51 protein-coding genes (1 of these 51 cut by a window edge) are annotated in these 57,671 nt (G+C 39.0%); 12 read left to right on the forward strand and 39 right to left on the reverse strand.

Annotation, left to right across the window (positions count from 1 at the left end):
- From HMPREF1481_RS09840 to HMPREF1481_RS09860, 5 genes are all read left to right on the forward strand, one after another.
- Positions 1-1,555: DUF2971 domain-containing protein (locus tag HMPREF1481_RS09840; RefSeq protein ID WP_016466481.1), on the forward strand; the 1,555-nt coding region annotated here is incomplete at its 5' end.
- 159 nt (positions 1,556-1,714) lie between these two features.
- Positions 1,715-2,041: a PadR family transcriptional regulator gene (locus HMPREF1481_RS09845; RefSeq protein ID WP_016466482.1), complete on the forward strand. Its 327-nt coding sequence runs from the start codon at positions 1,715-1,717 to the stop codon at positions 2,039-2,041.
- Positions 2,028-2,621, forward strand: coding sequence for a DUF1700 domain-containing protein (locus tag HMPREF1481_RS09850; RefSeq protein ID WP_016466483.1), 594 nt, complete (start codon positions 2,028-2,030; stop codon positions 2,619-2,621). Before HMPREF1481_RS09845 ends, HMPREF1481_RS09850 begins: the two co-directional genes overlap by 14 nt.
- A complete protein-coding gene (locus HMPREF1481_RS09855; RefSeq protein ID WP_016466484.1) occupies positions 2,614-3,561 on the forward strand; it encodes a DUF4097 family beta strand repeat-containing protein in 948 nt (315 codons plus the stop codon). The genes HMPREF1481_RS09850 and HMPREF1481_RS09855 overlap by 8 nt, the downstream gene beginning before the upstream one ends.
- A gap of 30 nt (positions 3,562-3,591) precedes the next feature.
- Positions 3,592-4,551, forward strand: a complete 960-nt coding sequence (locus tag HMPREF1481_RS09860) for a DUF6574 domain-containing protein (protein WP_016466485.1) — start codon at positions 3,592-3,594, stop codon at positions 4,549-4,551.
- Between the two features lie 82 nt (positions 4,552-4,633).
- Here the strand turns inward: HMPREF1481_RS09860 and HMPREF1481_RS09865 are convergent, their stop codons facing one another.
- The 16 genes from HMPREF1481_RS09865 to HMPREF1481_RS09940 form a co-directional block, all read right to left on the reverse strand.
- Entirely contained in the window at positions 4,634-5,821 is a 1,188-nt protein-coding gene (locus HMPREF1481_RS09865) for an Mbeg1-like protein (protein WP_016466486.1), read from the reverse strand.
- Complete coding sequence (locus tag HMPREF1481_RS09870) at positions 5,818-7,005, reverse strand: hypothetical protein (RefSeq protein ID WP_025173313.1); 1,188 nt, start codon at positions 7,003-7,005, stop codon at positions 5,818-5,820. The genes HMPREF1481_RS09865 and HMPREF1481_RS09870 overlap by 4 nt, the downstream gene beginning before the upstream one ends.
- A 90-nt stretch (positions 7,006-7,095) precedes the next feature.
- Complete coding sequence (locus HMPREF1481_RS09875) at positions 7,096-7,479, reverse strand: TM2 domain-containing protein (protein ID WP_016466488.1); 384 nt, start codon at positions 7,477-7,479, stop codon at positions 7,096-7,098.
- Positions 7,480-7,685: 206 nt separating this feature from the next.
- Positions 7,686-8,144 (reverse strand): TM2 domain-containing protein, encoded by a 459-nt coding sequence (locus HMPREF1481_RS09880; protein ID WP_016466489.1) that lies wholly within the window; start codon positions 8,142-8,144, stop codon positions 7,686-7,688.
- A gap of 144 nt (positions 8,145-8,288) precedes the next feature.
- On the reverse strand, positions 8,289-9,149 hold the full coding sequence (locus tag HMPREF1481_RS09885) for a DUF4299 family protein (RefSeq protein ID WP_016466490.1): 861 nt from the start codon (positions 9,147-9,149) through the stop codon (positions 8,289-8,291).
- A 123-nt stretch (positions 9,150-9,272) separates the two neighbouring features.
- Positions 9,273-10,259: an oxygen-dependent tRNA uridine(34) hydroxylase TrhO gene (trhO, locus tag HMPREF1481_RS09890; protein WP_016466491.1), complete on the reverse strand. Its 987-nt coding sequence runs from the start codon at positions 10,257-10,259 to the stop codon at positions 9,273-9,275.
- A 128-nt stretch (positions 10,260-10,387) separates the two neighbouring features.
- Positions 10,388-11,077 carry a CPBP family intramembrane glutamic endopeptidase gene (locus HMPREF1481_RS09895; protein WP_016466492.1) on the reverse strand — a complete coding sequence of 230 codons (690 nt, stop codon included), beginning with the start codon at positions 11,075-11,077 and terminating at the stop codon, positions 10,388-10,390.
- A gap of 157 nt (positions 11,078-11,234) precedes the next feature.
- Positions 11,235-12,719, reverse strand: a complete 1,485-nt coding sequence (locus tag HMPREF1481_RS09900; protein ID WP_016466493.1) for an ABC transporter substrate-binding protein — start codon at positions 12,717-12,719, stop codon at positions 11,235-11,237.
- A gap of 106 nt (positions 12,720-12,825) precedes the next feature.
- On the reverse strand, positions 12,826-13,746 hold the full coding sequence (locus tag HMPREF1481_RS09905) for a carbohydrate ABC transporter permease (protein ID WP_016466494.1): 921 nt from the start codon (positions 13,744-13,746) through the stop codon (positions 12,826-12,828).
- A gap of 13 nt (positions 13,747-13,759) precedes the next feature.
- A complete protein-coding gene (locus HMPREF1481_RS09910; RefSeq protein ID WP_004251016.1) occupies positions 13,760-14,689 on the reverse strand; it encodes an ABC transporter permease in 930 nt (309 codons plus the stop codon).
- A gap of 212 nt (positions 14,690-14,901) precedes the next feature.
- Positions 14,902-16,011: a DUF4767 domain-containing protein gene (locus HMPREF1481_RS09915; protein ID WP_016466495.1), complete on the reverse strand. Its 1,110-nt coding sequence runs from the start codon at positions 16,009-16,011 to the stop codon at positions 14,902-14,904.
- Between the two features lie 112 nt (positions 16,012-16,123).
- Positions 16,124-18,004 carry a beta-N-acetylhexosaminidase gene (locus tag HMPREF1481_RS09920; protein ID WP_016466496.1) on the reverse strand — a complete coding sequence of 627 codons (1,881 nt, stop codon included), beginning with the start codon at positions 18,002-18,004 and terminating at the stop codon, positions 16,124-16,126.
- A complete protein-coding gene (locus tag HMPREF1481_RS09925) occupies positions 17,998-18,867 on the reverse strand; it encodes an ROK family protein (RefSeq protein ID WP_016466497.1) in 870 nt (289 codons plus the stop codon). The genes HMPREF1481_RS09920 and HMPREF1481_RS09925 overlap by 7 nt, the downstream gene beginning before the upstream one ends.
- Before the next feature lie 84 nt (positions 18,868-18,951).
- Positions 18,952-21,597, reverse strand: a complete 2,646-nt coding sequence (locus HMPREF1481_RS09930) for an alpha-mannosidase (RefSeq protein ID WP_016466498.1) — start codon at positions 21,595-21,597, stop codon at positions 18,952-18,954.
- A gap of 76 nt (positions 21,598-21,673) precedes the next feature.
- The gene (locus HMPREF1481_RS09935) at positions 21,674-22,954 is read right to left on the reverse strand and encodes a glycoside hydrolase family 125 protein (protein ID WP_016466499.1); all 1,281 of its coding nucleotides are present in this window, start codon (positions 22,952-22,954) and stop codon (positions 21,674-21,676) included.
- Between the two features lie 127 nt (positions 22,955-23,081).
- Positions 23,082-24,461, reverse strand: a complete 1,380-nt coding sequence (locus tag HMPREF1481_RS09940; RefSeq protein ID WP_016466500.1) for a hypothetical protein — start codon at positions 24,459-24,461, stop codon at positions 23,082-23,084.
- A 147-nt stretch (positions 24,462-24,608) separates the two neighbouring features.
- Between HMPREF1481_RS09940 and HMPREF1481_RS09945 the strand changes: the two genes are divergently transcribed.
- Positions 24,609-26,693, forward strand: coding sequence for a GH92 family glycosyl hydrolase (locus HMPREF1481_RS09945; RefSeq protein WP_016466501.1), 2,085 nt, complete (start codon positions 24,609-24,611; stop codon positions 26,691-26,693).
- A 429-nt stretch (positions 26,694-27,122) separates the two neighbouring features.
- Positions 27,123-28,571, forward strand: coding sequence for an APC family permease (locus HMPREF1481_RS09950; protein ID WP_016466502.1), 1,449 nt, complete (start codon positions 27,123-27,125; stop codon positions 28,569-28,571).
- Between the two features lie 115 nt (positions 28,572-28,686).
- Here the strand turns inward: HMPREF1481_RS09950 and polA are convergent, their stop codons facing one another.
- The 9 genes from polA to HMPREF1481_RS09995 all read right to left on the reverse strand — a co-directional run bounded on the left by polA (position 28,687) and on the right by HMPREF1481_RS09995 (position 39,424).
- Positions 28,687-31,320 (reverse strand): DNA polymerase I, encoded by a 2,634-nt coding sequence (gene polA, locus HMPREF1481_RS09955; protein WP_025173315.1) that lies wholly within the window; start codon positions 31,318-31,320, stop codon positions 28,687-28,689.
- Between the two features lie 64 nt (positions 31,321-31,384).
- The gene (locus HMPREF1481_RS09960; RefSeq protein WP_016466504.1) at positions 31,385-32,506 is read right to left on the reverse strand and encodes an SH3 domain-containing protein; all 1,122 of its coding nucleotides are present in this window, start codon (positions 32,504-32,506) and stop codon (positions 31,385-31,387) included.
- A 94-nt stretch (positions 32,507-32,600) separates the two neighbouring features.
- Complete coding sequence (locus tag HMPREF1481_RS09965) at positions 32,601-32,867, reverse strand: Veg family protein (protein WP_016466505.1); 267 nt, start codon at positions 32,865-32,867, stop codon at positions 32,601-32,603.
- Positions 32,864-34,222: a replicative DNA helicase gene (gene dnaB, locus HMPREF1481_RS09970; protein WP_016466506.1), complete on the reverse strand. Its 1,359-nt coding sequence runs from the start codon at positions 34,220-34,222 to the stop codon at positions 32,864-32,866. Before dnaB ends, HMPREF1481_RS09965 begins: the two co-directional genes overlap by 4 nt.
- A gap of 42 nt (positions 34,223-34,264) precedes the next feature.
- On the reverse strand, positions 34,265-34,717 hold the full coding sequence (gene rplI / locus HMPREF1481_RS09975; RefSeq protein WP_016466507.1) for a 50S ribosomal protein L9: 453 nt from the start codon (positions 34,715-34,717) through the stop codon (positions 34,265-34,267).
- Entirely contained in the window at positions 34,714-36,672 is a 1,959-nt protein-coding gene (locus HMPREF1481_RS09980; RefSeq protein ID WP_442852205.1) for a DHH family phosphoesterase, read from the reverse strand. Before HMPREF1481_RS09980 ends, rplI begins: the two co-directional genes overlap by 4 nt.
- 166 nt (positions 36,673-36,838) lie before the next feature.
- A complete protein-coding gene (gene hpf / locus HMPREF1481_RS09985) occupies positions 36,839-37,387 on the reverse strand; it encodes a ribosome hibernation-promoting factor, HPF/YfiA family (RefSeq protein WP_016466509.1) in 549 nt (182 codons plus the stop codon).
- Between the two features lie 79 nt (positions 37,388-37,466).
- Positions 37,467-38,129 (reverse strand): ComF family protein, encoded by a 663-nt coding sequence (locus HMPREF1481_RS09990; protein ID WP_016466510.1) that lies wholly within the window; start codon positions 38,127-38,129, stop codon positions 37,467-37,469.
- Positions 38,126-39,424 (reverse strand): DEAD/DEAH box helicase, encoded by a 1,299-nt coding sequence (locus HMPREF1481_RS09995; protein ID WP_016466511.1) that lies wholly within the window; start codon positions 39,422-39,424, stop codon positions 38,126-38,128. The genes HMPREF1481_RS09990 and HMPREF1481_RS09995 overlap by 4 nt, the downstream gene beginning before the upstream one ends.
- Positions 39,425-39,479: 55 nt before the next feature.
- On the opposite strand from HMPREF1481_RS09995, the gene HMPREF1481_RS10000 reads away from it, so the two are divergent.
- Together HMPREF1481_RS10000 and cysK are read left to right on the forward strand one after the other, a co-directional pair.
- Complete coding sequence (locus HMPREF1481_RS10000) at positions 39,480-40,115, forward strand: YigZ family protein (protein WP_016466512.1); 636 nt, start codon at positions 39,480-39,482, stop codon at positions 40,113-40,115.
- A gap of 144 nt (positions 40,116-40,259) precedes the next feature.
- A complete protein-coding gene (gene cysK, locus HMPREF1481_RS10005) occupies positions 40,260-41,186 on the forward strand; it encodes a cysteine synthase A (protein ID WP_016466513.1) in 927 nt (308 codons plus the stop codon).
- 92 nt (positions 41,187-41,278) lie between these two features.
- Here the strand turns inward: cysK and tsf are convergent, their stop codons facing one another.
- From tsf to yfmF, 12 genes are all read right to left on the reverse strand, one after another.
- Positions 41,279-42,319 carry a translation elongation factor Ts gene (gene tsf / locus HMPREF1481_RS10010; protein ID WP_016466514.1) on the reverse strand — a complete coding sequence of 347 codons (1,041 nt, stop codon included), beginning with the start codon at positions 42,317-42,319 and terminating at the stop codon, positions 41,279-41,281.
- A gap of 78 nt (positions 42,320-42,397) precedes the next feature.
- On the reverse strand, positions 42,398-43,177 hold the full coding sequence (gene rpsB / locus HMPREF1481_RS10015) for a 30S ribosomal protein S2 (protein WP_000268475.1): 780 nt from the start codon (positions 43,175-43,177) through the stop codon (positions 42,398-42,400).
- Between the two features lie 223 nt (positions 43,178-43,400).
- Entirely contained in the window at positions 43,401-44,615 is a 1,215-nt protein-coding gene (gene pcsB, locus HMPREF1481_RS10020) for a peptidoglycan hydrolase PcsB (protein ID WP_016466515.1), read from the reverse strand.
- Positions 44,616-44,708: 93 nt separating this feature from the next.
- The gene (mreD, locus tag HMPREF1481_RS10025; protein WP_016466516.1) at positions 44,709-45,203 is read right to left on the reverse strand and encodes a rod shape-determining protein MreD; all 495 of its coding nucleotides are present in this window, start codon (positions 45,201-45,203) and stop codon (positions 44,709-44,711) included.
- A complete protein-coding gene (gene mreC, locus HMPREF1481_RS10030; protein ID WP_016466517.1) occupies positions 45,200-46,021 on the reverse strand; it encodes a rod shape-determining protein MreC in 822 nt (273 codons plus the stop codon). Before mreC ends, mreD begins: the two co-directional genes overlap by 4 nt.
- Positions 46,022-46,052: 31 nt before the next feature.
- Complete coding sequence (locus tag HMPREF1481_RS10035; RefSeq protein ID WP_016466518.1) at positions 46,053-46,847, reverse strand: energy-coupling factor transporter transmembrane component T family protein; 795 nt, start codon at positions 46,845-46,847, stop codon at positions 46,053-46,055.
- Entirely contained in the window at positions 46,840-47,679 is an 840-nt protein-coding gene (locus HMPREF1481_RS10040; protein ID WP_016466519.1) for an energy-coupling factor transporter ATPase, read from the reverse strand. The genes HMPREF1481_RS10035 and HMPREF1481_RS10040 overlap by 8 nt, the downstream gene beginning before the upstream one ends.
- On the reverse strand, positions 47,664-48,491 hold the full coding sequence (locus tag HMPREF1481_RS10045) for an energy-coupling factor ABC transporter ATP-binding protein (protein WP_016466520.1): 828 nt from the start codon (positions 48,489-48,491) through the stop codon (positions 47,664-47,666). The genes HMPREF1481_RS10040 and HMPREF1481_RS10045 overlap by 16 nt, the downstream gene beginning before the upstream one ends.
- 2 nt (positions 48,492-48,493) lie before the next feature.
- Complete coding sequence (gene pgsA / locus HMPREF1481_RS10050; protein WP_016466521.1) at positions 48,494-49,033, reverse strand: CDP-diacylglycerol--glycerol-3-phosphate 3-phosphatidyltransferase; 540 nt, start codon at positions 49,031-49,033, stop codon at positions 48,494-48,496.
- 11 nt (positions 49,034-49,044) lie between these two features.
- On the reverse strand, positions 49,045-49,872 hold the full coding sequence (rodZ, locus tag HMPREF1481_RS10055; RefSeq protein ID WP_016466522.1) for a cytoskeleton protein RodZ: 828 nt from the start codon (positions 49,870-49,872) through the stop codon (positions 49,045-49,047).
- Positions 49,873-49,914: 42 nt separating this feature from the next.
- The gene (gene yfmH / locus HMPREF1481_RS10060; protein ID WP_016466523.1) at positions 49,915-51,195 is read right to left on the reverse strand and encodes an EF-P 5-aminopentanol modification-associated protein YfmH; all 1,281 of its coding nucleotides are present in this window, start codon (positions 51,193-51,195) and stop codon (positions 49,915-49,917) included.
- Positions 51,192-52,442 (reverse strand): EF-P 5-aminopentanol modification-associated protein YfmF, encoded by a 1,251-nt coding sequence (yfmF, locus tag HMPREF1481_RS10065; protein WP_016466524.1) that lies wholly within the window; start codon positions 52,440-52,442, stop codon positions 51,192-51,194. The genes yfmH and yfmF overlap by 4 nt, the downstream gene beginning before the upstream one ends.
- A gap of 159 nt (positions 52,443-52,601) precedes the next feature.
- On the opposite strand from yfmF, the gene yaaA reads away from it, so the two are divergent.
- Complete coding sequence (yaaA, locus tag HMPREF1481_RS10070; protein ID WP_016466525.1) at positions 52,602-52,970, forward strand: S4 domain-containing protein YaaA; 369 nt, start codon at positions 52,602-52,604, stop codon at positions 52,968-52,970.
- Between the two features lie 2 nt (positions 52,971-52,972).
- Positions 52,973-54,064 (forward strand): DNA replication/repair protein RecF, encoded by a 1,092-nt coding sequence (recF, locus tag HMPREF1481_RS10075; RefSeq protein ID WP_016466526.1) that lies wholly within the window; start codon positions 52,973-52,975, stop codon positions 54,062-54,064.
- Between the two features lie 50 nt (positions 54,065-54,114).
- Here recF and guaB read toward each other — a convergent pair whose 3' ends face one another.
- Both guaB and trpS read right to left on the reverse strand, forming a co-directional pair.
- The gene (guaB, locus tag HMPREF1481_RS10080) at positions 54,115-55,593 is read right to left on the reverse strand and encodes an IMP dehydrogenase (protein ID WP_016466527.1); all 1,479 of its coding nucleotides are present in this window, start codon (positions 55,591-55,593) and stop codon (positions 54,115-54,117) included.
- A gap of 162 nt (positions 55,594-55,755) precedes the next feature.
- Complete coding sequence (gene trpS / locus HMPREF1481_RS10085) at positions 55,756-56,781, reverse strand: tryptophan--tRNA ligase (RefSeq protein ID WP_016466528.1); 1,026 nt, start codon at positions 56,779-56,781, stop codon at positions 55,756-55,758.
- A 205-nt stretch (positions 56,782-56,986) separates the two neighbouring features.
- Here trpS and HMPREF1481_RS10090 point away from each other — a divergent pair, with 205 nt between their 5' ends.
- Positions 56,987-57,671: the 5' portion of an ATP-binding cassette domain-containing protein gene (locus HMPREF1481_RS10090; RefSeq protein WP_016466529.1), read on the forward strand. The gene runs 938 nt beyond the window's last position; only the first 685 of its 1,623 coding nucleotides appear in the window; the start codon lies at positions 56,987-56,989; its stop codon lies beyond the right edge, outside the window.

Below are 57,671 nucleotides of genomic sequence, written 5' to 3' on the forward strand. Positions count from 1 at the left end.
CAATTTATCAGTTAAACAAGATAATGTTGAGGATCGATTGAACACTGTCAATGAAGTTAAACAAATTTTTGATAACTTCAAGCACTCGGAAAGTATTGCCTTACAGTATGTTAAAGTTTTATACAATCTATCTAATCTACAAAATGATCTCAATCAAACGAAGCTGAGAGTCATTGAAATATTAGATATCCTAAAAAATTTCTCTAGCGTTGAAATACTTAATATTCTAGTAGATATATTACAAAACAACTCTGATATAAAATTAGATACAGATAAGATTCCAACTACTAGTCTTACAAAAATTTTAGATAAGCTGTGTTTAAACTCTAATATTGACACGGATAGAGATTTACTAATTCGTACTTTAAACCTTAAACTTACTTCAGGTCGTAAACTAGTTGTAAATACCAAATACGATATTTTAAATAGTTGGATTGAATACTATAAAGATGTTAAAGATAAAGATAAACTCACTCAACTAATAGATATCTATAAGATCGTTCAAGAAATCAAATTTAAACTTGGTTTGAAAGAAGATAATAAGGAGCTTCAATTTGGTCATTACACTAAAGGAGCTACTCTACAAGTTATGTTAAAACAAGAGGAAAAGAATGAGAAGAAACATATTTTTTCCGTATCTGGAAAAACTCGCTTGTACAACGCTAGTTATATGAACGATCCCGAAGAAGGGTTGATTATCGAAAAAGTGTTAAAATCTAACAAAGAAGGGAAAATTTCATCCTACTTTGATAATCGAAATATTTTAGATCCTAGCTCATGGTTTTTAATGAGTTTTACCATTAAAACTGATGACTTAGCTATGTGGTCCCAGTACGGCGATAATGCTCAAGGTGTTTGTCTAGTACTTAAGGAAGATGATTTTTCAAGATTCACTTCTTTCAATGATGTATCATGGCGTAAAGAAACTCTACTACTAGAATCTGAAAACAAGAGTGAAGTTGCAATATCTGAATCAAGTAGTGATTTCAAAAGTTCTTCGAATAAATTAGAGAATAATGATTCAAGCAATTCTATCAATAGTGATGAAACCCAACTAAAATCTGGGCAAAAAGACAATGTTTCTAAAGGAAGCATTGATTATCTCTATAGAATAGCCTATGTTAAAAATACAGGTGAAAACTTTGAACTAGAAAAAACAGAACTATTTGATGGCAATGAAATCACAAAATTAAAAGAATCTGTGAATAATTTAAAACAAAAATTGTATGAGAGAGTGAATGATGATGATGACTTTTATAAAAAAGCTATCTCCAACTGTATCGAAGAAATTCGTTACTTGTTCAAATCTGTAGATTACAAATATGAAAACGAACTTCGGATCTTACGCTATGCTAATCTAGACCCAAGTAATGATAAAATAAAAATAGATAAAGAATCTGGAATTGGTAAACTTTATGTAGAACGGGAAAATCCAATTCAAATTGATGAAGTCATTTTCGGTCCTAAGTTTCCAAATCCAGAATATGTAACGCCTTTACTGAAGCTATTGGATAATGATATCAAATATAAAAAATCTACGATAAAATTCAGATAAATTTCTCAGAAAATCCTCTAATCTTCTAGTTTTTACTAGAAGATTTTTTATATATAAAAATTTTATACATATTGCTTGACAGCGTTTCCATTTAGATGTATGATGTATGTGTAGAATAATTATATATAAAATTTTTATATACTAAAAAGGAGGTGCCCCATGTATTTTCCAACATCATCGGCTTTGATTGAATTTCTCATCTTGGCCATTCTAGAACAAGGGGATTCCTATGGTTATGAAATTAGCCAAACTATTAAACTCATCGCCAAAATTAAGGAATCTACTCTCTACCCCATCCTGAAAAAACTGGATACTAATCGCTATCTGACTACATACTCTCGCGAATACCAAGGTCGGATGCGCAAGTACTACTCCTTGACAGAGGTTGGAGAGGAGCAACTGTTTGTCCTTCGAGAAGAATGGACACTCTATACTGACACTATCAACGGCATCATAGAAGGGAGCATTCGCCATGACAAGAACTGAATATTTGAATCAGCTTGAAGCCTATCTGATGAAGCTTCCTCAAGCTGACCGCATCGAAGCAATGGACTACTTCAAAGAACTCTTCGATGATGCTGGTCCAGAAGGTGAGGAAGAACTCATAGCTAGTCTCGGTAGTCCAAAAGAGGCTGCCCATGATATTTTGACAACACTTCTCGATAAAAAAATCAACGAAGAAAATTCCAATAAGAACAACCGTCAAGTTTTACAAATCGCAATCCTCGCACTTCTGGCTGCTCCTATCGGCATTCCTGTAGCAATTGGTCTCCTTATGGTTATCATCGGGATTTTTATCGCAGCAATTAGTGTACTTTTAACCTTCTTTGCTGTATCAGCAGCTGGAATGGTGCTCGGAACTGTCCTCCTATTTGAAAGCTTCTACGTTCTGGCTGAATCTACATCTGCCTTTATGCTGATTTTTGGTGGAGGTTTACTGGCAATCGGAGCTTCGTCCCTAGTTTTGCTAGCAACTTCCTATGTGACCCGTTTCTTTGGAATACTAATCCTTCGACTCATTCAGTGGATTCTTAATAGAGGAAAGAGAGGTGAAAGTCATGCGTAAATTAACAAAAGGATTTCTTATCTTTGGTGTTGTTACTAGTATCATCGGTTTTACCATGATGATCATCGGCATCCAAACCGATGGTGTCAGAAGCCTCCTTGCAATGTCTCAAAATCCAGTCTTTGAGAGCCGAATGGAAGAGCTCACATTTGATCAAGATATCGAAAATCTTAACATCTCACTAACACAACATTCGCTAGTTATTACGGAGTCAAACGATGATAAGATTCACATCCAGTATCATCCAACCATCTCTGAAAAAGAGAATCTTCAACATTCTAGTAAAGAAAAAACTCTTGAGATTTCCGACACCAAGTCAACTACACGTCCTTCTGTTGGTTCTAGTATCCAGGGTATTCTCTTTATCGCAAGCGGAATCTCTAGCCGCAATGATGAAGTCGTACTCTCATTACCAAGAGGAAAGGACTTAAAAAATCTTACAGCTCAGGTTGACCATCGTATCCTTTCAATTTCCAATGCAAAAATCAGCAATGCCAAGATTCTGTCAAATGGATATCTCCTTCGTATCACTGATAGCGAGATTAAGAATAGCCAACTGACCACAGCTGGAATCGTCAATGTATTTGAAACAAGTCTAACAGATAGCCGTATCCAAGCAGAACATGAACATATCTCTGCTGACGACATCCAAGTCCATGGTCGTGTGGAATTAGAGGCAGAAAAAGACATGACCCTAAAGCTAACCCAAAAAGAATTTGACAGAATCAATGTAGAACTTTCTTCTGACCATGGTTCCATCTACCATCGCAGTCGGGAAGGATATAATCCGTATGAGGAAAACAAGGAAGATGAAGAGTTCTCTAATCCTTACAATTCAGAGAAAAAAGATACACAAGATTTACTTGTCGCAAAAGCTGGTCAAGACATCAATCTACCAAAAGAGGAGGTTCGCTCGCCTTCTTATAGAAATCATGAATAAAAAGTTACTAATCAAAAGGGAGGTCTCATCATGACTCAAGAATGGTTTGAAAGTGCTGATTTCGAGAAAACAGCCAACAATGATAAAAAAGAAAGTCCATCTGACCCAGTCATTCCCGAGGAAGAACTAAAAGAAAAAGAAGAATTGTCAGTAGTCGAGGAAAATTCCCAAGCCAATCCTGAAAATCAGGAAATTGACCTAGAAAAAGTAGAGGCTGAAGAACAAGAAGAAGCTGAAGATAAACTGGCAACAAAGACAGACCAGTCAGAAGAGCCTGTTAAAGAAGCGCCTCAGACAAGCAAATCTTTGGAAAGTCCATTTGTCCCAGATCCTGTACCTACAAAAACGGCAATCTTCAAGGAAGAACTAGCTGACTTTTGGGTTTGGTTACAAGGTGCCCTTAAAGAACCAACAGCAAGGTTTGATACAGATAAGAAACACAGTTACACTGCCTTTGCGCTCCTAACTATCTTTTCTGCCACGAGTTTCCTCTTTACAGTATATCACGCCAAGCAAGCCTACTACGGCCATATGGCAGCCATCGACTCTAAAGCTCTCCAGAATTTCCCTTCACTAAATCTCTTTTCTATCTTCTCCATCCTGGTAGCGACAAGTTTGTTCTTCTTCTCTATCCTCATGGGTGGATTTGTAGTCAAACGTTTTGTCGATCAGGACAGTGATTGGACATTGGAAAGAGCCTTTCAAGTACATAGTAGGATCTTGGCTATCCCAATTCTCTTGACAGGTATTGCTAGCTTCTTTGCCTTCTTTAACGGTCTACGCTTTGTAGCTCTTCTCTGCCTCATTAGTATGGGCATGGTACTACTTGGTAACCTTTATATCATTTCAAGACCCAGCAAGGGTAGTCAAACTGATTCCTTCTATCGCCTTCTCTTGGCTTTCTTGGTCAACGGAGGTGTCCTATTTATCTTTTTCCTAGCAGAAATGGCACTTGTTTTCGACTATCTTCGAATTCTTGTCTTCTTATAAAAAAATCCCAGCTATTTAAGAATAGCTGGGATTTTATATGTCTAACGAACCACTATTTCTCATCTTGTAGTTTCGAGAAAATCTATTTACCTTTTCGTTTAGACCTTTTGAAAACTCCTGTGATATTTGAAAATGCACTTTTGGCAAAATGTTCCACCTTACCTTCGACCTTTTGAATGGGCTTTGGAAGATAACTCTTAAAAACATCAAATTGAGCATTGAATAGTTTGAAGAAAACTTGTATCGTCATCTTTTTTTGTTCAGATGTTAGACGAGTCATGTTATTTACGATTTTGATAATTTTCTTAGGTGTATCAACGGTGATATCTGCAAACTTGTTGATACCTGACTCCAAAAAGACATCAAAGATAACATCTGAAAACTCTTGCTTTTCATTGTTACTCATGGTATCTAACCAGCTCGAAATAACCTTGTCGGCATGAATACTTAACTGAGATTGATTTTCAATCTGGACAAAGTCTATTTGCCCTACCTCCCAAGAGAAAGTATCGTGTTGAAGTAACAAAATAGCGTTACTCTTGACTACTTTGGCATTCACCGGTGGCTCCAATAAGACGCTCACCATTGAGTCTTGAGGAATGTAGGAGGCGATTCTATCTTTTATTCGGAGAAATCCTTCTGACTCCAAAAGGGACTCATGAAGTCCTGGAGCATCAAAGGCATAAATTTCTGTAACAGCCTTTTGTTTTTCCTCATCCAATTTTGAGCTGGCATAAATCGCAAGATTTCCTCCCTTAGAATGCCCCGATACAATATACTCTCCAGGAAACTCCGTCATCCGCTTCTCTAAGTATTGATGGGCTGACTGTTGGGCTGGAACCTCGTGCATAAAGGTCATATGGAAGTCTTCTTTCCAACCAATTAGATTTTCATCTGTCCCTCGGAAAACGACCAAATATTTCTCATGTCCAAGACGATAGGTTATGGCTGAAAATTGACGCTCAATATTTGAATCGATTTTATTAATAAAGTCAAAAGCTTCGATAGCCCCGTATCGCTCACTGCTTCCAAGAATTCCTAGGAGTTCAATCCTTGGAGTTGTGATAACCGATAAAATTTCTCCCTTGTCGCCATTGATTGCAGTGTAATGCTGCGATATTTTCTCTAATGATATCTCGTCGTCCGTAACAATTTGCTCAAAAGGTAAATAGGCTACTTCTGTCAATGCAAGGACATCTAAATCTTTAAAAAAGACTTTGTCAAATGAGTATGTTTTCAACCCCTGAGCATAATCAATGATGTTACTCATTCTACCCTCCCTATCTTTTTATTGATGTTCTCGTCCTTGTTAGAAATGGACTCAAATATGATACTTAACGCAAGTAGCAATGCCCAAAATGGAGCAAACCATAACATTGCCAAATTCAACAGAAACATCAGATACTTCCAGTTGGTTTTTACTAATAAAGTTGGAATTAAAAAACAGAAAAACAAGAATCCACTAACAAGTGAAAAGAATATTCCAAAGGATGTCTCCAGAGTATAAATTGGAGATAGAATGTCATAAGTGTTCAAAATCGGGAAAACAAGGGCTAAAACAAGGGCCAATATGATACTGATTGCCACTACACTAATGTTTATCAATTTTGAATAACTCGCCCTACTGTTTAACCAGTTGTTCCATGTCTGTATTTTAGACCGGTCTTGTCTCTGCCTTACTCTTCCAGTATCTGTGTAGGTATAATAATTAGGGATATGGGCCCAGTAGATTCTTTCAATCACGGTTGCAAAAAAGTTTGAGCGAGATTGAAAAGGTTGTAAGAGTACATTTTTTTGTTGCCCCAAATGTCTTTTAAACAAAGGCAAAAAACGGAACGGATCATGATTGGAATAGAAGTTTATGAGACTATCATCATTCTTTAAAAAGTTAGACTGTTTCAAAATCTCTTGGCTACGTCGATTAAAGGTCCACCAAGGGGAAGTCGCAGAAAATGTTATGCATCTCTCTATCCCATCCTCAAAAATATATAAACGTTGAGCCAGCAAACCTCCCAAAGATACACCGGAAACTACAAAGCGTTTGTGGGGATACTTCTTTCTCAAGGAATGATAAAACACTTGAAGACTATCATACTGATACAGGTGGACCAAGCCCATACTACCTAGAGTCGAGCTATAAATCCAGTCTTGAAAAATCGTTTTGAAACTATCTTCGTCATTTACCTTGGGGATAAAACGGGCATCGGCTCCTGTCTTGCGAAAGAGTTTTTTCCCAATCCCTACATCGGCACCTCTAACAACGATATAGATAGTATCTTCGCCTTCCGTTTCGTAGGCAACAGCTTGTAAGCCATTTACCCACGAAGCATTCTCATCAATCGAGGCAAGTTTTTTTACAACTTTATCTTCAAAAACTACACTTCCGTATCGCATTATTTCTGTATTGAATACAATACTTGTCAAGTATACTAATAATCTAGTTTCTTTAATCATTTGCTTTATTTACTGTCAAAAAAAGATAAGTAGTGAGCGGGATGCTTTCCCGTGTTTTATAACACTACTTATCTTTAAACGTTAATCTACTTATCCTTCGTTTGCTTCTGTGGTAGCTGAAGGCACTGTCATTGTAGCAAGGGCGTTATTGATAGCCACCAAGTTTGCTTTCTTAGTCGCATTGATGATAAGGAACCAATCGATGATTGTCCAGATACCAAAAGTCAACCAAGCCAAAAGAAGTTTTGCAACTCCTAATCCAATGTGACCAATATAGAAACGGTCAACTCCAAGAGTACCAAGAAAGATTGAAAGAATCAAAGCTGTTGTAGGGTTTTTGATGTTTGCAGCAGCGATCACTTGGTTTGCTTGTGAGTCATCTAGTTGGCTCAAACGTTGACGAAGTGATGGAAGTTGTTCTGATGGGAAGCTCCCAGTATTTGCTGACAAGAATGAATCTGTAAAGTTTGACATAATAATCTCCTCTTTATGTTTTCTTCTATTCTAGAGATTTTTTCCCTTTTTGTCAAATTTTCTCTAGGTTTACCGCCTGTTTCGGCCGGTTTTTGCTGTCTCTATCATACTTCCTTTCACTCGTGTCACATTTATTCTTTGGCTTCTGTAAACAAAAAATCCTGTCAATCTTTGACAGGATTCTGATATACAAAAGATAAATTTACTTATTCTTCAGTAGCTTCAACTTGTTCTGCAACAACTTCTACTTTTTCTTCAATGACTTCTACAGTTTCTGGAGTAGCTGTCATTGTAGCAAGAGCTGTGTTGATAGCTTCAAAGTTTGCTGCTTTTGTAGCGTTCATGATAAGGAACCAGTCAACAACAACCCAGATCCAAGTAAAGAATAGTGAGAATCCGAATGTGATAATAGGCAAAAGCAAAGTAGCCAAGAGTTTACCAATTCCTAGACCAGTATTACCAATGTAGAAACGGTCAACTCCAAATCCACCTAAGAAGATTGAAAGAATCAAAGCTGTTGTAGGGTTTTTAACGTCTGTAGCAGCAATTACTTGGTTTGCTTGTGAATCATCTAATTGACTCAAGCGTTCACGAAGTGATGGAAGTTGCTCTGATGGGAAGTTAGCAGTATTTGCTGACAAGAATGAATCTGTAAAGTTTGACATAATAATCTCCTCTTTATGTTTTCTTATATTTTAGACATTTTTTTCCTTTTTGTCAAACTTCCTCTGTGTTTCCTATATTTTTCAAAGTTCCAGTTCAATTTAACCAAAAGAAAAACATTCAATACATCTTCCCTTAGAATTCCTTTATTTTACATTTACCAGTGTTTCAAATGCCTCTCCTGAAACAGGCCCTACTTCTACTTGATTGGCATCTAGATTCTGATAGAGTTCTTCTGGTAAAGCCCCCAAGAAGGTTTGATAATCTAGTCTAGCCACTGCTTCATAGTCTTCTGGTTTTGAGCCGTCTCCTGATATTTTTACTAGATCAATTTCCCAGACAAGCTCTTTTCCTACCAACTGCTCAACATAAGGCGCTGGAATCACAGGTTCTTTTGGCAAAATAGTCTTTACTCCCTGAGCTAGGTGGTAGATACCATGAACCTTACCCTCGCTATCTGGATAGAATTTGGCGCTTGCAGGATATGCATCCGACCCTTGAACCTTTTTGACTAATGCTTCAAAACGCGCCAAACCACCTTTTTCTGAGAAGTTTTCCAAATCCTTCTTATCAAAATAAATAGGGGATAGAATTCCTTGGCAGAATCCCAAACGAGCACCCTTATCCGCCAAATAGTTTTTGATAGTATCGTGGAAATAATTTTCCAAATCAAAGTCTGCCAATCCTTCAACACCTTCACCAACCTTGGTAGACAAGGCTTGCAAGAGAGCTTCTAGAATCTCCCAATCAGCTCTTGTAATCAAGTCAGGAATGATTACTTGATAGCCTTTTTGAGAGTCTAGGTAGCGAACTTTAAAGAGGAACTGAGATTTGCCCACGATTCCACACTCGATGTACTCGAGGCGATTAAGGGGTTGGCGGAGATAGACAGCATCATAACTATGTGACTCTAGTCCTTCTACTAAGCCTAAAATTGATTTAGCTGTAAGAATCTCCTGTTGTCCTAAAATACTTTGTTTATTTGGAATAAAAAATGTTTTCACCATAAATGGTCTCCTTTGAAATCGTTTACATATAGTATACACCATTTTCCTGAAAGATGCAGAAACAAATTTAAGATTTTTTGGTCAAAAGCATAGAAAAAACAGCCACTAAGGACTGTCTTACTTTTATACAACTTCAGAATGATCCAAGTTCTCACCAATCGCTGCTAAACGCTCGATGACTTGATCTTGCGTCAATTCATGCTCTAAAACATAGCGATTACGTGGATGAACACGGCACTCGTGTGAGCAACCACGGAGGTACTTGTCTTCATTCTCTTCTGATGTCAAGATACGACGGTTACAGAATGGATTTCCACAGTTGACATAACGTTCACATGGTGTACCATCAAACCAATCTTTTCCGACGATTGTTGGATTAACATGATTGACATCGACTGCAATACGCTCATCAAAGACGTACATTTTCCCATCCCAAAGTTCGCCTTGAACTTCTGGATCTTTACCGTAAGTGGCGATTCCTCCATGCAATTGGCCAACATCTTTGTAGCCTTCACGAACCATCCAACCAGAGAATTTCTCACAACGGACTCCACCAGTACAGTAGACGACAACACGCTTGTCCATAAATTTTTCCTTGTTATCACGAACCCATTGTGGCAACTCGCGGAAATTGCGGATGTCTGGGCGGATAGCACCACGGAAATGACCTAGGTCATACTCGTAGTCGTTACGAGTATCAAGGACAACTGTATCTTCATCTAGGAGGGCTTCTTTGAATTCTTTTGGAGACAAGTAAGCACCTGTTGTTTCAAGGGGATCAATATCTTCGTCAAAGTTTTCATCTTCTAAACCAAGGTGGACGATTTCCTTTTTGTAGCGAACAAACATCTTCTTGAAAGCTTGCTCACTTTCTTCATCAATCTTGAACCAGAGGTTTTCCATCCCTGGAAGGCTGTGAACATAGTCCATGTATTTTTGCGTTGTTTCGTAATCACCAGAAACGGTTCCGTTAATCCCTTCGTCAGCGACTAGGATACGACCTTTGAGGCCGATTGATTTACAGAAAGCCAAGTGGTCAGCCGCAAATTGTTCTGCGTTTTCGATGGGAACATATTTATAGTAAAGTAAAACACGAATAGGTTTTGCCATAAGATTCTCTTTTCTAAGATTAAATTATCAGAATTTTTCATTCAACTATACTAGTATACTCCCTCAAGAAAGCGAATGCAATTTATTTGACCGAAAATTAAAAACAAGACTTGAAAACAGGTCTTGTTTTAACTGAATATTCGATGAAGAAAAGTTATCAAAAATGGCAAGGTTGCCACAATATTATTGATAACATGAACGATATAACCGGGATAGATACTCTTGGTATAGCGAGTTAGACCCGCATAAAAGATTCCAAATGTCGCAAAAACAAGAATATCTAGTACACTGGGAAAACTTGTAAAGTGAGGAAGAGCAAATAAAACCGAAGGAAGAATCAGGTCAAGCCCAAATTTCGAATCTTTAAAGAAGGCATGTTGGAGCAATCCTCTATAAATCAACTCTTCCATCAGAGGCCCTAGAAAAAATAAGGATAGGTAGAGTCCCAACTCGGCAAAATTTGTCTCACTATAACCAATCAACACAGCCCAACCTTCATAGGTAGACTGAACATGTCTAGCCGTTTGGAAATTAAACGTTATATGAAGCACAGCTACGAGAATTGTCAGCACTGTATACCACAGCCATTTTTTCTTAGGAATAACAAAAAGATATCCATGACCTGTCTTGACTAATATCCATACCATCAGTCCGATGAAGACTAGACTGACAAGATTTCGAATCCAGAAAAAATTGCCAATCTGAGAAGAAAATTGCCAATAGCTTTGGATCATAAGCGTCAACTGAGAAAGTCCATATACGAAAAATAGGTAGGATAAGATTGCACTTATTTTAAAGAATGGATGATATTTTTTCATATGTCTATAAGCTATGTTAAATGTAAGAGCAAAACTCTGAACAAAATGCAGATAATTATATGCAAATACTGAAAAAAGAATCACTACCTTATCTAGAAGGCTCTAGACAAGGCAGTGATTGCAATTTTTAGGAATGAATACACGAAATCAATTATTCTTATGATTTTTTGCTTTTCAAGAATTCGTCGTATTGTTTTTGCATTTCATCCAATACTTTTTGGTAAGCACCTTCAGATTTAAGTTTTTCCATCAATTCTGGAATAGCTTTTTCTGGGTCTACAGTACCAGTGTTGATAGCTGTATCGAATTGTTGCATAGTGTTAGTGATAGCTGAGATTTCAGATTTCACGTTGTCAGTGTTGAAGATGAATCCAAGCGCTGGAGATTCTTTTGCAGTTTCCAAATCTTTCTTAGATTGTGCAATTTGTTCATCTGTAACGTTTTCGTTGATGTAAAGGATCCAGTTGTTACCAGTGTTCCATCCTGACATGTGAGTGTTTCCTTTGTATCCGTCAAGGACTTTAACACGGTTTTCTTTACCTTCAACTTTTTCCCAGTTCTTGCCTTCTGGACCGTAAACAAGACCGTTCAAGAGTTCTGGGTTAGTGTTCAAGAGGTTCAACACTTCCATTGCTTTTTCTTTGTTCTTAGAGTTGTTTGAGATTACAAAGTTAGCAACTTGAGTTGTTTGGTTTTTCTTGATGAAGTTAGTAAATGGTTTGATTTTGATATCTCTGTTAGCAACACGAGAAAGCAAGCTACTACCGTAGTCAGCTGGTCCTACTGTTTCTTCACGAACAAGCCAAGTATCTTGAGTAAGGTCATATGAAGTATCACTAGTTGCTACGTCTTTTGGAATGTATCCTGCTTCATAGTATTTGTGCATAGTCTTCAAGTGTTCTACGAAACGAGGAACTTCGTAACGGTTTACGATCTTAGTAGTGTCGCCTTCAAGGTCGATGACGAATGGAAGACCATTTGCAACTGGGTAGTCAAAGTTTTCTGATGGAATAAAGTTTTTACCAACAGCGAATGGCATTACATCTGGAGCTTTTTCTTTGATTTGTTTCAATACTGGTTCAAGTGTTTCGTATGAAGTTACACCTGAGATATCGATTCCATATTTTTCAAGAAGTGGGCCGTTGAAGGCAAAGTTTTGTGAAGATGCAACGTTAGCTGCAACTGGAACAGCGTAAATTTTACCGTTTATAGTGTTACCTTTGATGTAAGCTGGGTCAAGCGCTTTGTAAAGATCAGCTCCTTCTTTCTTGTACAATTCTGTCAAGTCAGCATAAGCACCCTTTTGAGCGTTTACTACGTAGTTATCTGCAAATGCGATATCATAGTTTTCACCTGATGAAGTGATAACTGACATTTTCTTACCGTAGTCACCCCAACCAAGGTATTGGATATCCAATTTAGCACCAACTTTTTCTCCGATGATTTTGTTTGCATTTTCTAGCAATTCATCCAAGTTATCTGGTTTGTCACCGATTTGGTACATTTTGATAACAGTTTTATCACCTGAAGCTGAGTCAGCAGCTTTTTGGTTGTTTCCTTTAAGGTTTCCACAAGCTGCAAGGCTAGCAGCTAAAGCGACAAGGCTAGCAGATGCAAAAGCATATTTTTTCCAGTTTTTCATGATAAAAACTCCTTTTTTTATTTTTAAATTTAAAACAATTTTAGTGATCTACTTTTCAACAAAGAAAAGTTAGATAGGGTAGAGAAAACATGTTTCTCAGTGTTTCTTATTCTTTAACACCACCGATAGTCAAACCTTTTACAAAGTAGCGTTGGAAGAATGGATAGAGAATCGCAATTGGAACAGTCGCAACAACGACCATGGCCATACGACCTGTTTCTTTTGGTAGGGCAACCGCAAGTTGTCCTGACATACCAACAGACTTAGCAATGTAATCCATGTTGTTTTGAATTTGCATCAGCAAATATTGCAATGGATACAAGTTGTCACTCTTGATGTAAAGTAGGGCATTGAACCAGTCGTTCCAGAATCCAAGTGCTGTCAAAAGTGTGATAGTCGCAATCCCTGGAAGAGAAAGTGGTAAACAAATTTGGAAGAAAATCCGCGCTTCGCTAGCACCGTCGATACGAGCTGATTCGAGGATTGCTTCTGGTATGGTCTTCTTGAAGAAGGAACGCATCAACATAATGTTGAATGGTGATAGAAGCATCGGAACAATCAAGGCCCAAATAGTGTCACCCAAGTGAAGTAATTGAGTTACCACGATATAGCCTGGTACCAAACCAGCATTGAACAACATACTAAGAAGAGCGAAGACTGTAAAGAATTTGCGATACTTAAATGTTGAACGTGAGATGGCATAAGCGTAGGTTGTTGTGATGAATACGTTTGTCAACGTACCTACAACTGTCACAAAGCCTGAGATAAAGAGCGCTTGTAGAATCTTGTCCTTGAACTGAGCCAAGAACTGGAATCCATCTACACCAAACTTCGATGGGAAGAAGCTATATCCATATTGAACAATACTTTTTTCGTCTGTAATTGAGATAATGATTACGAAGATGAAAGGCAAGATACAAGAGAAGGCCAGCAAACCAGATATGATACTAAAGAAGATATCTGCTTTTTTGCTGAAGGAGTGTATGCCAACATTATCAATTTTTTCTTTTTGAATTTTTTTTGCCATATGCTCCTCCTTTCTAGAATAGTGCTGAGTTAGGATCAACACGTCTTGCAAGTAAGTTTGATAGGATAACGAGAATCAAACCGACGACTGACTGATAGAGACCGGCTGCTGATGCCATACCGATATCTGCTGTCTGGGTCAATCCGTTAAAGACATAAACGTCCAATACGTTTGTTACGCTATAGAGCTGACCAGCGTTGTGAGGGATTTGGTAGAAGAGACCGAAGTCCGCACGGAAGATGTTTCCGACTGCAAGGATGGTCAATACTGTCACAAGCGGAGTCAACTGAGGGATGGTTACGTTACGGATACGTTGCCATTTGCTAGCGCCATCCACTGTTGCTGCTTCGTAGTAAGTTGGGTCAATACCCATGATAGTTGCGTAGTACATCACACTACTATATCCAAAGCCTTTCCAGATACCTAGGAAGAGGAGGAGGTACGGCCAAATACTTACATCAGCGTAGAAGTTAATACCCTTCATTCCGAGAGCTTCTAGGGTGTGGTTGATAAGCCCTTTATCGATATTTAGGAAAGCATCTGTAAAGAAACTAATGATAACCCAAGATAGGAAGTAAGGGAATAACATAGACGTTTGGTAGATTTTAACCATTTGCTTAGAGCGAAGTTCACTAAGGATAATGGCGATACCAACTGACACAACCAAACCGATAAAGATAAATCCAAGGTTGTAAAGTACTGTGTTTCGAGTGATGACAAAGGCATCTTTCGAACTAAACAAGAATTTAAAGTTATCTAGTCCGACCCATCTACTGTTTATAATACTGTGAACGAATCCTTCACCAGTCATATGGTAGTCTTTGAAGGCAACCACATTCCCAAAAACTGGAATGTAGAAGAATAAAATCAACCAAATTGTTCCTGGTAGAACCATTAAGAGAAAAATCCAATTATCTCTTAAAGTTTTTGAAAACTTGTTCATAATTTCCCCCCCTTTTTATTTTCTAAAACTTCATAATCTCACATTTTTTAGACTTGATAACGTTTACAAAAATAGTATACTCTTATTTTTAGGACAGTTTAAACTACAAATTATAGAAAAAACTCCACAAATTATTTTATGTGGAGAACTTTTTTATAAGGAGGATGTTTCACGAGAAACACTCCGCCTGCATGAGGCGTTCCCCATCTCTACTAATTGAAAACTCCTTCCAATATCGGTTGGGGAAAACTGACAAAATGAACCTGGGCATTTATAATGGTACCTGCTTCATTTTTCTCAATCTCAGGTTGCCCTTCAGTATGTAAAATAGTAGGGCGACCATCCTTGTAGCCAAAGAGAATCACTTCTGTCCCTGCTTCATTCACATAACAGGCCAAGATTTCAAATCGTTTTTCTACAACACCAACAGTATAGTCATGCCATTTAAAAGTATAGTTCACTCCATCCACTTGCCCAAATTGCATAATCTGATCTGGGACTGCAAGCCCATAATAACGACTATATGTTGCTAGGTTAGTAGACTTAAATTTTTCACCTTTACTATCCGAGTAAGATTCCATGACTGTTTTTATCTTGTCTGTTAGAGTACTACTGTCTGCCTCATTCTCTGTAGCTACACTTGTTTTTAATAGAAATTCCTTAAAACCTTGCGCTAAATCTGTGTTTTCAGTCTCTTCAAAATTCGCAGCACGGATAGTTTCTAGTGTCTTATCGGCATACAAAACCTGTGCTTGCCCATCCTTGAGTGTAAAAAGGTAAAAATGTCTGGCTTGATCGTCATAGTAGGCATCCAAAACCAAGTAATCATAGGCATTGTCACTGGACACCCCGAAAATATTCCATCGGACTCTTTTCTGAGAGACAGTTGTTGTTTCTAATTTTTTAATGAGTTCATTTTTTTCGTCAAACTTTATATGCTCCAGTCTATGATAGGACTGCCCCATAGAGGAAGCCCAGCTTGCAAACTCTTCCTGCCACTTTTCGGTGTTGTATTGGATTAGCTTCTGAAAATCCGAGTAATTCTTCATAATCAAGGCTTGATCAGTAGGATGAGATAACTGGAGTTCCTCCATGGCTACAAGAGTAGCAACCATAGGTGATTGCACAGTTGCGCCCTTGACTTCTTTTTCGTGCGAAAGAGCCTTCTCATAGGAATCCGCTAGGTAGTGAAAATAGTTGGTTACTTCCTTGGTTTGTTGCTCCCTTGATGTTGACTGACTAGTTACGCTATCTTCTGTCGTATTTTGACAAGCAGATAAAACTAGCAGAGTAGCACCTAGGACTAGTAGTAGCTTTTTCATGGTCAGACCTCCAAACTATCCTTATACTTTCATTATACTCCTTCCCTATCTCCAAATCAAAAAACATCTCCATTTATTTAAAAGGAGATGTTTGGTTATCTGTGATAAATTTCTAGGTCGTATAAATAGTCGAAGCTGTCGCAATGGTGTGCCACTGGTTGGCTGTCGTTGCTGCGAAATCCTTATCTCCGTAGAAATCATTAAATGGCAAGATGTCTACTTCTAGTTCGTCGATACGAGAGATTTCGCCTGCTAGATAGTTTTCAATGCGACTTTCTGCTCGCTTGATTCGTTGCAAGAGTCCACCCATACGGATATCTACGGTATCCAAGCCAAAGACCTTGTTTTCTTTCAACCATTGTTGGCTAAAGAGCTTGTGGAAGTTTTCAATCTCGCTTCTGAGTTTTGGCAATTCTTCTCTAGCGATTTGTTGCAAGCTCTCTTTGTCACCTGTTTGATAGGCTTGACGGATACGTCGGCCCACATCAACCTTGCCACTTAGAATAGCATTCAACTGGGCCTGAGTTTCGAAAAGATAGGCGTAGACTCCAGCTTTTTCTTTAATATCAGAAAGAGTCTCAGCTGCCTGGGCAAAGTGTGGTTTGTCCTGTTCAGGGGTCATGTGCTTATCAAGGATTGGACAGAGAACATCCTGATAAAAGACATAGCGATTGGGATTAATCCCACTGAGATTGTCTGGTAGATCTGGCAAGAGATTGGCCAAATCAAGCTGCATAAAGTCCTCAACGGATAGCCCTGTATTGGTCTTGAAATGAGCTGACAAACGGTCTAAATCATTGCGGTAGCTGAGTTCTGCCCAGATTTGCAAGCTTGGCAGAATAGAGAACTGAGCTGTTTCGCCACCATTGTCTCCCCAACCAGTCACAATGACTTCTTTGATCTGATTAGCACGGCAGGCTTTGTTTGCTTCGATAGCGATGAGACGACTGAAATGGTTGTGTGGTGTGAATCCAATCCACTTCCAAGCACCACCTGCAAAGGCAATATCCTGGCTAATCTTGTGGTGATTACTGAAGTTACGGTTGTATTTTTCTTCGCTATCCTGATAATAATCCCAGTAAACCAAGGTCACACGGTCTTTAAGGCGGTCAAGAAAAACTCGTGTTTCCTCTGGAATTTCGACATCACGGTCGTACTGGCCATCTGCTGACATGAGTTTGAAGAACATATCGCTCCACATCTGGCAGTGGAAACCATACTTATCGGCAATATCCAGCACGCGCTCCAAGTGTTGACACATGAGGAGGCTACGATCCACCACACCATTTAGGATAAGGTAGCGTCCCAAACCAACCAGGTGGGCTTCGTCCATCCCGATATTGACCTTGCGAGTTTGTAGTTTAGACAACGTCGCAAACATACCATCAATCAAGTCGTAGACTTTTTCTTCACCGATGAGAAGAATATCTTCTACATCGCGGAGCTCTTGCACTTCTTTGACACCCCATTTGACAAAGGCTGATAAGTGGGCCAAGGTCTGGATACAAGGAACAAAAGTCATATCAAACTGCTGGGCGTAGGCTTCGATTTCCTGTAATTCTTCAGCTGAATAAGCCCCACGGAAATAACCAAAATAAGGTTGCCCTTCAATCTGATAGGTATCTTCCATGTAGAGCTCAAAGGTTGAGTAGCCCATGAGAGCCAAGACTTCAATCATCTGCTTGGCAGATGCAACATTTAGAACCGCATTACGGGAACAATCCGCCATGTAGGCTAAATCTTCATAAGCCGCTTGCTCCTCAATCTCCACCTTATCACCTTCTTCTAAAGCTGTTGCGAGAACAGACAAGGCGCGATAGAGTTGGTGAGGTTTGTCATAAGTCAATTGATATTCTCCGCCCTCACCCTTGATAGAGATAGAAGCTTGGTCAGACTGAGCGACTACCACTTCTACATCTGGTAGAGAAATGTGCTTTTGAAGTAAGTCTATAGCTTGCTGTTGTTTACTGCTAATTCCGGTAAAATTTACCATTGGTTTTCCTCCTGTAACCAGTTGACAAGGGCACCGTAGAGATTGGCATCTGCCTGATAGGTGCAAGCTTGAATCACTGGCGCAATTGTATACTCTTCATATCTTTCCACAAAGACCTCTACCGCTTTTTGCACCCCTTTGATAAAATCTGGGTTCTGACTGATAGAGCCACCTAGGCTAATGACATCTGGGTCGATTAGATACTGGATATTGAGTAATCCTTGAGCTAGATTACGATTCATCCGCTCAATCGCTTCTTGGCAAAGGGCATTGCCTGCTGCAGCCTCTTGGTAAACCTTTCGGCCATCCCAGTCTGACTGACCTGATTTTTCAATCACATAACGAACCATGTTTCCTGTAGAAGCTAGTTGTGACCAGTTATTGAGTTTTTCTGCTGGTTCGATAGTTGTCATGTAACCAAACTCACCACCCAAGCCATGGCGACCACGGTGAATTTTGCCATTGATAATCATGGCCCCGCCGATCCCTGTACCAATAACGACACAGGCTGCATTTTCAATCTCAGGATGAGCTAGCAGTTCACTAAGTCCAACACAGTTGGCATCATTTTCTAGATGGACAGGGAGTTGGTGATGAGAAAGGGCCTGGTACCATGAAAAACCATGGATATAAGGAATGGCACTAATCCCCTCAATCACACCTGTTTCTTGATTGACCGCTCCTGGAACACTCATAGCGATTCCACTGTAGTCTTGTTCCGATAAGCGTTGGTCCAACCAAGCTAGCAAATCTTCCAGAGTTTCTGGAGTTGGGGTGCTGGTTTTATCTAAAATCTTTCCATCAGGAGTTAGACTAGCAAACTTAATGCCAGTCCCTCCGATATCAATTGTTGCAATGGTCATTGCTTTCACCTGCAAAAAGGAGCGAATCAGCAGTTGGTTCTTACTTTTTCGCTCCTCCTTTCTTTTTATGTTTACTTTTTGAAATTAAATTTCTTCTTTTTGAATCAATTCTGTACGAATTTCCTGTGGTGCCAATAGTCCTGAATGGACTGGGTATGGGCGTTCCAGTAAGTCAAGAATGGTTTGTTGTTTTTCAGACACACGGATATTTTCTTGACTCATGTTGTAGTAGCGAAGGACATAACCTTCTTCATTCTCAGCCACCTTAAAGGCTGTTGGGCAGACTTGTGGCAAGTTCAGTGCCGGATGGTTAAAGAGGCTACCCGTTGCTGCAACGCTACCCTCTTGTTTTGCAACTTGAAGAGCTGTAAATGGCACCTGGAAGGCTTTGGCACGACGGAAAGCTGAGAAGCGTTCCCCTGCTTGGTGACATTCTACTGCAAATTCAACTTCGATATCACGCAAGCACTGGGCTTCCGGCGTTGGGAAGTAACCCCAGTCACCGAGTTCGCCTGAAGCACGAAGAAGGGTTACAGCCATGGTGTCATCTCCAAGAATTTCATACTCGTGCAATCCTTTATTGGATACTGTCACTCCTTTAACATCATCATACAAGCTGACAAAAGCTTGTTGGTGTTGTGGATTTTCAGGATTTTCCCAAGAAGCTGCTGGTTTATTTGGTCTTGTCACAACTTCATAAATGCTTTCAGAATCATTGCTTGGACGAGTATTATGAGTTTTCACCAAGAGACGAATGCGGTGGTCTTTGGCTGTATTAGTAAAGCGAGTCTTGAAGCGAATCTGTGGATTGTCCACAAAGACAGTCATTTCTGTTTCAAGAGGAATGGTTGTCACCTCTTCTGAACGACCTGCCTCTCGTTTCATGAACTCGATGATGCCTCTTTGTTCTGCATCCAATTTTTCATCTGCGCTAACTGGAATAGTCATGTCATGTTTGAGCAAGATTTTGGCATAGCGAGCATTGTTTTCTAAGACTTCATAACCTTTCAGTTGAGCATAAATTGGCTCAGTTCCTTTCGGCTGGAAGTAAATGTACTCGTTACCAATATCTCCACGGTCCTCGAATTGGATGAAATCTTCGTAAGCTTCATTAGTAGTCTTGTCGTAGAGTGTAATTCCTTCATCTACACTGACTGTTACGAATGGGGTATCAATGACTCCATTTTGATAAATACCATCTCGGTGATCTACTTGACCTTCGACCAATTGGAAGCTTGCCCAAGAAAGCGGAGCAAGGTGGACTGGGATTGTCACGCGCACTTGGCGTGCAATATAGGGTTGGCGGAATTTATCCTTAGGCAAAGTATAGCCAAAACTTGCACCCAAGTCTTCAATCTTGGCTTCAAGGACATGGCCATCCAAATCTTCAACATGGTAATCTGGCAAGGTCACGGCTGCCATCTTCTTGTAACCTTCAGTCGGATGCAATTCTTTAAAATCACAAGTCACAACATCCACTACAACACTAACTGTATCAACCTTGTCATGTAAAGCTGTGTTGACAACGGTAAAGAGGTGATCACTTTGCGCTTCCTGAGTTGCTATTTTATGTTTCCACTCATTGAGAAGGTTAGTCTTGACAAAGTTTCCAACCTGATTGACTTTTGCAAAACGAGTTTCCATTTCACGGTGAACTTCGTCAATACTACAGCCACAGATACTATCGTGCGGTGCATTTTGCAGAAGTACTTTCCAAGCATAGGTCAATTGATCCTTGTGGTTATGTCCACCAGTGATAATGGTTAATGGTTCCACGACCTGCTCTAACAAGTTGCTATTTTCTTGGAAGGCTTGTTTGAGATAAACACGTGAAGAAGAAGTATTGGCAAGAGTGTACCAGCCATCTGTTTCCTGGCTAGTCAACTCACCTGTGACCGTTGATAATTGTTCAGGAAGGGCACTTTCCAGTGCTTGGACATATTCGTCAAATGAGCTATGAATAAAGGTCACGTCAGGGAAGAGTTCGTTTGCCACACGAATGGCTTCGCTCAGATTTCTCTGAACAGGCTGGTGGTCACAACCGTTCATCATCAACCATTGGTTGGTCGATGCATAGTCACGGACGTCTGCTAATTTTTGCTTCCAGAAAGTCAAAGCCTCGTCTTTATCCACTGGAATTTCATTCCCGTTACTGTACCAGTTAGCAAAAAGAATGCCGAGTACACGGCTACCATCAGCTCCCTGCCAGTACATCTCAGAAAATTGGGAGGTAAATTGCTCGTCTTCGAGGACTTGGTTGTCAAATCCGATTGGCTTGACACCGCGACCAAAGGCTGCTACGTGGATACCTGATTTTTGAAGGATTTGAGGAGCCTGCCCCATATTTCCAAAGGTATCAGGAAAGTAACCAATTTGAGTAGATTTACCCCATTTGGCACATTCCGCTTGGCCAATCAAAGTATTACGGACATTGGCTTCACTGGAGATCAAGTAATCATCCTGCAAGATGTAAAAAGGACCAATCTTGAGCTTGCCTTCGTCGATATAACGCTGCACCTTGTCACGGTTTTCAGGACGAATTTCTAAATAGTCATCGAGGACAATGGTTTGTCCATCCAAGTGGAAGCTCTTGAATTCAGGGTCATTTTCAAAAAGATCAAACAGATTGTCAAAAAGTTCCACCAATTGCATACGGTGACTTTCAAAAGGTAGATACCACTCACGATCCCAGTGGCTGTGAGAGATGATATGTACAACAACATTTTCCATGAGTAAAACCTCATTCTAACTTAAATTTAAAAATAGATTTGTGATTCTTTAGAAGAACCTATCGAGCTAAGGCTCGTTAGCGAATATCTAGGTAATCCAAGACTAATTCGCAGAACATCATGTTGGCCCATGAGAACCATTCGCGTGAGTAGAGAGTCGGATCATCTACGTGGAAGCTTTCGTGCATGACACCTGTTCCACCATCACAGGCAACTAGTTGGTCTAGCAAGTATTTTTTCTCTGCTTTATCTGTAGCAGTTAAGCCTTGGATAGATAGAGCAATCGGCCAGATATAGCGATAGAAGGTATGAGAACTTCCGAGCCCACTTGCGTACTCTCCTTGGTAGAAGTAAGGATTTTCAGGGCTCAGAATAGTGCGACGAGTGGCTTGATACACTTCGTCATTGACATCACAGTAACCAAGATATGGAGCAGCTAACAAACTTGGTACGTTAGGGTCGTCCATGATGCTAGCATTTCCCAAACCATCTACCTCAAAGGCATAAATCTTTTCACCCTTACTATTTGTAGTGTAGGCGTAGTTTTCAATTCCTTCTTGAATGTCAGATTGGAGGCGTTTGGCATCAGCAATAATGCTCTCGCTATCAGCTAGATTCAATTCTGCAAAGATTTCCTGGACATAACCTAAGACAACGACTGCAAACATATTTGACGGAATCAAGTAACTATACTGACAGCAGTCATCACTTGGACGAAAGGCTGACCAGGTCATCCCTGTCACAGCAAAGTCAGGACCAAAACCATCATTAACCAAAGTGTCTTCCTTACGGTCGGTATCACGAACAAAGCGGTAAGGTGAGTTCTTGTGGTCTTGTTCCACCGTCCAGAGATGGAGAATCTCCTTAGTCGCCGTAACAAAAGTTTCATCAAACTGGCTAGTCTCACCAGTTTCCTTCCAAAGAAGGTAAGCCAATTGCAAGGGGTAGCAAAGCGAATCTACTTCATACTTGCGTTCCCAAATCCAGCCATTGAGGTCTGTATGGTCTGTCTCGTGATGACCCTTCCAGTTCTCCTCAATATTGAAAGAGTTGGCATAGGGGTCCTTGAGAATCAAAGTCATCTGGCGTTTAACCAAACCAGCAATGGTCTGGCGCAAACGAGGATCTCTTTTTGCCACATGAAGGTATGGTCTAAGCTGAGCAGTTGAATCACGGAGCCACATAGCTGGGATATCCCCAGTTAGTACAAAAGTTGAGCCGTCTTCTAAGATTTCAACTGTGTTGTCTAAAGTGTCTGTATAGCAACGCTCAAAGACATCCACCCATTCAGGATGTCCCTTGGCTCTCTCCGCTACCTCATCTAGCCACTCTCTGACGATTTCTTTAGAATAAACCATAAACTATTTTGCCTCTTTCAAACAAATTTTCATTTTCAGTATAAGAAAAAATAGGTCCAAAAGATATACACAAACTAAAGTCGTTTTGAAACAATCTTATGAAAAAAAGTTGGGCAAGCCCAACTTTTTATTCACTTTTCTTTTCGTCTTTTTTATTTTCGAATTCTTTGTATCCGTTCGTCAACAATTCCGATTTCAAACCTTCATAGTCTTCAGTTCCCCAACTGTCAGATACTTTTGAAGCAGTATCAAGATCTAAGTTTCCATCCTTCAATAGGAAAGCTTCGTAACCAAAGTATTTGTAACGGACGGTTGTTGTGTTTGAAAATCCTGAACTTGCCTTCGTTACCTTATAAACAGTAATTAATGAGATTTTCGCACTTGATTTTTTATCTTCGCTAGGAATAACTTTCAAGTAGCTTCCTTGTGGCTCTAAAGTATAAGTAACATATGAATCATTCTTGTGTTCTGACTTGCTGTAGTCTTCGTTTTTCTTCAACAAATCAGCAAAGTTCTTCACATCTTTCAAGTCTTTTAGGCCTTCAACAGTCACTTCTACAGTCTTAGAATCTACCATTTTACCAGCTGATTTCAATGAATTGATATAAGCTTCATTCACGTTAAGAGTGACTTTGTCGCCGTTTTTCAAATTCTTTGGACGTTCACCATTTTCAAAATCAAAGTAGGTTTCATTCTTAGAGTTTTTAGCGATTGAAATAGTCCCGTAGCCGTTAAGACCAGCGAATGTTACAGGTGTTTCTTTCAACAAGTCAGAAGCTGAAACCTTTTCGTATTCTTTAAGATTTTCAACTTTGAAGGTTTTCTTTTCAGCCTTAACTGGTGCACTCTTAGAAGTAGTTACAACACTGAAAGTAACCTCATCTCCATTTTTTAGGTCACTTGTTTTATCAAAGCTAAATTGTACACTTCTAATTAAAGCGTCTGCCTTGCCATATTTTGTAGCTAATTTTGGATCTCTAGTAACTTCTGAGAAAGTAACTGGGTCGTTTTGTGCCAAGCCTGTTGCTTGTTTTGAGCTAAATCCAGCCTTCTTATAAGCTATTTCTCGAAGCTTAGCTGCAACTTCCTCACTATTGTATGTCAATGTTCCAGATTCTTCGTAGCCTGAAAACTGTACCTGAACAACATCTAGCAAACTCTTTGGTTGAGAATCATATACTTTAAATCCAACAAGTGCAACAATAAGCACAGCAACTGCTGCAAGGGCACCGATTACTGCAATTTTTCTCTTTTGGAACAAATCTTTTGCTTTCTCCACAAGTTCATTTACATCAAAACCTTTAGTAGCTGCAGGTGTAACTACCGCCTCTTTTGCTGGTTCCTCTGTTGCAGATTCTGGAGTCTCAGTAGAAGATGGTGCCTCTTCTTTTTCAACTGTAGGTTCAGCTGTCTCTGAAGGTTGCACTTCTTCTGCTACTTCCGTAGGTTGCAACTCCTCTTTTTCTACTAATTCTTCATTAGTAGAATGTTCATCAATATTACTCATAATAATCTCCTTTCTTACCCTCATTCTAGCAGAAAAGAACCTATTTGTAAATTTTAAATATATATTTATACACTATTTCAACTTTTAGATGTCTTTCTTTATTTTTATGATATACTGAATACAAAACTCCTACAGAAGGAAATCGCTATGAAGCCTATACTTGAAACCATTGATACTCGTTTTGGAACAGCTAGTAAACATGCATTTTCACGAGGAAATACACTACCATACGCTGGAGTGCCTTTTGGGATGAATTACTTTGTTCCACAAACGAGTGATCAGGAAGGGTCTTGGTTTTTTGATCCCCATCTTCCCATATTCCAGGGTATTCGACTAACCCACCAGCCGAGTCCTTGGATTGGCGATTATTCTTGGTTGCTACTGACTCCTGTTACAGGAGAAATCAGTGGCGACACCCTCTTCCATCGTCAGTCTTCTTATAACCTTGATCGTGCTATTTTCAATCCCCATTATCTCAAGATTTTTTCTGAACGTTACCAGATTGAAACCCAACTCACACCTACTTGCTATGGGGCTTCTATTCAACTAAGACAGATACAAGGCAAGAAGATCTCACTCTATCTGCATGTAGCTGATGATTTATCATTAGAGCAAGTAGATGAGCGTACTGTCAGCCTTGGTCAAAACGGATTAACCGAAACCAACAAAAGTCCCCTCGTCATGTTTACTGCTCTCGCATTCTCTACGGATATTCTATCTATCAATCAAGCGGGGCAAGACTGGCGTATCGACTTGGCTGGAGCAGAAGCTCTAGTTCAACTGGCTACTTCTTTTATTTCCAAAGAACAGGCCCTCTTTAATCTGCTTAGAAAAGACTTTGAAGAAACGAAAGCAGATGCTAAAGCAAATTGGGAAGACCTTCTAGGTCGTTTTGATGTCGTGGAAACCGGCCCTGTAGACCGAACATTTTTTGATCATTGTCTATACAGACTCTTTCTCTTCCCACAAACCTTCTATGAGGTAAATGAGCAAGGCGAGACTATTCATATAGACCTTGCTTCAGGGACAATCAAGCCTGGTCTACTCTATACCAACAATGGTTTTTGGGATACCTTCCGCACTTCATTCCCACTCTTTGCCTTAATTATTCCAGAGCACTATCGTCAGTTTCTTGAAGGTTTCCTCAATAGCTACCGTGACACTGGATACCTGCCTAAGTGGCTGGCTCCTGACGAAAGAGGAATGATGCCTGGGACTTTGATTGATGGCCTTCTTGCAGATAGTGCCTGCAAAGACATGGCACCTGAGTTTGAAGAAGAATTTCTCAAAGCCATGATTGAAACTGCTACCAAGGCAGATCCAAAAGCTATCAACGGGCGACACGGCCTAAGCCAATACCAAGAACTGGGATACCTATCCACGGACTTCCATGAAAGTGTCAGTCATACACTGGACTATGCTTACAGTGATTTTTGCATCTCTACCTGCGCAGCAAAATTAGGTCAAGAAGAGCTTGCTCAAACCTATGCTCAATATTCTAAAAACTATCAGAATCTATTTGACTCTGAGACGGGTTACATGAGGGCGCGTGATGTAGATGGCAACTTCCGTCCTGACTTTTCTCCCTATAGTTGGGGTCGTGACTACGCTGAGTGTTCAGCTATTCAAGCCAGTCTCGGTGTCCTACACGATATTTCTGGACTTAGCCAACTAATGGGTGGAAAAGAAGCCTTTAGCAACTATCTTTTGAAAGCTTGTCAAAGTCTCCCACTTTTTGAAACGACGGGCTATGGATATGAAATTCATGAGATGAGCGAGATGGCAACAGCGCCATTCGGTCAACTAGCCATTTCAAACCAGCCAAGCTTCCACATCCCTTATCTTTTCCGCTACAGTAGTTATCCCCAATATACTAGTCTCTTAATCAAGACCCTCCGTCAAAAAGCCTTCCGAGCTAGCTGGGATGCTTATCCGGGCGATGAGGATAATGGTAGTCTTTCGGCTTGGTATGTCTGGTCTGCTCTCGGACTTTACCCAACCTGCCCAGGGAAAGCAAGCTATGATCTTGGAATTCCGCTCTTTAATCACCTTCGTGTCTATCTGACAGAAAAAAATCAGTGGTTGGATGTTCGTACTCAGCAAAATTATGAACACTTCCACTTTGTACAAGACTGTCGACTGGACGGGAAAGAAAAACAAAGCATCAGCCATCAGGAATTGCTCAATGCTAAGACTCTTGACTTTACCCTCGGATGGTTACCGAAGCATTAATAACCTAACCCCTTTGTCATGCACAAAGGGGTCTTCTTATCCATATAAAGTTATCCACAAACTGTGAATAACCTTCAACCTTTTTTTTGGAAAAGATTTTCAAATTTTTCCAAAAAATCTTTCCAATCCAAGTTCATAGGATGTACAAGAGAATAAAGCCTATAAACCTTGTCCTAACAAGGTTTATAAAAGATTGATTTGTTTCCTATTCTATAAATTTCGTCTCTCTTTTTCCTATTAAAATTACTAAGAGACAGTTGTTGTTGATACCTTTAGTTATCCACAGGTTGTGGATAATCCTTTTCTAAACCAACAAGCCCTATTCCCTATCTGTTAGCTATCTTTTACTTTTTTTATAGTAATTTCCAAATTTTGTTAGGCGCTTTCAAAAAATCATGATATACTAAAATTATCAGAAAAGGAGACATTATGAAAAAAGATCAACACCAACTTAATTGGCTGATGGTTTCTCTGATTGCTTTCAACATGGTTTGGGGGCTAGGAAACGTCGTCAACAACTATTCTCAACAGGGAATTTCAGTCGTCGTATCTTGGGTTTTAATCCTCGCACTCTACTTTATCCCTTATTCTCTCATCGTTGGGCAACTAGGTTCTACCTTTAAGGAGAGCGGAAGCGGTGTTAGTGACTGGGTTGAAAAAACATCAACCAAACGTCTCGCCTACTTTGCTGCTTGGACTTACTGGGTTGTTCACATTCCTTACCTCGCACAAAAACCACAAGGGATCCTTATTCCGCTTGGATGGGCCTTGCAAGGTAACGGACAATTTCTAAAACAAATTGACATCCACTGGATTGTTATTCTCTGCTTACTAATTTTTGGACTTTTCCTCTACCTTTCTACAAAAGGATTGGCAACTCTAAAAGTCATTGGTAGCTTGGCAGGAAGTGCTATGTTGGTTATGTCTCTACTCTTCGTGCTTTTGGCTGTCGGTCTGCCTTTCATTAAACCAGACATCCAGTTTGCGACACCACACATGGATCAACTAAGCACCTACATTCCAAACTTTGATTTTTCTTATTTTACAACAATCTCACTACTAGTCTTTGCAGTTGGTGGTTGTGAAAAAATTTCCCCATATGTCAATCAAACCCGCAACCCTGCAAAAGAATTTCCAAAAGGTATGATTGTAATGGCCATCATGGTCGGTCTCTCTGCTATCCTCGGATCAGTTGCAATGGGAATGCTATTTGATGGCAATAATATCCCTGAAGACCTCATGCGTAATGGTGCTTATCAAGCCTTCCAAATGTTAGGAAATTCTTGGGGAGTTGGAAACCTCTTTGTCGTGATCTACGCTCTTACAAATATGGTCGGACAAATCGCGGCGCTTGCTTTCTCTATTGACGCACCATTACAAATCCTTCTCAATAACGCTGATGAAAACTACATCCCAAGCTGGCTTCGAAAACGTACTGAAAAAGGTGTCCTCATTAACGGCTACCTCCTTACAGGCGTCCTCGTTAGTCTCATCATCATCCTTCCAATTTTTGGTATTCAGGAAATTGACGGACTTGTAAAATGGATGACCAACCTCAATTCTATCGTGATGCCGATGCGTTACCTCTGGGTATTCCTTGCCTATATGATGCTCAATCGCGCTTGGAAGACATACAAAAATGCCGAATACAAGTTTGTGAACAATCCTAAACTTGGCTTTGTTATCGGTACTTGGTGCTTCCTCTTCACAGCCTTTGCTTGTATCCTTGGTATGGTTCCAAAAATTAACTACGCTGAGAATCCAACGGCTTGGCAATTCTCTCTTCTTACAAACATCTTGACTCCAATTATTCTGATTGGATTAGGTGTGATTCTACCAGTACTTGCCAAAAAAGAACAAAAGAAACAAATCAAATAATGCTACTACTAGCTAGATAAAATTGATTTTATCTTTGCTTGAAAGAATTTTCTCAGCAAAAATCCCCTTTGAACAGTAACGTTCAAGGGGATTTTTTTGTCTACTAATGTATTTTTTACTTAGCTTCATACCAAGTCACGCCTTCATTCTCATCAGCAATCAATGGAACACTCAGTTGAATTGCTTCTTCCATGGTTTGTTTGACGAGTTTTTTGATAGCAGCTAATTCTGACTTAGGCACTTCAAGAACAATTTCATCGTGCACTTGTAACAGCATCTTGGTCTGATAACCACCTGCAACCAAGGCTTTATCCAGCTGAATCATAGCAATTTTGAGAATATCTGCAGCCGATCCTTGGATAGGTGAATTGATCGCTGTACGTTCTGCAAAACCACGAATGTTAAAGTTGCGCGAATTAATATCTGGTAACTCACGACGACGTTTGAAGAGAGTCTCCACATAACCCTTATCACGCGCCTCACGAACCACTTCATCCATGTAGTTTTTAATACCTGGGAAGCGTTCAAAGTAGGTATCGATGTAAGCCTTCGCTTCTTTACGGCTGATACCTAGATTATTCGATAAACCAAAGTCTGAAATTCCGTAGACCACTCCGAAGTTTACAGCCTTGGCATTGCGACGGTCGTTTGGAGTTACATCCTCAGGACGTTCAATTCCAAAGACCCGCATAGCTGTTGAGGTATGGATATCCGCTCCTTCTTGGAAGGCCTTGATTAAGTGTTCATCCTTAGAGATATGCGCCAAAACTCGTAGTTCAATCTGTGAGTAGTCAGAGCTGAGAAGTACGCTATCTTCCCACTCTGGCACAAAAGCCTTTCGGATAAGGCGCCCCTGCTCCAACCGAACAGGAATATTTTGCAAGTTTGGATCCACACTAGACAGACGACCTGTCTGAGTCAAATCTTGCACATAGCGCGTGTGAATCTTGCCATCCGCTAAAATCCAGTCCTGTAAGCCAATCACATAAGTGGATTGAATCTTAGCAATCTGACGGTAATCGAGAATTTTCTTGACGATTGGTGCAATAGGAGCTAGGCGCTCCAAGACATCTACTGCTGTCGAGTAACCTGTCTTGGTTTTCTTGGTGTATTCGAGTGGGAGCCCTAACTTTTCGAAAAGCAATTCCCCCAGCTGTTTCGGTGAGTTGATATTAAACTCTTCACCAGCCAGCTCATAAATCTCTTGCGTCAACTTTTCGATGACCCGCTCATTTTCCGCTTGCATCTCCATTAAGGTTTCTTTTTTAACCTTAATCCCAGCGATTTCCATCTTAGCAAGGACAAAGGCTAGAGGTTGCTCCATGTCATAAAGAAGGTCCAATTGTCCGTTTTCGCTTAATTTTTCAAGTAAGACAGGCTCCGTCTCAACCAATACAGCAACCTTACGAGCCAAGTGTTCCAAGAATTTCTCTCGCTCTGGGATAGCTTTTTTGACACCTTTACCGTAGAAGGTTTCATCATCGACCAGGTAAGTTTGGCCATAGAGACTAGCAATGGTTGAAATTTCATTATTCTCGACTGTTGATAGGAGATATTTTGCTAGGCGGCTGTCAAAAGCAGGAGCCTGCAAATTCAAACCAAAGCGATTTAAGAGAACTTTTACTTTCTTAAAGTCATACACTTTCAGAGGTGTTTTTTCTAGAAAATCCTTTAGAATCGGATCCTGCAGAAGTTCTAACTTATCTGTAGCGTAGAGTTTGTCTCCACAAGACCAAGCAAAGCCAATCAAGTCATCAGTATGGTAATTTTCACCAAAAAGTTCAAAGTGGAAGATAGAGTCGGCACTCAGCATATCTTGACTCACTTTATCCACCATAGTGAAATTCAAAGTCTCAGCTTGGTTAGTCTGAGAAGCATTCAAGGCTTGCTTGAGCTGTTTAAAGCCCATCTCATCGTAGAATTTCCCAAGATTTTCCACATTTGGTCCACTATAGACCAAATCATCTAGACCTATCTCGATTGGCGCTTTCGTGTCGATGGTCGCTAGTGTTTTAGACAGAAAGGCTTGATCCTTGTCATTGACAAGATTTTCCTTCATCTTGGAAGCCTTCATACCATCAATATTTTCATAAATACCTTCAAGAGACCCATGTTCTAACAAGAGCTTAATACCAGTCTTTTCACCAATCTTAGTTACACCAGGGATATTATCTGACTTATCCCCCATGAGAGCCTTAAGATCAATAAATTGAGCTGGTGTGATTCCCATCTTTTCCATGAGGTATTCTGGAGTAAAGGCCTCAAACTCAGCCACACCTTTTTTGGAAATCTCAACCACGGTATGCTCATCTGTCAACTGGATCAAGTCCTTGTCTCCACTGACTATAGTTACATCAAAAGATTCCTTTTCAGCCAAGCGTCCCAGGGTACCAATGATATCATCAGCCTCATACTGGGCTAATTCATAGTGGCGAATCCCAAGATGATCTAGCAACTCACGAATGAAGGGAAATTGCTCACGAAACTCATCCGGAGTCTTGGCACGACCACCCTTATAATCAGCATACATCTCTGTACGGAAAGTCGTTTTCCCCGCATCAAAAGCAACCAAAATATGACTCGGTTGGACACGCTCCAGTAGGTGATTTAGCATCAGATGAAATCCGTAGATTGCATTGGTATGTAGTCCATTGTCATTTTTAAAACGATCCAGTTGCTGGTAAAGTGCAAAAAATGCTCGAAAAGCAACTGAAGAACCGTCAATTAATAATAATTTTTTCTTGTCCATACACTCATTATAAAGGAAAGCAGGGAAAAATACCATTAGGAAGAGCCCGAATGCTGAATAACACTTATGATGCTGGATTTTCTACTCGCGCACCATTACTGTCAACTTGGAACCCATCGATAGTCGTGTCTACCGCCAATTCTCCTGATGCGTTTACGTAATAATATTTCCCTGAAACCTGGAACCACTGACTAGCCTTCATAGCACCTGAGCTTTCGAGGTAATACCAAATGCCCTTATCCTTTAACCATCCCGTCTGCATTTCTCCAGATGATTTCAAGTAGTACCACTTAGATCCGTCTTTTAGCCATCCTGTTCTCATGGCACCACTTGTTTGGAAATAGTACCAACTTCCGTCTATCTTTTTCCAACCAAGAGCTACTTTCCCACTTTCATAGTGGTACCAAGTTGTTCCCTGTTTTTCCCATCCATTCTTTGAACTTGCTGTTTTAGCTAGCTGGACATATCTGCGATTCCCAGTTCGGGATAGATAACTAATCCATTTGTAGCCATCCTTCTCAAGCGTTTGATCGTAATGAACACTTTCTCCAGGGTAGTAATAATCCACAATTTCAGCTGCTTGTGATGGCTGGTTCATAATGGCAGCTTTTTCTGTAAAAACATGAGTTCCACTAGATACTAAAGTTGACTGATGATTCCCTGTGCTAGCCTGTCCGACATCTTTAAAATGAATGAAACCAGACATAGAGCTTGCCTTCACAATTCGACGATTGTACTTCTCTCTAACGCCATAATTGTACTCCTCAATTTCAATCATATCACCAAAAACATTAGAAACCCATGCAACGTGGCCATAGTCTCCGCTTCCATCCCAGGCAATCGAACCAATTGTTGGAGTCTTGTCCACACGATAACCTTCTCGTTTAGCACGATAACCCCAATCCTTAGCATTCCCGTACGCAGCTGGCAACTCAAAACCATTTACACTACTGAGTCGGAAGGCAGCAAATGAAGTACACTGTCTAGAGTATAGACGCCATTTATCAATTTCCTGATTTCCATTTTTATAATAATAGGGATAATCGTCTCCACGCGCCAGTGAGCCACTATTTACCTGATTAGCATGAACAGCTCCTCCACCAAACAAAAAAGCACCCGCTAGCAATAGTGAAGCTGTTCCCACCGTCGTTTTCTTTAGAAAAGTTCCCTTTTTACTATCTGTCATTCATTCTCCTTCGAATAGATAAATTTTTGAGGTTGACCTCACTTATATCATTCGAAAGAAAAAGAAAAAAGTGAGAATACTCTCACTTTCAACCTTAATCCAAATAGTGAATCAAATTCTTTTCTGTTAAAATATCTGAATACGTGAAGGATTCAACATAAACATTGGCTTGTTTGTCTCCTTCAACATTTCCAAATTCAACGATAAAGAGTGATGGATAAACTTCAATGAGTCTTCCTAAGCGATTCTTTTGGCGTTTACGACCATTTTCTAAGGTCATTTCCACTACTTGTCCTTCATGCGTCTTGATTTCTTCCTTGATTTTTTTCATCTTGGCTACATCTGTAAATGCATCTGTCATCTTTGTTCCTCTCTCTTCGAAATGCTTGAAAACTTGTTATACTCTTTTTGGAAAATCAATTCTACCGTTCCACGTGCACCGCTACGGTTTTTCTCGATAATCACTTCTACTTTGTTATTAGGAAGACCTTCCTCTTCTTCGCCACCACGCTCGTAATAGTCATCACGATAAAGAAAGGCTACGATATCCGCATCCTGCTCGATAGATCCAGACTCACGAATATCTGATAATACCGGTCTTTTATCTTGACGTTGTTCAACACTACGTGACAACTGACTTAGCGCGATAACAGGCACCTTCAATTCCTTCGCCAGAATTTTCAACTGACGTGAAATCTCTGAAACCTCTTGTTGACGATTTTCACGACCAGTCCCTGTAATTAGCTGCAGGTAGTCAATCAAGATCAATCCAAGATTGCCTGTTTCCTGAGCCAATTTTCTGGCGCGTGATCGAATCTCTGTAATTCGAATCCCGGGTGTATCGTCGATATAAATGCTTGCTTTAGCAAGATTCCCCTGAGCAATGGTGTACTTACGCCATTCTTCCTCACTGAGTTGCCCTGTACGAATCGAGTGAGATTCTACTAATCCTTCAGCAGCCAACATACGGTCGACTAGACTCTCAGCACCCATTTCGAGAGAGAAAATTGCAACAGTCTTGTCTAGCTTAGTTCCAATATTTTGAGCAATATTCAAGGCAAAGGCAGTCTTACCAACCGCAGGTCGAGCAGCAAGAATAATCAACTCCTCCTCGTGCAACCCAGTTGTCATATGATCCAAATCTTGATAACCAGTTGCAATCCCTGTAATATCAGAAGTTTGTTGTGAACGAGCTTCTAGGTTCCCAAAGTTAAGGTTTAGAATGTCTCGAATATTTCTAAACCCACTACGATTGGCATTCTCGCTGACATCAATCAAGCCTTTTTCTGCACGCGCAATGATTTCATCTACTGGACTAGAGGCTTCATAAGCTTGATTGACTGATTCCGTCAACTTGGCAATCAAGCGACGAAGCATGGCTTTCTCTGCTACAATCTTTGCATAGTACTCTGCATTAGCAGAAGTCGGTACAGAGTTGATAATTTCAACAAGGTAGGATAGACCACCAATATTTTGCAAATCACCTTGATTGTCTAAAATCGTGCGAACAGTTGTTGCATCAATGGCTTCGCCACGATCTGACAAATCAACCATGGCCTGAAAAATCAAACGGTGAGCATACTTAAAGAAGTCTCGAGAGTCAATATATTCTCGAACAAACACGAGTTTACTCTCATCGATAAATATAGCTCCCAATACTGATTGTTCTGCCAAGATATCCTGGGGCTGAACTCGTAGTTCCTCTACTTCTGCCATCAGATTTTCCTTCCTTTTACAACATAATTACTCAAATCTAGACTAGCCTTCTTTTACACGAAGATTAATGACGCCAGTTACATCCTGATAAATTTTTACAGGAACATCAATCAAGCCAACCGCACGAATTGGAGATTGGACTTGAATATGGCGTTTATCAATTTTAATTCCAAATTGTTTTTGAAGCTCTTCCGCAATTTTCTTGCTTGTAATTGAACCAAAAGTTCTTCCATCTGGACCAACTTTTTCAACAAACTCAACAATTGTTTCTTCTGCTTCAAGTTTCGCCTTAATTTCTTGTGCTTCTGCAAGAAGTTGAGCATGCGCTTTTTCTTCAGATTTTTGCTTACCACGCAACTCGCCAATTGCTTGAGAAGTCGCTTCTTTAGCAAGATTTTTCTTAATCAAAAAGTTTTGTGCATAACCTGTTGGCACTTCCTTGATTTCGCCTTTTTTTCCTTTTCCTTTTACATCTGCTAAAAAGATTACTTTCATTCCTCTGTCTCCTTTTCACTAAGTTCATTAGAAATAATGGTTTTCAATTTATCACCTGCTTCTTGCAGACTCATATCTGTCAGTCGAGCAGCAGCCAAGTTGAAGTGGCCTCCACCACCCAATTCTTCCATAATCCGTTGCACATTAATCTTACTTCGACTTCGTGCAGAGATGGAAATATCCCCTTGGCGGTTTTTTGCAATAACAAAGCTAGCTTCAATGCCTGACATGGCTAACATAGTATCCGCTGCTTTACTAATCACTACAGTATCATACTCCTTAGTATCCTTGGCCTGAGCCACCAGAATAGAAGGTTGTACAGTCTGTCCTTGCAAGATGAGTTCATTCACCAATCGATACTCTTCAAAGTCAGTCGCCGCAAGTTCCTGGATCACAACACTATCACTACCACGTGTTCTTAGATAGCTCGCTACATCAAATGTTCGGCTAGTCACACGAGAGGTGAAATTCTTGGTATCTAGCATCATACCGCCCATCAGAACACTTGCTTGAATACGACTCAATCGTGATTTCTTAGAGTTTTGGAATTGGATTAATTCCGTTACAAGTTCGCTTGCACTACTTGCTCCACTCTCTATATAGGTGATGACTGCATTGTCTGGGAAATCCTGGTCCCGTCTATGATGGTCAATAACAATCGTTTGTGTGAACAAATCATAGAATTCTTTTGACAAGGTCAAGGCCGTCTTAGAATGGTCTACCATCACTAATAACGAACGATTAGTGACCATCTCCATAGCCTGATTTAGAGGAAGAAGTTTTGTAACCCCCTCATTCTCTAAAAATTGAATGGCTCGATGAATGTCAGGAGACATTTGCTCAGAGTCGTAGACTACATAACTATCATTCAAGATGTTGCTAGAGAACAATTGCATCCCAACCGCAGAACCTAAAGCATCCATGTCTAAATTTTTATGACCAACAACGAATACACAATCGACACTCTTCAATTTTTCAGAGATTGCCGTCATCATTGCTCTAGTACGTGTTCTTGTCCGCTTGATTGAAGCTGCAGAGCCGCCACCAAAATAAATTGGATTCTTCGTTTCGTCATTCTCTTTTACGACAACTTGGTCTCCACCACGAACTTCTGCAAGATTGAGATTTGATAAAGCGACTTTACCAATACTCTCATGATCTCCATCACCGTATGATAAGCCCATACTCATAGTCAATGGTAAATCTCTCTGTTTGGCTTCTTCACGGAAGGTATCAATTACAGAAAATTTATCCTGCATCAATTGCTCCAATACCGTATAGTCGGTAAACAAGTAAAAACGATCCATGGCCACTCTGCGAGAGAACATCTTATGTTTTCCGGTAAACTCTGCGACATAATTCGCAACAAAACTATTAATATGGCTGATATCTGATTCAGATGTTTCATTTTCTAAATCATCATAGTTATCTACCGAAATAACACCGATAACAGGGCGGCTCGTAACCAATTCTACCGTGGCTTCGTACTCTCCAGAAACGTCAAAAAAGTAGAGTACACCAGAATTTCTATCTAGGTGCACGGCGTAACGTTTTTCCCCCACATTGGCATAAATTCCAGGCGAAGATATGGATGTTTTTATAATTTCTTGAACTTGAGAATAGTCAATTTCTCCATCTTCCGTTGTCAGCATTAACTCAGCGTAGGGATTGAACCACTCAATCTCACTACTTTCCATGTTTAGTTTGACAACCCCAACAGGCATCTGTTCTAACAGTGAACTTAAACTATCTTCTGCCTGATGGTTTACGTACTGGATTTGTTCAATTTCAGTTTTCTGATAAGATTTCTTCTGAAAATAAAATAGTAAAAGAAATGCTACCATCAAGAAAAGTAAACATGCTATTGTGACTAGATTATTTTGAAGAAAAACAACCAATACGGTCATGATTATAAAGGAAATCCCAACAAATAAGTATATAAAAAAGGGATTCATTTCATTTTTTTTCATTACAAACCTCTTGCGCATTATTATACCATATTTGCACTTAAAAAGCGACCTTTAAAGAAGGAAAAGCACTGATACTCGCCTGTAACACTCATTAACACAAAAGGTGGTTTACACTAGTGTAAACCACCTTTTTGACTAATCAAACTACTGATTATGATTCTTTTACTTCAAGAAGGCCAATATCTCCATCTTCACGACGGTAAATTACATTTGTTGTTTCGTCTTCAACATCGATGTAAATGAAGAAGTCATGACCCAATAAGTCCATTTGAAGAAGGGCTTCTTCGAGGTCCATTGGTTTTAAATCAATTTGTTTTGAACGAACAACTTTTGGCTGAGCAACATCAGAATCTTCAACTAAATCGTCAGTAAATAATTGGCTAGTAGAGACTTTATTTCTGTTCTTGCGTTCAATTTTTGTTTTATTTTTACGAATTTGACGTTCAATCTTATCTGTTACCAAATCAATTGATCCATACATATCTTGAGAAACATCTTCTGCACGAAGAGTAATGGATCCAAGTGGGATTGTTACTTCCACCTTAGCAGTCTTTTCACGATATACTTTCAAGTTTACACGTGCATCTAATTCTTGATCTTCTTGGAAGTATTTTTCGATCTTTTCGAGTTTAGAAACTACATAATCACGAATTGCTTCTGTTACTTCTAGGTTTTCACCTCGGATACTATATTTAATCATATAAGTACCTTCTTTCTAAACATATTTGTTTTTCTATATTTATTATAACGCTTTCAAAAAATTATTGCAATCTTTTTCCTCATCTTACGAGGGAAAATGTTCGAACCTCCTCTGCTCCTGCATTCTCAAGCAATCTCTTCACACGATTAACGGTTGCTCCAGTAGTATAAATATCATCAATCAAAAGAATCTTCTTGGGAATCGTGACACCAGCTTTAATAAAAAATGGAAGTTCCGTGGCCAATCGCTCTGAACGATTTTTTGAAGAACTTGCTTTCTCGTCATTTTTTCCCAAAAAATCATGATAAGAGAGTCCTGTAGCTTCAATTAAACCCTCAACCTGATTAAATCCTCTTTTAGAAAACCTTTCTGAACTTAAAGGTATTATAAGAAATTGAAACTCTTTGTATTTTTTTAATCTCTCCCTTAAAATTGATGCGAAAATCTTTCTCAGAAGATAGTCTCCATCAAACTTATATCGACTAAAGTAATCCTTCATTGCTTCATTATAAGTAAAAATTGCTTCATGGTCTACGTCAACTCCCTCTTTACACCATGATTGACAGTCTTGACACGAAGTTGACACTCCTATTTTGTAGCAGTTTGGACAATGCTCTTCCCCAATCTTTTCAAAATTTAAGAAACATACTGAACAGAGTAAACTCTCCTCCTTGTTCAACAAAAGAAGACTACTGAAGGTTAGATTATTTTTTAAATGTTGTCCACAGAGTAAACAAGTCATAAGCCTGCCTCCTTGTTCATCAGTTTAATTTCTTTAATGGCATTCTTAATCGAACGATTCAATCCATCATGAAAGAAAATCAAATCTCCAGTTGGTCTATCCATGCTACGACCAACTCTCCCTCCAATTTGTATGAGACTTGATTTTGTAAAGAGGCGATGGTTTGCTTCAACGACACATACATCGACACACGGAAAGGTAACTCCGCGTTCTAATATGGTTGTGCTTATCAATATGGTTAATTCTCTATCCCTAAATGCTTGAACTTGTTCTAATCGGTCTTCAGTAACCGAAGATACGAAACCAATTTTCTCATTTGGAAACTGCAGTTGCAAGATTTCCTTTAACTTCTCTCCTTTTTTAATCTCTGAAGCGAAAATTAGTAATGGATAGCTTGATTTTCGTTGTTTTTCTATATAGCTTTTTAATTTTGGGGGGAGACGATGTTTGTCTAAGTAATTGTCCAATTCAGATAGCCAGACTGGTTTAGGAATTATTAAGGGGTTACCATGAAACCGCCTTGGTAGACTCAACCTTTTTAACTCTCCTAAGCGAACCTTTTTATCCAATTCATCTGTAGAGGTTGCTGTAAGGAAAATGCTGAGCCCTTTTTCCTTTACACAATTCTTTACAGCTTTGTAAAGCATCTTGTTGTCAACATAGGGAAAAGCATCAACTTCATCAACTATTAGTAAATCAAAAGCTTGATAAAATTTTAATAACTGGTGGGTCGTTGCAACAACTAGAGGTGTCCGAAAATATGGTTCAGATTCACCATGCAACAACGCGATGTCACAGGCAAAATCATTTTGTAGTCTTTTATATAACTCCAAACAAACATCTATCCGGGGGCTCGCTAAACAAACTGCCCCACCATCATTAATGACTTTCGCCACAACTTGATAAATCATCTCTGTTTTCCCAGCGCCAGTCACGGCATGAACTAAAGTTGGCTGCTGACTATCTACAGCTTTAAGTAATCCTTTTGATACTTTCTCTTGAAATGGAGTCAATTGTCCCTGCCATTTAAGAATCTCTTGCTTTGGAAATTCTTCCTGAGGGAAATAATATAAACTTTGATCACTCCTAACTCGCTTCATCAACAGACATTCTCGACAGTAGTATGCATCAATGGGCAATAACCATTCTTCTTGAATCACACTATCACATCGTTGACAAACTAGTTTTCCCTTCTCTTTTCGCATACTTGGGAGTTTCACTGCTAACTCACGCTCTGCTACACTTAATTCCTCTTCAGTAAAAAGACGTCCTAGATAATTCGAATCTATTTTCATACTTCTTTATTCGTAAAATCTAGAACTTTATCCTATTTTTTAGTACAATAAAAATATGGAATGTAGAACAATTAAAGAGGATGGACAAGTCCAAGAAGAAATCAAAAAATCACGCTTTATTTGCCATGCAAAGCGCGTCTATAGTGAAGAAGAAGCTCGAGCTTTCATCACTGCTATTAAGAAAGAACACTATAAAGCGACCCACAACTGCTCTGCTTTTATTATCGGTGAGCGGAGTGAAATTAAACGAACTAGTGACGATGGAGAACCAAGCGGAACTGCTGGAGTACCAATGCTAGGAGTGTTAGAAAATCACAATTTAACTAATGTCTGTGTGGTTGTTACCCGTTATTTCGGTGGTATTAAACTAGGTGCTGGGGGGCTCATTCGCGCTTATGCTGGTAGTGTCGCCTTAGCTGTTAAAGAGATTGGAATTGTAGAAATTAAAGAACAAGCAGGGATTCAGATTCAAATGAGTTATGCTCAATATCAAGAATATGGAAATTTTCTTAAAGAACATAATCTCATGGAACTTGAAACAAATTTCACTGATCAGGTCGAAACAATCATCTTTGTTGATAAGGAAGATAAAGAAGCTATCAAAGCTTCTCTCATAGAATTTTTCAATGGAAAAGTCACCTTAATTGATCAGGGCTTACGAGAGGTTGAGGTTCCTGTTAACTTAGGGTAAAATAAAGAAATGCTACCTTATCATCTAATTTTCCTCATTTATATCTGATATAAAAAAATCCTATCGCTTCGATAGGATTTCTATATTTTACAAAAGGCAAAGTTAGCGTTATACTAGTAGCATCTTATATATAGAGGTGCTAATATGGCGATTTATAACAATATCACTGAACTTGTCGGTAGAACACCGATTGTTAAATTGAACAACATCGTACCTGAGGGTGCAGCAGATGTTTACGTAAAACTAGAAGCCTTTAACCCAGGGTCATCCGTTAAAGACCGCATTGCTCTAAGCATGATTGAAAAAGCTGAACAAGAAGGCAAACTTAAACCTGGTTCTACTATTGTAGAGGCAACAAGCGGAAACACTGGTATCGGTCTTTCATGGGTTGGTGCTGCTAAAGGCTACAAAGTTGTCATCGTTATGCCTGAGACAATGAGTGTAGAACGTCGTAAAATCATCCAAGCATATGGTGCTGAACTCGTTCTAACTCCAGGAAGTGAAGGTATGAAAGGTGCTATTGCTAAAGCTGAAGAAATCGCTGCTGAACGTGATGGTTTCCTACCTTTGCAATTTATCAACCAAGCTAACCCAGAAGTTCACGAAAGAACAACAGGAGCTGAAATTCTAGCTGATTTCGGAGCTGACGGTTTAGATGCTTTTGTTGCCGGTGTTGGTACTGGAGGAACTATTTCAGGTGTTTCTCATGCTCTTAAAGCTGCGAATTCAAACATTCAAGTTTTTGCAGTTGAGGCAGACGAATCCGCTATCTTATCAGGTGAAAAACCTGGACCTCATAAGATTCAAGGTATCTCTGCTGGATTCATCCCAGAAACACTTGACACAAAAGCTTACGATGGTATCGTTCGCGTAACATCAGACAATGCTCTTGCACTTGGTCGTGAGATCGGTGGAAAAGAAGGGTTCTTAGTAGGTATTTCTTCTGCTGCAGCTATCTATGCAGCAATTGAAGTCGCTAAAAAACTTGGAGCAGGTAAAAAAGTCCTTGCGCTTGCACCAGATAACGGAGAACGTTACCTATCTACAACTCTCTATGAATTCGAAGTGTAGTCTCCTAAATACACAAAGCCCTTATTTAAGGGCTTTTTAATTTTCTATAAAAGAAAAGAAAAAGGAAGCAAACTTGCTTCCTCTTTTTATTATTAGTTATTCAAAGCTGCTGCCATTGTAGCTGCAACTTCAGCTTCAAAGTCATTTGCAGCTTTTTCGATACCTTCACCAACTTCAAAGCGAGCGAACTCAACTACTGTAGCGTTAACTGATTCAAGGTATGCTTCAACTGTCTTGCTGTCATCCATGATGTAGACTTGAGCAAGAAGAGTGTAGGCTTGGTCAACTTTTGTGTTGTCCAAGAAGAAGCGATCCATTTTACCAGGGATGATTTTATCCCAGATTTTTTCTGGTTTACCTTCAGCTGCCAATTCAGCTTTGATATCTTCTTCAGCTTGAGCAACCACTTCGTCAGTCAATTGAGCTTTAGAACCATACTTAAGGTGTGGAAGAGCTGGTTTACCAACCATTGCACGGCTTTCGTTATCTTGGTCGATAACGTGGTTCAATTGTGCCAACTCATCTTTAACAAATTGCTCATCCAATTCTTTATATGAAAGAACTGTTGGTTTCATTGCAGCGATGTGCATTGAGATTTGTTTAGCAAGCGCTTCGTCTCCACCTTCGATTACAGAGATAACACCGATACGTCCACCATTGTGTTGGTATGCTCCGAAGTGTTGTGCATCTGTTTTTTCAAGCAAAGCAAAACGACGGAATGAGATTTTTTCACCGATTGTAGCTGTTGCAGATACATATGCAGCTTCAAGAGTTTCACCTGAAGGCATTGTCAAAGCAAGAGCTTCTTCGTTGTTAGCTGGTTTACCTTCAGCGATGACTTTCGCAGTTGCATTTACCAACTCAACGAATTGAGCATTTTTCGCAACGAAGTCAGTTTCAGCATTTACTTCAACTACTGCTGCAACGTTACCGTTAACAAATACGCCAGTCAAACCTTCAGCTGCAACACGGTCAGCTTTCTTAGCTGCCTTAGCCATACCTTTTTCGCGAAGCAATTCGATCGCTTTTTCGATATCACCTTCAACTTCAACCAATGCTTTCTTAGCGTCCATAACACCAGCACCAGATTTTTCACGCAACTCTTTAACAAGTTTAGCTGTAATTTCTGCCATTTTGATTCTCCTATATTTTTTAAAAATAGGAGAGCCGGGCTAAGCCCCGCCCTCCTAGGTAATGATTACTTATTTGAATTAAGCGTTGTCGCCTTCTACAACTTCAACGATTTCTTCGATTGAGTCTGCTTGAGCTTCAGAAGCTGCAAATTCAGCTTCAACTGCCGCTGCGTCTTCACCTTGACGACCTTCGATGATTGCGTCAGCCAATTTAGCTGTAATCAATTTAACAGCGCGGATAGCGTCATCGTTAGCTGGGATGATTACATCGATATCGTCTGGGTCAGTGTTTGTGTCAACCATCGCTACAACTGGGATACCCAATTTTTTAGCTTCTTTAACAGCGATTTGCTCTTTATGTGGGTCAACTACGTACATTACGTCAGGTATACGAGGCATATCTTCGATACCACCCAAGAATTTTTCAAGACGTGCACGTTGTTTGTTAAGAAGTGCAACTTCTTTCTTAGGAAGAACGTCGAAGATTCCTTCTTCTTCCATACGTTTGATTTCTTTCAAACGAGCGATACGTTTTTGGATAGTTCCCCAGTTAGTAAGAGTTCCACCCAACCAACGGTGGTTGATGTAGTATTGACCAGAACGCTCTGCTTCTTCTTTAACAGCGTCAGCAGCTTGTTTCTTAGTACCAACGAACAATACAACTGCATCGTTAGCTGCAGCATCACGCATGAAGTCGTATGCTTGGTCAGCGTATTTTACAGTTTGTTGCAAGTCGATAACGTGGATTCCGTTACGTTCAGTGAAGATGTACTTAGCCATCTTAGGGTTCCAGCGACGAGTTTGGTGACCGAAGTGTACACCAGCCTCAAGAAGTTGTTTCATTGAAATTACTGCCATGAGTATTTCTCCTTTTTGTTTTTTCCTCTTCTTGATTTCAACTTGCAAAACGACCCAAAGGCAACGGCTTCACAATTCATCAAGAATGAGTATTATCGTTCACACGACAAGTTTCATTTTATCACAATTTCTCAATATTTACAAGCGATTTTGGTAGTTTTTTAGCAGAACTTAACAATTTAAAGATAAGAAAAGAGACTCGAAAAGAGTCTCAATTTTTTCATTAGTTTGGATAGATGTAAGTTACGTAACCTTCAGAAGTTGTAGTTGGGTTGAACCATCCACGTTTGTTACCGATTGTACGATCTCCACCGTAGTTAGATTCTGATACTTGGATGCTTGTTGTAGATGAAACAGCTGTAACAACCGCTACGTGTCCATATCCACCATCATTCCAACATGCAATCGCACCAACTTGTGGTTGAGAACCTGTACGGAAACCTGCTGCAGCTGCACTTGTTGCCCACTGCGCTCCATTACCCCAGTAATCTCCAGCCCAAGGAGCTAATGTCTTAGCTCCCCAAGTACATTCACCTGTTGGATAACTAGAAGCATTTGTACTGTATGTAGGACGTTGGCTTACTGTAGTTGCTGCAGGTGTGTAGCTTGAATCATCATCTGATGATGAAGAAGAGCTTGAGCTTGAAGTTGCTTGCACTTGTGCAGCAAATGTTGTATTTGCTGAAGCTGCAACTGTTTCTTGTTGGCTTGCTTGTTTAGCTTTGTATGCCGCCTCGGCTTCAGCTGCTGCTTTAGCTTCTGCTTCAGCTGCTGCTTTTTGCTCTAACAAGGTTGCTTTTTCACCTTCTGCAGTTGCCTTTTCAGCCGCAAGATTCAACTCAGCAACTTTCAACTCAGCTTGTTTTGTTGTCAAAGCTTGAGCGTCGTCAGCAAGTGTTTGTTGGTTAGCAACAACTGTGTTGATTGCTTCATTATTTGCAACTTGTTTTTCAGCGATTGCTTTTTTATCTTCTTTTTGTTGTTGCAACATTTTATTGTTTGCTGATACGATTTCACTCATAGCTGCAACACGAGAAATAGCTTCTGTGATTGAGTCAGAGTTAATAATCGTATTAATGTAGCTTGTAGCAGTTCCGTTAGTTTGTGCGCTACGAGCTTGATTTTCAAGCGATTCGTTACGAGCTACGATATTTTTTGAAAGCTCTGTGATTTCACCTTCAAGTTTTTTAGATTCTTCTTGAAGTTTTTCATTCTCAGTTTGCAACTTTTCTTGTTCTGTTTGAATAGCTGTTACTTGAGTTTGAACTTCATCAACTTGTTTTTGAGCTTCCTTCTGTTGTGTTGTTAACTCACTAATTTTGCTATCTTGAGCAGCAATTTTTTCATCTGTTGTATTGGCTTTAACACTTGAAAGCACAGCTCCATTTGAAAGCAATACTGTACTTAACATAAGTGATGCTAGAATTTTTTTCTTCATAAGTGTAAATACTCCTTCTTTAAAAAGACAATACTAGTATATCAAAAAAAGGCCTAATAAATATTACGCCTTTATTACAGTTTTGTTTCTTTCTTATAGATATATTTTTTCAAAAATATATTGGAAAACCAACATCCATAAACAGTTCAATATCATAGTAGGCACAAGACTATAAACCATAAAAACGGATAGATTTTCAGCAGTTAGCCCGACCACCTCTGCCAACAGAAAGCTACCAAATTCAAAAATGAAAGTCATCATTAAGATAGCTAGTAATCTGGTCCATCTATTTAACAAAATGACAGAGTTACCTTTATAGACAATTGCTCCAATAATCACAAAAAGAAGACTTGCAATTCCAATCAGATGGAAGAAGTAAACATCGTATAAAAGACCTAGAACCAAACAATAAGCTAAAAATAGATACTCTGATACTTCAATTGTTTCAAATAATAAGAAGATAAAGATAAAGTGGCTAACAATTTGCAAATGTGGGAAAAAGCTATTTACAAACTGCCCTAAATGGCTATCTATTAAGACAATCAAGGGTAAGAGTAAGAACATTCCTATCTGCTTAACAAGTCTCATGACGCATTCCCCACTAACTCTACAACCTTAAGATTCATTGAATCAGCGTGTAGCTTAACCATAACTTCTCTTGTTAGATAGTCAGTACTATGTGTCACTGATACGACTTCTCCTACAGAAATATCTGTAGCATTAAAGTTTCCCAAACCTCCAGTCACCACTTTGTCGCCTTGGCTAATGTCGCCACTGCTATTGAGCTGGCTGATTTTCAAAAGTTCTTTTTCCTTATCATAACCGATAATAATACCATAAATGCTACTAGAACCGTGCTGGATTTTAACGGAAATCTTCTCTGTATTCTCAGCGTTTGTCAATAAATTGACCACAGTTGAGTTGTCTTCTACCTTTTCAACACTTCCAACTAATCCTCCACCAGCAACAACAAGCATGTTTGTCGTTGCTCCTTGTTGAGAACCAACATTAACTGTTAATTCTTGTTTCCAGGTTGATGGAGTTCTCATGATGACATCCGCAGCAATTAACTTGGTCGCATTTAATTTGGACTTCATATCTAATAACTGACGTAATTGCTCATTTTCTTCCTTCAGACTGTCTGCTTCATTCGTTTCTTTTTCCATTTGATAGAGTTCTTTTTTAAGAGTTTCATTCTCATTATAAGCTCTCGTCAAATTTCCTAAATCAGACTTTGTAGATTCTAACCATTGGAATGGTTTTTGAACAATTCTATCTATCAGAGAAATGCCATCTCCAACTTTTGTCACAACCGCACTTGATTTCGTCGTCACTAAAAAAACTGAAACCACTAATACAACGACAAATAGAACAATGATATATTTTGATTTTTTAAAACGGTTCATACCTCTACCCTATCTCATTCTATACTTCACTCTAGGATTTTAACAAAAATAGAATACCACCCAAGACACAAATAAGTAATAGAGCTACACTATCTTTATTCATCCATTTCAACTGTCGATACTGACTACGTCCATTCCCGCCTTGATACCCTCTAGCTTCCATAGCTGTAGCAAGAGAATCCGCTCGTTTCAAACTGGTAGCGAACAAAGGTATCAAAATAGGGATCATAGCCTTAACCTTTTGAATTACATTCCCTTCTCCAAAATCAACACCACGCGCCTTTTGAGCATTCATAATGCGAATCGTATCATCCATCAAGGTTGGTACAAATCGCAAACTCATAGACAACATAAGCCCAATTTCATGAACAGGAACCTTGAGTCTTTTTAAAGGTCCAAGCAAGGATTCAACTGCTGTTGCCAAACTTAGTGGCATGGTCGTCAAAGTAAGCAAGGTTGAGAAAAAGATAATCAACACAAAGCGACAAAAAATAATCCCAGCCTGTTCAATTCCATGACTTGTAATTTTTATAAACCCCATCTCGAACAAGACATCTCCACCTGAGATAAAGAAAAGTTGAAAAAGGGTTGTAAAAGCAATCAGAAAAAACATAGACCGCAAACCTTTTATGAAAAAGGATAAGGGAACTTCTGATAAAGCTACAAATATACCTGTTGCAACGAAAAGGATCAAATTTGTTATTGGATTATTGGCCCAAAAAACAATCAGAATTAATAAAATCATTGCCACTAACTTACTACGAGGATCCAGACGATGAACAATCGAATTTCCTGGTATGTAACGACCTAAAATCATATTATCCATTGATGAACTCCTTAAACTCCTCTATCGTTATCGGCAATTGTTTAAAAGAAACTCCTCGTTCAGCTAGCCTTTGAGCAAATCTTGTGATTTTTGGAACACCTAATTGGATTTTTTCCATGAATTCGACATTTTGAAAAACAAGACTTGGCTTCCCATTCTTGACCAATTTTCCTTTTTCCATCACATAAACTTGGTCAGCAAATTCGGCCACGTCATCCATAAGGTGAGTCACCAAAACAATCGTGATGCCATCTTGATGAAGCTTTTTAAACAAAGTCATCAACTCTTTCCGACCAATTGGATCCAAGCCCGCGGTTGGCTCATCTAACACCAAAATCTTAGGTTCCATTGCCAAAATCCCAGCAATAGCAACCCTTCTCATTTGTCCTCCTGAGAGTTCAAAAGGACTACGTTCAAAAAGTGACTCGTCAATTCCCACTAAAGCTAATTTCTCACGCGCGATAGCTTCTGCCTCTTCTACAGAAACTCCAAAATTTTGAGGTCCAAATGCCACATCTTTTAAGACTGTTTCCTCAAAAATTTGATTTTCAGCAAACTGAAAAACCAAACCTACTTGTTTGCGGATTTGACGAATTTGCTTATTGACTGATGTTGATGTAATCAATGTATCAAAGACACGAACACTTCCCTCTGTAGGAACTAGCAAACCATTCAAAAGTTGAAGGATTGTAGACTTTCCGCTTCCTGTATGCCCAATAATCGCAGTATAAGTGCCATCCTCTATTGTCAAACTGATATCAGACAAGGCAGCTGAGGCAAAGGGTGTTCCTTCCTGATACGTATAACTCACATTGTCTAGAATAATTCCCATAAAGCCTCCTCGAGCTCCTCTTCGGTCAGGTAGTGCTCTGGTAATTTCAAGCCACTAGTACGTAGAGATTCTTTTAATTGGTTGACAAAGGGTTGATCTAAACCAATTTGATCTAAATCTGACCTAGAGAATAATTCTCTAGGAGTGCTTGTTGACTCGATTTCTCCTTTTTTCATTACCAAAATACGGTCACTCATGGCCACCTCATCTAAGTCATGCGTAATGGAAATCACTGTCATTTGGTGATCTTGACGAATCTTTTGGACGATCTTAATCAACTCTAGTCGTCCCTCTGGATCCAACATGCTTGTAGCCTCATCCAAGATTAAAATATCTGGTCGCAAGGCAACAACTCCTGCAATAGCCACTCTCTGTTTTTGGCCACCTGACAAACGAGCAGGTTCTTTTTTAGAAAATCCAGCCATCCCAACTAAGGATAGGGCTTCTGTAACTCTACGCTTCATCTCTTCAAGTGGAATCCCTTGATTTTCTAGTCCAAAAGCAACGTCATCTTCTACGGTTGCCCCCACGAATTGGTTATCAGGATTTTGAAATACCATACCAATCTTACGTCTTTTTTCCCAGACGTTTTCCGGAGTTAGGCAATCACCGTCTATCCAAATTTCTCCAGATTCCGCTTCTAGCAAACCGTCAATCAAGCGAACAGTTGTTGATTTTCCACTACCATTATGACCAACGATAGACAACCATTCTCCACGTTTCACGTGAAACGAAATTTTATGAACATCATAGTGTTCTTGATCTGTCTGATATTGAAATGACAGATTCTTAATTCCAATAATCGATTCCATATTTAGCGAAAGGTTCCTTTAAACAAATACGCGCTTCCCTTGAAGTAATCATAACCAGAATAAACTGTAAAGAACAAAGCGATATAAAGAGTTATCTGACCGATTAAATTCCAATGAAATAACAAGAAGATAATCGCAAACATCTGGCTAAATGTTTTGATTTTTCCTGGCATTGCTGCAGCTAAAACAGTTCCACCAGTTTCAACTAAGAGTAGGCGCAACCCAGTAACTGCAAGTTCTCGGCAAATGATTACAGCTACTACCCAAGCAGGAGCCATATTTAGACCTACTAGCATGATAAAGGCCGACATAACTAACAACTTATCTGCCATTGGATCTGCGAATTTCCCAAAATTGCTAACTACTTGCCATTTTCTAGCTAAATAGCCATCTAGATAGTCAGTGATACTGGCAATGGCAAAAATAATTGCTGCTATTTTATGTAACACAGGAGACTGTCCAAATGATAGAAGGAGAACAAAAATCGGAATAAATAAAATTCTACCAAGCGTAAGTATGTTAGGAATATTCTCTTTTTTCATGTTATCCTTCCTTAATTTGAACTTAATTTCAATGTAATCCAGCCAGTTTGACCAGTTAATTTCGAAGTATCAATTTCATGATTATCGATTTTGATTTTCACGCCTTTGACAACGCCTAATGTGATAGTTACTGGAGAGCCTTTAGAAACTGTTGTTTTGGCCATCTTATTATTAGGCTCAAGAGTAGTTCCTCCAGCCAATTCAGTATCTGAAACACTAATCCAGCTTGTTGCATCCGTCACAGACAGTTGAAGTTCGGCAGTATCTTTATCAGTTTTATATTCTACCGATATAACATCTCCCTGGCCAGAAACCGTCACAGTTGATGTGTCGCTCGAACTTGATGGGCTAGTGGTTTGATTGCTAGTTGTTGTTTCACTACTTGTTGCACTTGTTGTCGTAGTCACAACATTATAGTTGGCTGAAGTTGTTGCTGTCGGTTGTGTTTGAATGTAATTCCAAACATAATAAGAAACAAAAATTATAATTGATAAGGAGAAGAGAATAAAGTAAAACAGAGGGAGCAAGGAACGTTTCTTACGATTAGAACGTCTACGACCTGATAGTTCTATCTCATCAACATCAACTTCCTCATAGGTAATCATACTCCCTGAATCATATGCGTCTAAAACAAGGTTTTCATCCAACTCAACTGCCCAAGCATACTTCCTCAAAAAAGAACGTGTATAAAAAGGGCTTGGTAATTGGTCGAAATCATCTGATTCTAAAGCCTCAAGCAGATTCAGTTGAATGTCTGTCTTGCGCTGCAATTCCTCTAAACTCAAACCTTGATTGATTCTTGCTAAACGTAACACTTCACCAATTGTTTTTTTTCTCATACTTACCATGCCTTCTTTCTAGTTTATTTTATATTTCGATGGCTATAGTGGAAAAATTGTAAATTCAACTATTTCACTATTATCGATAAAATGATGTCCTACCTCAAGAACATCATCCAAGGTCATTTCCTGTATAATCTTTGGTAAATCAAACAGGGTTGTTTCGTCAGAATGTGACTGATATTGGGTCGCAATAAATTCTAAAGAGTTCATACTATGGATAAATTCTCCATAAATTTCACTTTTTATTAAATCAAGATGTTCTTCCGAAATATCTGCATCAGTAACAAAGCTCTGAATCGCCTTTCGGAATTGATGCGAAATTGACACAGGCTCCTTCGTGTCCATTGTCAGCATCAAAAAGTTAAAACGTCGATTGATTTCAACTTCTAAAGATAATGAAGAATCTAATTTCCCAGTTTCATACAAACTCTGAAATCTTTTAGAGGTCCAACCAAACATCATCGTAAATAACGCTCTTAATAGAACGCTATATCGATAGCAGTCCTGATGGCCCATATCAGAATTCGTTCGAACTCCTATTGCTAATTTAGGTGATGCAACATCCATACGAATGCTCTCAACCTTCTTTACAGGGTGTAAAGCGATTGGTTCTTTTGGATTTTGAACTATACAACCTCCAACATCCTTTTGCAAGAAATAATTCTGTATCAACTCTAAGTCAAAATTTCCAACGAGGAAAATTTGGCTATTGACAGGAGTGTAAAATTCATCAAAATTGTCCCGTAGATCCTCTAAACTAATATCTTCTATCGAATCTTCAGTCCCAACAATATCTGAAGCTAGTGGAGTTGCCGGATATAGATTTGCAAGTGTTTTAAAGAACAAGCAAGAATCAGGATCATCCTGATACATTTCGCGTTCTTGTTGAATAATATCCTTTTCTCGTTCAACAGATTCTTCAGTAATGTTAAAGCTAGTAACAAGCTCGTCAAGCAAGTCCAAACACTCAGCCACATTGTCAGAGGTTGAAAAAAGATAACTTGTATTTGTAAAGCTTGTAAAGGCGTTACTATCTGCACCTAATTTGGTAAATGCAGCCATGATATCTTCAGAATTTTCTCTTTCAAAAAGTTTATGTTCTAAAAAATGAGCAATCCCCTTAGGATATGTTTTCTTTTTACTATCTCTAGCTGTAAACTCAGTGTCAACTGAACCAACATAGACAGTTACTACACCATAAACTTCGTTAAAATCATTTTTAGGAAGTAAAGAAACTGTCAATCCATTTTCTAATTTTGCTTGATAAAGAGTTTCCTTTACAGCAGGATAATATTTCTCTTGAAAAGTAACTCTAGTCATTCTGCTCCTTCCATAAAATAGATAGCCTGCAATTTCAAACTAGATGCCACCCTACAGATTTCATCCTTGTCAACTTGCTCTAGTCTCTCTATCAAAATATCCAGGTCTAAAACCGATTTACCAAAAAAGAGGCTTAAGTATTCTCTATCTATAATCGAATCTTGATTATCCTGACTCAACAACATCGTCCTACGAATCATTTCCTTAGTTTGATTAACTTCAGAATCCGTAAATCTACCATTTTTGATAGCTAACAATTGATCATTCATCAATTTCCTTACCTTGTTTCGGTTTTGACGATTTATCCCAGCAAACAATCTTAAAAATCCACTAAAGAGATCTAAATGACTAGAAACAGTGTAGGCCAACCCTTCCTTTTCCCTAACTTGGGTAAATAATTTAGAGTGCGGGAAAGCTCCAAGCAAACCATTCACGAGAAGCAAGCCCATCTTTTGATCATCGCCATAACCAATTGTACTATGATAACCCATTTCTAGGATAGACTGACCTAGGTTTTTCCTAACAATTCCTTCTCTAAGAACATTTGAATAACCTTGCTGATATTGAATGTTTACAGTTTCTTTACGACCTGTCAAGTTAAATTTCTTCAAGTTTTCTAAGACTTCAATTTCATTAAAATCACCTAAAAAGAATAAATCAATTCTATCTTCCTTCAGCATTTTTTGAAAACTTGAATAGCAAGATTTAGATGTCTCTTCGGAAATTCTGGCAATTAAATCTCTAGGAACTAACTGCATTGATTCTTCTTGGAAAAACAACTGATCCAATTCTTTATGGGCAAAGAAGAAAGGATCCTCTAATTCTGATTCTAGTCTCGCCAACAATTGTTTTTTTTCAATTTCAAAGGCATTGTTCTCAAATTCATCTTCATTTGACAATGGATTAAATATGACTTGATACAATAATTCTAAAATCTGAGCAGTTAATACATTTTTCTTACTTAAAAATTCGTCTCGAACAAAAGTCAAACTCACGTCTACTAAGTGACTTTGCCCCCTTCTATAAGCATGAGTTGACAAATCTGCTCCATACAATGCTGCCAGATATTTTCTAAGAACCTGAGCAGTTGGATAGCCTTTATTAGCAGTTTCAAGCATACTGGCACTTAGCATGCGACCAGAAATTAAATCCAGAGATAATGGAGCTGTGAAACGCATGGTTATTTTATTTGTCTTAAACTTTTTAGATTGGATAAAATGCACTGCAATTCCAGGGAATAACTCCATCTCTTACCTCCTTTTACATAGAGTTCTATTATACCATGAAAATGAAAAATTTTCTTGTTCTCTTTGACTCTTTTGAAATTAAAATCGTTTTCATTCAACGGGTTTCTTCTCAACTATTTTGAGCAAAATATGGTATAATACCAAAGATTGAGGTGAACTATGAAATACAAATTATTTGAAGAATTTATTACGCTCCAAGCTCTTTTGAAAGATCTTGGAATCATCCAAAGTGGTGGTGCTATTAAATCATTTTTAGCTGACCATCTTGTATATTTTAATGGGGAATTAGAAAATCGTCGAGGCAAAAAAATTAGGATTGGGGACACTATTGAAATCCCTGATTTAAAAACTCAAATTGTTCTAGTTCAACCAACATCAGAAGAACTAGAGGAGTTTCATCTAGAAAAACTTGAGAAAGAACGTGTAGCTAAACTTGTCGAGGAAATGAATAAAAAGGTACAAAAAAAGCCAGCGAAAAAGAACCAGTCAACAAAAGCAAAACCTGCACCACGTTTCCCAGGTAGATAATTATGTGGTTGAAAAACTTATCCATTAAACAATTTCGTAACTATCATAATATCGAAATTGATTTTAATCCAAAACTAAATGTATTTGTTGGCCGAAACGCTCAAGGAAAAACCAATCTTCTCGAAAGTATTTACTTTTTAGCCTTAACAAGAAGTCATCGAACAAAGACTGATAAAAATTTAATTCAATTTGAAGAAGAACAACTGCAAGTTTCTGGAATCTTGCAAAAGAAAACAGCAAGCATTCCACTTGAAATTGACTTAACACAAAAAGGGCGAATTACTAAAGTGAATTACTTAAAACAAGCTCGCCTATCAGACTATATTGGTCATATGAATGTTGTCTTATTCGCTCCAGAAGATTTACAACTTGTCAAAGGCGCTCCGGCTGTTCGTCGTAAATTCATTGACATAGAATTAGGGCAAATTAAACCGATTTACTTGTCAGACCTGTCAAGTTATAACCACGTCCTTAAACAGAGAAATAGCTATCTCAAATCTACACAAAACATAGATGAGACTTTCCTAACTGTTCTTGATGACCAACTGGTAGAGTATGGCTGTCGTGTAATGAATCATAGGGCTGACTTTATCCAGAAAATGGAACTCTTTGGCAAAAAAAAACATTTTGACATCTCAGATCAGTTAGAAGAGCTGTCAATCTGTTATCAACCTTCTGTAAACTTTGTTGACAAGAAACATTTGGCTGAATCTTTCTATATAGCACTTCAAAAAAGTAGATCCAGAGATTTATTTAAGAAGAATACTGGAGTTGGTCCTCATCGGGATGATATGATTTTCATGATTAATGGAATGGAAGCAAGTTTCGGAAGTCAAGGGCAACATCGTAGCCTGGTGCTTTCTATAAAACTTGCTGAAATTGAATTGATGGAAAGCATCACCAAGGAATCTCCAATTCTTTTACTTGACGATGTTATGAGTGAACTTGACAATACTCGTCAACTTAAATTGTTAGAAACTATTTCTCATAATATCCAAACCTTTATTACAACTACTAGTTTAGACCATCTTCAAAACTTGCCTGATACTCTCAGTGTATTCACAGTAAACAACGGTCAAATAGTTGTAAATTAAAGTTTACAGTTTTATCAAAAAAATCTCCTGTCAAACAGGAGATTTTTTGTTTACATTGAGTAGTTTGGAGCTTCATTAGTGATTTGCACATCGTGTGGATGGCTTTCTTTTAGACCCGCACCAGACATTTCGATAAATTGAGCATTGTCATGCAATTCTTTAAGATTAGCTGCACCACAATAACCCATACCAGAACGGATACCACCAATCATTTGGAAGACGATATCAGCAGCAGCTCCTTTATAAGCAACACGTCCTTCAATTCCTTCTGGAACGAGTTTGTTTGCTTCATTAACAGAACCTTGGAAGTAACGGTCGCTTGAACCTTTCTTCATTGCGGCGATTGAACCCATACCACGATAAGTCTTGAACTTACGTCCTTGGAAGATTTCAGTTTCACCTGGAGCTTCATCTGTTCCTGCAAACATTGATCCAAGCATTACTGCATTTCCACCAGCAGCAAGAGCTTTAACAATATCTCCAGAATACTTGATTCCACCATCAGCAATGATTGTTTTGCCATATTCACGCGCCACTGCTGCTGCATCGTAAATAGCTGTAACTTGAGGAACTCCAACACCAGCGATTACACGAGTTGTACAGATTGAACCTGGTCCAATACCAACTTTAACAACGTCAACACCCGCGTCATAAAGGGCACGTGCACCTTCAGCCGTCGCAATATTTCCAGCAATTAGTGTACGATCAGGGAAGTGAGCGCGAATCTCAGCGATTTTGCGAAGAACACCTGCTGAGTGACCGTGAGCAGTATCTATAACAATGGCATCCGCACCTGCTTCAAAAAGTGCTTCTGCACGTTCAAATGTATCTGAAGTAACCCCTACAGCACCCGCAACAAGGAGACGACCAAATTCATCTTTAGCTGCATTTGGAAACTCAATTACTTTTTCAATATCTTTAATAGTAATCAAACCAGAAAGACGACCATCTTCGTCAACCAAAGGAAGTTTTTCAATCCGGTGTTCTTGAAGAATACTTTCAGCTGTTTCAAGATCTGTTCCAACAGGAGCAGTGACGAGGTTTTCGCTAGTCATATGATTTGAGATTGGTTGATTGTAATCTGAAATAAAACGAAGGTCTCGGTTTGTTAAAATACCAACCAATTTACGATTTTCAAGTGTTTCAACTACTGGAACACCACTGATACGGTAACGACCCATGAGTTCATCTGCTTCAGCAATGGTATGTTCTGGAGTCAAAAAGAATGGATCAATGATAACACCATTTTCAGAACGTTTTACCTTACGAACTTCATCTGCCTGTTGCTCAATAGACATATTTTTATGGATAACTCCAAGTCCACCTGCACGCGCAATAGCAATCGCCATTTGGCTTTCTGTTACAGTGTCCATCGCAGCGGTAATAATTGGGATATTTAAAGTCAAATTATCTGCCAATTTTGTAGTTAAATCCGCATCATTAGGCAACACATGACTCTCTGCTGGAATGAGCAATACATCATCAAAGGTAAAACCTTTTTTCAAAAATTTAGTGTCCCAATTAGACATTGAAGTTTCCTCTTTTCTTTCTTTTTGAGCATGACGCTTTTTGTATTGTATCTATCATACCATTCTATGAAAATTTGTCAATTAAATTTATAAGAGAACATTTAAAAAAACTATCCCTCTTATTTTAAAGAAGAAATAGTTTTATAGTTCATATTTTATCTATTAATGAAAGTAATTTAGACCCATTGCAGCTTTTACTTCTGATAAGGTCTGACCTGCAACTTCACGAGCTTTTTCACTACCTTTTTGAAGCATATTATAAACCTCACCCATGTCTTTGGCATATTCAAGGCGTCGTTCACGAATAGGAGCAAGCTCTCTTTCCAAAATTTCAAGTAGGTAACGCTTAGTCTTAACATCCCCAAGACCCCCACGTTGGTAGTGTTCTTTCATTTCAGCAATTTCTTGAGCATCCTCTGGACGTCCAAATACATCTAAATAATGGAAAACCATATTTCCTTCAATCTTACCTGGATCCTCGACACGAATGTGATCTGGATCTGTATACATACTCATCACTTTTTTTCGTAAAGTATCAGCATCGTCTGCTAGGTAAATACCATTATTGAGTGATTTCGACATTTTCGCATTTCCATCAAGTCCTGGTAAACGCCCTGCAACTTCATGCTCAGGGTAAATTCCTTCTGGTTCTACTAAAACATCACAGTTATAGGCATGATTAAAAGAACGTACAATTTCACGTGTTTGTTCAATCATCGGCTTTTGATCATTACCTACTGGAACCAAGTTTGCTTTAAAGGCTGTAATATCCGCTGCTTGTGAAATAGGATACACCAAGAATCCAGTTGGAATGCTTTCTCCAAAACCTTTCTGTGAAATTTCTGTTTTTACAGTTGGATTTCGTTCCAAACGAGCTAATGAAACTAGATTCATGTAGTACATAGATAGCTCTGCCAATTCTGGAATCTGACTTTGAATAAAAATTGTTGATTTATTAGGATCTAAGCCCACTGCAAGATAGTCCAAGGCAACGTTTCCAATAGACTCGACAATTGTTTGAGGATCTTTTGCATGGTCTGTTAAAGCTTGCTGGTCAGCTAAAAAAACAAACATGTCATATTTATCTTCTTCCTGTAGTAAAACACGGTTTTTTAAGCTACCTACATAGTGTCCAATATGTAATTTCCCCGTTGGACGATCTCCTGTTAAAATAATGGGTTTACTCATAATATTCTCCTTTGATATGGTCCTTTCAATTATAGCATTTTTTTAATAAAAAGACAGATAATTTTTTTAATCAAACAATAGTTTTCTAGCTATATTTCCGTAAAGAAACTGTCAACTTACTTTACAAAAAATTGACAAATAAAAATTTGAATATTTACTAATTTTCTAGTAGAATTAGAGTATTACATATAATAGGAGAAAAACATTGCTAACAGTATCTGATGTCTCACTACGCTTTAGTGACCGCAAACTTTTTGATGATGTCAACATTAAATTTACAGAAGGAAACACGTATGGTTTGATTGGTGCTAATGGTGCTGGAAAATCAACCTTTTTGAAAATTTTAGCTGGTGATATTGAACCTACAACTGGTCATGTCTCTCTTGGACCAAATGAACGTCTTTCAGTTCTTCGTCAAAATCACTTTGACTACGAAGACGAACGCGTTATTGATGTTGTCATCATGGGAAACGAAAAACTTTACAACATCATGAAAGAAAAAGACGCCATTTATATGAAGGAAGATTTTTCAGACGAAGATGGTGTTCGTGCAGCTGAACTTGAAGGAGAATTTGCTGAACTAGGTGGTTGGGAAGCTGAAAGTGAAGCTTCACAACTCTTACAAAATTTGAATATTCTTGAAGAACTTCATTACCAAAATATGAGCGAACTTGCAAATGGAGACAAAGTGAAAGTACTCCTTGCTAAAGCTCTATTTGGTAAACCGGATGTCCTTCTTTTAGACGAGCCTACCAACGGTCTTGATATTCAATCTATTACCTGGTTAGAAGATTTCTTGATTGATTTTGACAACACAGTTATTGTCGTATCCCATGACCGTCACTTCTTGAACAAAGTATGTACACACATGGCCGACCTTGACTTTGGAA

Source organism: Streptococcus sp. HPH0090, assembly GCF_000411475.1.
In the GTDB taxonomy this organism is placed as follows: domain Bacteria; phylum Bacillota; class Bacilli; order Lactobacillales; family Streptococcaceae; genus Streptococcus.

Bases quoted from the DNA above. Each gene is read 5' to 3' on its own strand.
- HMPREF1481_RS09845 (WP_016466482.1), top strand. From the start codon at position 1,715: ATGTATTTTCCAACATCATCGGCTTTGATTGAATTTCTCATCTTGGCC.
- HMPREF1481_RS09850 (WP_016466483.1), top strand. From the start codon at position 2,028: ATGACAAGAACTGAATATTTGAATCAGCTTGAAGCCTATCTGATGAAG.
- HMPREF1481_RS09855 (WP_016466484.1), top strand. From the start codon at position 2,614: ATGCGTAAATTAACAAAAGGATTTCTTATCTTTGGTGTTGTTACTAGT.
- HMPREF1481_RS09860 (WP_016466485.1), top strand. From the start codon at position 3,592: ATGACTCAAGAATGGTTTGAAAGTGCTGATTTCGAGAAAACAGCCAAC.
- HMPREF1481_RS09865 (WP_016466486.1), bottom strand. From the start codon at position 5,821: ATGAGTAACATCATTGATTATGCTCAGGGGTTGAAAACATACTCATTT.
- HMPREF1481_RS09870 (WP_025173313.1), bottom strand. From the start codon at position 7,005: ATGATTAAAGAAACTAGATTATTAGTATACTTGACAAGTATTGTATTC.
- HMPREF1481_RS09875 (WP_016466488.1), bottom strand. From the start codon at position 7,479: ATGTCAAACTTTACAGATTCATTCTTGTCAGCAAATACTGGGAGCTTC.
- HMPREF1481_RS09880 (WP_016466489.1), bottom strand. From the start codon at position 8,144: ATGTCAAACTTTACAGATTCATTCTTGTCAGCAAATACTGCTAACTTC.
- HMPREF1481_RS09885 (WP_016466490.1), bottom strand. From the start codon at position 9,149: ATGGTGAAAACATTTTTTATTCCAAATAAACAAAGTATTTTAGGACAA.
- trhO (WP_016466491.1), bottom strand. From the start codon at position 10,259: ATGGCAAAACCTATTCGTGTTTTACTTTACTATAAATATGTTCCCATC.
- HMPREF1481_RS09895 (WP_016466492.1), bottom strand. From the start codon at position 11,077: ATGAAAAAATATCATCCATTCTTTAAAATAAGTGCAATCTTATCCTAC.
- HMPREF1481_RS09900 (WP_016466493.1), bottom strand. From the start codon at position 12,719: ATGAAAAACTGGAAAAAATATGCTTTTGCATCTGCTAGCCTTGTCGCT.
- HMPREF1481_RS09905 (WP_016466494.1), bottom strand. From the start codon at position 13,746: ATGGCAAAAAAAATTCAAAAAGAAAAAATTGATAATGTTGGCATACAC.
- HMPREF1481_RS09910 (WP_004251016.1), bottom strand. From the start codon at position 14,689: ATGAACAAGTTTTCAAAAACTTTAAGAGATAATTGGATTTTTCTCTTA.
- HMPREF1481_RS09915 (WP_016466495.1), bottom strand. From the start codon at position 16,011: ATGAAAAAGCTACTACTAGTCCTAGGTGCTACTCTGCTAGTTTTATCT.
- HMPREF1481_RS09920 (WP_016466496.1), bottom strand. From the start codon at position 18,004: ATGGTAAATTTTACCGGAATTAGCAGTAAACAACAGCAAGCTATAGAC.
- HMPREF1481_RS09925 (WP_016466497.1), bottom strand. From the start codon at position 18,867: ATGACCATTGCAACAATTGATATCGGAGGGACTGGCATTAAGTTTGCT.
- HMPREF1481_RS09930 (WP_016466498.1), bottom strand. From the start codon at position 21,597: ATGGAAAATGTTGTTGTACATATCATCTCTCACAGCCACTGGGATCGT.
- HMPREF1481_RS09935 (WP_016466499.1), bottom strand. From the start codon at position 22,954: ATGGTTTATTCTAAAGAAATCGTCAGAGAGTGGCTAGATGAGGTAGCG.
- HMPREF1481_RS09940 (WP_016466500.1), bottom strand. From the start codon at position 24,461: ATGAGTAATATTGATGAACATTCTACTAATGAAGAATTAGTAGAAAAA.
- HMPREF1481_RS09945 (WP_016466501.1), top strand. From the start codon at position 24,609: ATGAAGCCTATACTTGAAACCATTGATACTCGTTTTGGAACAGCTAGT.
- HMPREF1481_RS09950 (WP_016466502.1), top strand. From the start codon at position 27,123: ATGAAAAAAGATCAACACCAACTTAATTGGCTGATGGTTTCTCTGATT.
- polA (WP_025173315.1), bottom strand. From the start codon at position 31,320: ATGGACAAGAAAAAATTATTATTAATTGACGGTTCTTCAGTTGCTTTT.
- HMPREF1481_RS09960 (WP_016466504.1), bottom strand. From the start codon at position 32,506: ATGACAGATAGTAAAAAGGGAACTTTTCTAAAGAAAACGACGGTGGGA.
- HMPREF1481_RS09965 (WP_016466505.1), bottom strand. From the start codon at position 32,867: ATGACAGATGCATTTACAGATGTAGCCAAGATGAAAAAAATCAAGGAA.
- dnaB (WP_016466506.1), bottom strand. From the start codon at position 34,222: ATGGCAGAAGTAGAGGAACTACGAGTTCAGCCCCAGGATATCTTGGCA.
- rplI (WP_016466507.1), bottom strand. From the start codon at position 34,717: ATGAAAGTAATCTTTTTAGCAGATGTAAAAGGAAAAGGAAAAAAAGGC.
- HMPREF1481_RS09980 (WP_442852205.1), bottom strand. From the start codon at position 36,672: ATGAATCCCTTTTTTATATACTTATTTGTTGGGATTTCCTTTATAATC.
- hpf (WP_016466509.1), bottom strand. From the start codon at position 37,387: ATGATTAAATATAGTATCCGAGGTGAAAACCTAGAAGTAACAGAAGCA.
- HMPREF1481_RS09990 (WP_016466510.1), bottom strand. From the start codon at position 38,129: ATGACTTGTTTACTCTGTGGACAACATTTAAAAAATAATCTAACCTTC.
- HMPREF1481_RS09995 (WP_016466511.1), bottom strand. From the start codon at position 39,424: ATGAAAATAGATTCGAATTATCTAGGACGTCTTTTTACTGAAGAGGAA.
- HMPREF1481_RS10000 (WP_016466512.1), top strand. From the start codon at position 39,480: ATGGAATGTAGAACAATTAAAGAGGATGGACAAGTCCAAGAAGAAATC.
- cysK (WP_016466513.1), top strand. From the start codon at position 40,260: ATGGCGATTTATAACAATATCACTGAACTTGTCGGTAGAACACCGATT.
- tsf (WP_016466514.1), bottom strand. From the start codon at position 42,319: ATGGCAGAAATTACAGCTAAACTTGTTAAAGAGTTGCGTGAAAAATCT.
- rpsB (WP_000268475.1), bottom strand. From the start codon at position 43,177: ATGGCAGTAATTTCAATGAAACAACTTCTTGAGGCTGGTGTACACTTC.
- pcsB (WP_016466515.1), bottom strand. From the start codon at position 44,615: ATGAAGAAAAAAATTCTAGCATCACTTATGTTAAGTACAGTATTGCTT.
- mreD (WP_016466516.1), bottom strand. From the start codon at position 45,203: ATGAGACTTGTTAAGCAGATAGGAATGTTCTTACTCTTACCCTTGATT.
- mreC (WP_016466517.1), bottom strand. From the start codon at position 46,021: ATGAACCGTTTTAAAAAATCAAAATATATCATTGTTCTATTTGTCGTT.
- HMPREF1481_RS10035 (WP_016466518.1), bottom strand. From the start codon at position 46,847: ATGGATAATATGATTTTAGGTCGTTACATACCAGGAAATTCGATTGTT.
- HMPREF1481_RS10040 (WP_016466519.1), bottom strand. From the start codon at position 47,679: ATGGGAATTATTCTAGACAATGTGAGTTATACGTATCAGGAAGGAACA.
- HMPREF1481_RS10045 (WP_016466520.1), bottom strand. From the start codon at position 48,491: ATGGAATCGATTATTGGAATTAAGAATCTGTCATTTCAATATCAGACA.
- pgsA (WP_016466521.1), bottom strand. From the start codon at position 49,033: ATGAAAAAAGAGAATATTCCTAACATACTTACGCTTGGTAGAATTTTA.
- rodZ (WP_016466522.1), bottom strand. From the start codon at position 49,872: ATGAGAAAAAAAACAATTGGTGAAGTGTTACGTTTAGCAAGAATCAAT.
- yfmH (WP_016466523.1), bottom strand. From the start codon at position 51,195: ATGACTAGAGTTACTTTTCAAGAGAAATATTATCCTGCTGTAAAGGAA.
- yfmF (WP_016466524.1), bottom strand. From the start codon at position 52,442: ATGGAGTTATTCCCTGGAATTGCAGTGCATTTTATCCAATCTAAAAAG.
- yaaA (WP_016466525.1), top strand. From the start codon at position 52,602: ATGAAATACAAATTATTTGAAGAATTTATTACGCTCCAAGCTCTTTTG.
- recF (WP_016466526.1), top strand. From the start codon at position 52,973: ATGTGGTTGAAAAACTTATCCATTAAACAATTTCGTAACTATCATAAT.
- guaB (WP_016466527.1), bottom strand. From the start codon at position 55,593: ATGTCTAATTGGGACACTAAATTTTTGAAAAAAGGTTTTACCTTTGAT.
- trpS (WP_016466528.1), bottom strand. From the start codon at position 56,781: ATGAGTAAACCCATTATTTTAACAGGAGATCGTCCAACGGGGAAATTA.